Genomic DNA, 57,457 nt, shown 5'->3' on the forward strand with positions numbered 1-57,457 from the left:
TTGGCCGCCGGGTCGGCGGCGGGGTTCAGGCGTCGGCGGCGGTCGCCGCCTCGCGCTTGGTGACGGGTTTGGCCGCCTTGGCCGCCGTCGCGGCCGCGGTGGCCGGCTTCACGGTGGAGGCGCCGGAGGCCGCGGTCGCGGGCTTGCGGGCCGGGCTGCGGCGGGCGGGCACGGCCTCGGCTGCCGCCACGGCCGCGGGAGCGACCACACGGGGGATCAGCCGCTCGAGCTGGGTGACGTGCGACGGGTTGAGCTCTTCGAGCGAGTTGACGCCGAGCAGCCGCATCGTGCGCGACACCTGGTCGCCGAGGATCTGGATCATGCGGTCGACGCCCTCGCGCCCGCCCGCCATGAGGCCGTAGAGGTAGGCGCGGCCGACGAGTGTGAAGCGTGCCCCGAGCGCGACCGACGCCACGATGTCGGCACCCGACATGATGCCCGTGTCGAGGTGGATCTCCATCTCCGAGCCCAGTTCGCGGGCGACATCCGGAAGCAGGTGGAAGGGGATGGGCGCGCGGTCGAGCTGGCGCCCGCCGTGGTTCGAGAGGGTGATGCCGTCGACGCCGAGGTCGGCGAGCTTGCGGGCGTCGGCGATGTTCTGCACGCCCTTCACCACGACCTTGCCGGGCCACTGCGCCTTGATCCACTCGAGGTCTTCGAACGTGACGGTGGGGTCGAACATCGAGTCGAGCAGCTCGCCCACGGTGCCCGACCAGCGGTCGAGCGAGGCGAAGGCGAGGGGCTCGGTGGTGAGGAAGTTGATCCACCACTCCGGCCGCGGAATCGCGTTGATGACGGTGCCGGCGGTGAGCTGCGGCGGGATCGAGAAGCCGTTGCGCTTGTCGCGCAGGCGGGCACCGGCGACCGGCACGTCGACCGTCACGAGCAGGGTGTCGAAGCCGGCGGCGGCGGCACGCTCGACCAGGGCCATCGACCGGGGCCGGTCTTTCCACATGTAGAGCTGGAACCAGTTGCGGCCGTCGGGGTTCGCCGCCTTGACGTCTTCGATGGCCGTGGTGCCCATGGTCGACAGCGAGAACGGGATGCCGGCCGCCCCCGCCGCGCCCGCACCGGCGATCTCGCCCTCGGTCTGCATCATGCGGGTGAACCCGGTGGGTGCGATGCCGAAGGGCAGCGCGACCGGGGCGCCGAGAACGTCCCAGCCGGTGTTCACGGTCGACACGTCGCGCAGGATCGACGGGTTGAACTGGATGTCCTCGAACGCCTGGCGGGCCCGGGTCAGGCTGATCTCGGCCTCGGCGGCTCCCTCGGTGTAGTCGAAGGCGGCCTTCGGGGTGCGGCGCTGGGCGATGTCGCGCAGGTCGTAGATGGTGAGCGCCGAGTCGAGCCGCCGCTTCTTGGCGTTGAGCTCGGGGGCCTTGAACCGCATGAGCGGGGCGAGGTCTTTGATCTTGGGGATGCGGCGCTGAACCATGGTGTTCCTTCGCGTTGGTCGTGATCGGTCGGGGTGCTGGTGGTGGGGTCTGGCGTGGAGGCGGGGCGGGTGGTCGGGGTGGGGTGGTCGCGGTCGGTGGAGTGTCGGGTCAGTCGGGCGGCGCCGCCGACGGCGCGATGGGCGCGAACGCCGCGATCGTCTCGGCGTGGTAGCGGTCGATGTGCTCGTGGATGCGCGTGCGGGCGAGGTCGGCATCGCGCGCCTCGATCGCCGCCACGATGGCGCGGTGCTCGGCGCGCAGCCGGTCGGCCATGGCCGCCCACGACGGCAGCGACTCCGCGCCGACGCGCACGTAGTGCTCGACCGAGTCGCGCAGGCCGCCCATCACCGAGGCGATCACCTCATTGCCCGAGGCCACCGCTAGAGCGAGATGGAACGCCTGGTCGAGGGTGAGGAACTCGTCGCGGCTGAGGGCGGCGGCATCCGGGGCGCGATCCAGGGCGGCATCCGAGCCGGCGGCAGGGGGCGCGTCCATGGCGTCGAGCAACTCGATCGCGGCCGAGAGGTCGGGCGAGGCGCTCGTGGCGAGCTCGGCCACCACGGCCGACTCGAGCACCTGTCGGGTCTTCACGACGTCGGTCACGGCGAAGCCGTGCGCGGCCACCTGCAGTCGCACGAGCACGGCCATTCCGCCCGAGGGCCGGGCCACGATGATGGCGCCCGACTGCGGCCCCGAGCCCGACTGGGTGCGGATGAGCCCGAGCACCTCGAGCGCCCGCAACGCCTCACGCACCGACGACCGGCCGACGCCCAGCTCGGCCGCGAGAGCGCGCTCGCCGGGCAGGTGATCGCCGGGGCGCAGCACGCCGCTTACCAGATCGGCCTCGATGCGGCGCAGCACCACTTCCCAGGCGCGACCGCTGTCGACGGGCGCGGCGAGGGTGGCGACGGATGCTTCGCTCACTCGTGTCCTCCTCGACGCCTGCGGCCCGACCTCGGCCAGACCCTGTGGCCCGACCCTGGGATCAGACCCCGCGGCCCGAACCTGTGGTCAGACCATGTGGTCCGACCACAGTAGCAGATCGGCGGGGAGGCCCGCCGGTCAGCTGCGGCGCCGGCGCAGCGAGTCGTTGAGCGCCGCGGTCAGCTCCGCGTCGATCGGCAGGTCGCGCCCGTCGAGGCGGTGGATGGGCGCGGCGAGCCGCTGGCTGTTGGTCAGCCACAGCTGCTCGGCGTCGGCGAGCTCGTCGGCCCGCACGTCGCGGTATTCGGTGCTGAACCCCCGCGACTCGAAGAAGGCGAACGCGCCGAGCTGAGCGGTGCCGAGCAGCACGCCGTGTTCGGGCGACGGCGTCACGATGTGGTCGCCGTAGCGCAGCACGAGCGTCGAGGTTGGCCCCTCGAGCGCATAGCCGTCGCTGGTGGTGAACACCACGTCGTCGGCTCCCCGGCGGGCGGCCTCGCGCAGCACCGCGCGGTTCACACCGTAGGACAAGGTCTTCGCCCCCTGCAGCAGCCACGGCGCGGTCTGTGCCACGTCGAGGGCGTAGCCGCGGGTGAGCGTGACCACGGCGATGCCGGTCGTGCGCTCCTTGGTCCAGTCGGGGTTGGCGTCGAGGAAGGCGTAGCCGGTGGGGTTCCAGGAGCGGCTCTCGATGCCGCGGGTGTAGACGTATTTGCAGTAGGCGTCGTCGACGTCGCCGAGGTGCTCGATGCCGAGCTCGACGGCCGCGCGGTAGGCCTCGAGGTCGGGCTCGGGCAGTTCGAGGATGCGCGCCGACCGGGCGAACCGCTGCAGGTGGTCGTCGACCCCGTGCACGGCCCCGCGCACGATGCCGACCGTCTCGAAGATGCCGTCGCCGCGCGTGATGCCGAGGTTCATGGCGTCGACGACGGGCTCATCGAACGGATGCACCCGCAGCAGCGGCTCGTCGCCGGGCGGCGACTCGAGGCTTGGCCGCGCGATCGTGATGACCACCGGCGTGACCGGTGCGGGAGAAGTGGATGCGGGTGAGCTCACGAGCGGGCCTTCCGGGGCGATGACACGGCGAATGCGGGGGCGGGGGGAGCGGTGGAGGCGCGCGCCACGAGCTGCGACCCCACCCGGTAGGTGCGGGTGAGCCGGCGCAGGCGCTCGGGTGTGACGCCCTCGCTCACGATGGCGCGGATCTGGCTGAGCAGCAGGTCGACCGAGAGCTCGGCGAGCTGGGTCGCCCCGTTGTCGATCACGGTGACCGCCGGATGCCACATCTGCAGCAGTGGCATGTCTTCGAAGCACACCAGCGAGAGCTGGTCGGGAATGCGCATGCCGTGCTGCATGAGCACGGGCAGGATGCCGAACACCGCTTCGTGGTTCGCGGCGAACAGCGCCGTCATGCCGGTCGACCGGGCGAGCAGCTCGGTGGCCGCGAGGGCGCCGAAGTCCTGCGTGAACGGGCCGCGCAGCACGAGGCTCTCGTCGTAGGGGATGCCGTGGCGGGCGAGGGCGTCTTCGTAGCCCGAGTGCCGCGCACGGCCGGAGTCGGCGCTCTCGATGCCGCCGATGTAGCCGATGCGCCGGTGGCCGAGGCTCGCCAGGTGCTCGGTGGCCTCGTAGGCGCCGTCGCGGTCGGCCGCGAGCACGGTGGGGGCGAGGGAGTCGTGCGACGACCGGATGACGTTCACCACGGCCATGCCCCGGTGCAGGAAGTCGTTCGTGGTGGCGGCGCTCTGGCCGCTGCCGATGATGATCACCCCGTCGACCCCGTGGTCGGCCAGGGTGAGCAGCAGGCTCTCCTCGGTGCGGGGGTCGGCATCCGTCGTCGACAGGATGAGCTGGTAGCCCTCGCTGCGCAGCCTCCGCTGGATGACGTCGGCGATGGTGTGGAACGACTGGTTCACCAGGTTGTTGAGCACGAGACCGATGAGGTGGGAGCGCTTCGACCGCAGGGCGCTCGCCGCCCGATTGGGGCGGTAGCCCAGGTCGCTGGCCGCTTGATCGACGACGGCGCGGGTGCCCTCCGAGATGAGGGGAGAGCCGCTGAGCGCCCGGGAGGCCGTGCTCAGCGACACGTTCGCACGCTCGGCGACGGTGCGCAGGGTGACCGACATGCGGCTCCTCTCGAGGGGGGTGTGTCGTCGATCCTACGGCGCGACAAACCCATGCAAACGGTTGCACGACGGGTTGCACAAAAGCCTCGCCGGCCAACCCCGCATTGACCAGGGGTTTTGCGGGCGCGGTGAGTTTGCGCCCGGGTTTCGGCCTTGTTTCGCTGCGTAAAAAGACGGTTTCCGGCTCGCGAACGCGGCACGCAATGCGCAAACTGATGCAACCGGTAGCACCGCGCCGGCAGAAACGACGAGGAACCACATGAATCGCCACGATGTCGACTGGGCCGGATACTGGCCCGCCGCTTCGACCCCGTATGCCGCCGACGGCTCGGTCGACGAGCTCGCGCTCACCGCACTGATGGAGCTCTACGTGAGCCAGGGCGTGCACGGCGTGCTCGTGAACGGCTCCACCGGCGAGTGGTTCAGTCAGTCGCCCGACGAGCGCCGCCGCGTGGCCGAGGTCACCGTGGCGGCCGTCGCCGGCCGCACCCCGGTCGTGGTGGGCGTCACCGCCACCACCGCCGCCGAGGCATCCGATCTCGCCCGTCACGCCGAGCGGGCCGGGGCCGACGGGGTGCTCGCGACCGTTCCTCCTTACGTGCACCCCTCGCCCGCCGAGTCGCTGGCCTTCTACGCCGAGGTGAGCTCGGCCACCGCGCTGCCGTTCATGGTCTACAACTGGCCGCGCGGCGTGTCGGTCGACCTCGCGCAGACCCCCGGCCTCATGCAGGCGCTCGCCGACCTGCCGCAGGTGGCCGCCATCAAGGACTCCACCGGCGATTGGAACGCCATGGTCGCCACCACCCAGGCCGTGGCCGATCAGGTGCGCGTGTTCGGGTCGTTCAGCCACCGCAAGGGCCTCGCCATCATGGCCGGTCTCGGCGGCGACGGCGCGATCGACGGCGGCGGCGTCGGCGCGCCCTACGGCGTGCCGTTCTACGAGGCCGCCCAGGCCGGCGACCTCGACCTCGCCCGCTTCTGGGTCGACAAGTACCAGGCCATCAGCGGCCGCCTGGTCGCCCCCGACTACAGCGGCGTCTTCGCCTCCCCCATCGCCCAGCTCAAGGTGGCCATGCACCTGCTCGACCAGCCGGCCGGCCGCCTGCGGGCGCCCCTGATCGAGCTCACCGACCCGGCCGCCATCGCCGCGATCGCCGCGATCCTGCGCGAGGCCGAGCTGCCCGTGAGCGCCGACCGCGAGGCATCCGTCATCGCCGAGCGGGGCTCCTGGTGAACGGAACCGCCGATGTCGTCGTGATCGGCGGCGGTGTGCTCGGGGCCGCCACGGCCTTCGAGCTCGCCGGCCGCGGACTCTCGACGGTGCTGCTCGAGCGCACCCTGCCCGGCCGGCAGGGCTCGGGCACCACGGCGGGCAACCTGCACATCCAGGCCATCCACTCCCGCCGTCCCGGGCAGGCCGTCGCCGTCGACAACGCGCGGCTCGTTCCGCTGCAGCGTGCCACGAGTGACCGCTGGAACACCGTGGCCGAGCGGCTCGGCCGCGACGTGCAGATCGTGCGCTCGGGCGGCTTCACCGTGGCCGAGACCGACGACGACCTGGCCGAGCTCCACCGCAAGGCGGTCTGGGAGCACGAGGCCGGCATCCCCACCGAGGTGCTCGACGGCGACGCGGCCCGCGCGGCCATGCCCCAGCTCGGCGACTCGGTGCTCGGAGCGACCTGGTGCCCGTGGGACGGCTACGCCAACTCGCTGCTCGCCACCCCCGGCTTCGTGGCCGGCGCGAAGGCGAAGGGCGCCCGCGTCTACACGAACTCGCCCGTCACCGCGCTCGCGCCGAGCGGCGCCGGCTGGCGGGTCGAGAGCACCGTCGGCACCTTCTCGGCCGGCGCGGTCGTGAATGCGGCCGGGCCCTGGATCCAGAGCGTCGCCGCCCTCGCCGGAGCTCGGCTGCGGATGGCGCCGCTCGCGATCCAGATGCTCGAGACCGTGCGGGCGCCGCGGTTCCTGCCGCACCTCGTGCAGCACATCGGCATCGGCCTGTCGGTCAAGCAGGTGCTCTCGGGCAGCGTCGTGATCGGCGGCGGCTGGCCGGCGGGCGACCTCCACCTGGGTGGCACGACCCCCGTGCTCGACGCCTCGGTGGCCGGCAACCTCGCCGACGCCGTGCGGGTGGTTCCGGATGTCGCGACGCTGAAGCTCGCGCGGGCCTGGACCGGCCCGCTCGCCGCCACCCCCGACGAGATGCCCGTCATCGGCGAGGTTCCGGGGCTGCCCGGCCTCTTCGTCGAAGGCGGCACCTACTCCTTCACCTTCGCCCCGCTGTGGGCCGAGACCATGGCCGATCTGATCCAGGGAACGACTCCGGCGCACGACGTCGCCGATCTCGGCCCGGCCCGACTGCTCGCTGCGGCGAGCGAGGAAGTGACCGTCTGATGCGCAACACCAACCTCCCCGACCCGACGCCCGGCATGGCCGGCAGCGACGCGCCGCTCTGGCTCGTGAACGGGCACGTGGTCGACGTGATCGGCACCACCGTGCGCCGCGACGTCAACGTCGAGATCGCCGACGGGGTCATCCGCACCATCACCGCCGACGCGGCTCCGGATGGCGCGGCCACCGTCGACCTCGGCGGCCGCTACCTCGCCCCGGGCCTCATCTCGGTGCACACGCACCTCACGATCGTCTACCCGTTCGACGAGACCGACATCCACGAGACCTCGGCCCAGAGCGTGCTGCGCGGCGCGAGCCGCGCCCGCGACGCCCTGCACGCCGGGGTCACGACCGTGCGCACGCTCGACGAGCAGAACCAGGCCGACATCGAGATCCGCAAAGGCGTGGCCGCCGGATGGCTCGAAGCCCCGCGCATCTTCGCCTCGGGCCGCGCCATCGGCATCACGGGCGGCCACGGCAAGGGCATGGCCTGTGTCTACGCCGACGGGCACGACGGATTCCTCAAGGCCGCGCGCAGCGAGCTCGAGGCCGGCGCCGACCACATCAAGGTGTTCATCACCGGCGGCATCGCCCACGCCGACGAGTCGTTCAACGGCGCCCAGATGACCACCGACGAGATGCGCGCCGTGGTGCGGGCCACCAAGGAGCAGGACACCTACGTCGTGGCCCACGCCGGTGGCGGCGAGGCGATCCGCGAGGCCATCTCGGTCGGCATCAACGCCTTCGAGCACGGCTACGACCTCGACGACGAGACCGTCGACATGATGGCGGCGCACCGCTCCTACCTCACGCCGACGCTGTCGGTGACGTCGAGCCCGGTGTGGATGCGCGACCACGGCTTCACCGAGTGGCAGATCGCCCTGGCCCAGAAGGTGCATCCGAAGCACCTGGCGAGCATCCAGCGCGCCTTCTCGCGGGCCATCACCACGGCCGACCAGCTCGACGACGACGGCATCCGCATCGTCGCCGGCACCGACTACCTGCCGGGCGAGCCCCACGACGGAACCTCGTGCGCCGTGAAGGAGATGGAGTACCTCGAGCAGGCGGGCCTGCCCGTCGGCGCCGCCCTGCGCGCCGGAACCTGGGAGGCCGCGCGCCTCCTGCGGGCCGAAGACCGCATCGGCTCGGTCGCCGAAGGCCTCGCGGCCGACCTGATCGTGCTCGACGACGACCCCACCTCGACCGTGTCGGCCCTGCGCACGATCGGCACCGTCATTCAGGAAGGGCGCATCGTGCGCACCGACCTCAGCATTCCCGCACCCCGCACCACCACCGGAGGACACCTGTGAACGCCCCCCGACTCAAGGTGGCCGTCGACATCGGCGGCACCTTCGTCGACGCCATCTCCTACGACACCGTGAACGGCGAGATCTCGGTCTACAAGGTCTCGACCACACCCGAGGAGCCCGCCCGCGGTGTGCTCGGCGGCATCGAGGGCCTGCTCGACTCGGTCGGCTCCGACATCGCCGACATCGAGTCGTTCGCCCACGGCACGACGCTCGGCCTCAACGCCATCCTGCAGCGCAACGGCGCCACGGTCGGCATCATCACCAACGAGGGCTTCAGCGACCTGCTCGAGATCGCTCGCGCCGCCATCCCGTCGTCGCAGATGTACAACTTCAGCTACCAGCGCCCCGCGCCGCTCGTTCCGCGCCGGCACCGCCTCGGCGTGCCCGGCCGGCTCGACGCCCAGGGCGACGAGGTCACCCCCCTCGACGAGGCGGCGGTGGTCGAGGCCGGCCGCGTGCTGGTCGAGGAGCACGGACTCACCTCGATCGCCGTCTGCTTTCTGCACTCCTACGCCGATCCGTCGCACGAACGCCGGGCCGGCGAGCTGCTGCGCGAGGCGTTCCCCGGCGTCGCCGTCTCGATCTCGAGCGACCTCACCCGCGAGTACCGCGAATACGAGCGCACCAGCACGGTGACCCTCGACGCCTACATCCGCCCGGTGCTGAACGACTACATCGGCTCCCTCGAGGGCAAGCTCGCCGACGGCGGTCTCACGACGCCGCTGCACATCATGCGCTCGGGCGGTGGCGCCATGAGCGCGGCCGTGGCCAAGCAGGCTCCCCTGATGACCGTGCTCTCGGGCCCGGCCGGCGGCGTGGTGGGCACCACCTTCCTCGCCCGCGAACTGGGCGTGGCGAACATGCTCTCGTTCGACGTGGGCGGCACGAGCGTCGACTCCTGCGTCGTCGTCGACGGCCAGCCGAGCGAGGTGCACGAGGCCGAGATCGACGGGCTGCCGCTGCTTCTGCCGATCTTCGACATCCGCACCATCGGTGCCGGCGGCGGCTCGATCGCCTGGATGGACGAAGGCCTGCTCAAGGTGGGCCCGCGAAGCGCCGGCGCCGTGCCCGGGCCGGTGGCCTACCAGAACGGCGGCACCGAGCCGACGGTCACCGACGCGGCCTTCGCACTCGGCTTCCTCGACCCGGCCGCGTTCCTCGGCGGGCAGATGGCCGTGTCGGCCGACGCCGCGCGCGCCGCCATCGCCGTGAAGGTGGCCGAGTCGCTGGGTCTCGACGAGACCACGGCGGCGGCCAGCATCCTGCGCATCCTGGTGGCCCGAACCGTGGGTGCCCTGCGCGAGATCACGATCGAGCGCGGGCTCGACCCGCGCGAGTTCACCCTGCTCGCGTTCGGTGGCGCCGGCCCGTTGCTGGCACCGATGCTCTCGCGCGAGATGGGCATCAAGACCACGCTGGTGCCTCGCGTGCCCGCCGCGTTCTCGGCCTTCGGCATGCTGATGAGCGACCTCGAGTTCGAGTTCGCCGCCACCGCGCTGAAGCCGCTCGACGACGACGTGCTCGACGGCCTCGAAGACCAGTTCGTCGAGCTCGAGGCGCGAGCCGTCGCGGTGCTCGACCAGCAGGAGGTGGCCGAAGACGCCCGCGACTACGTGCGCACCCTCGACGTGCGCTACCGCGGCCAGGAGCACTCGCTGCCGGTGGAGTTCCGTTCGGGCGACACCGCCGCCGACGTGCTCGCCGCCTTCAACGACCTGCACGCGGTGCGCCACGGCCACGCCATGGACGAGCCCGGTCAGATCCTCAGCCTGCGGCTGAAAGCGGTGGGCGTGCAGCCGAAGCCGCCGCTCGTGCGCATCGACGCGGTTCCGGATGCCGGCTCCGCTCCGGTCGCCATCGGCACCCGCCGCGCGTTCGACATGGCCACCGACGACTGGGCGGAGTTCCGCGTGTTCGACCGGGCCGGCCTGCTCGCCGGCCACCGCATCCCCGGCCCCGCGATCGTCGAGGAGGGCACGTCGACCACCGTGTTCTTCGGCGACCAGGTGCTCGTCGTCGACGACTACGGGCACCTCGCCATCACGCAGACCGCCGCCACCCCCACCACGACCGTCCCCTCCGGAGGCGCCCTGTGAGCACCAGCCCGAACCCCACCGCCACGGCCCCCACCGCGACGGCTCCGGCTCCCACCGCCACCGCCCCCGAGCGGCTCGACGGCGCGACCGTCGAGGTCATCCGCAACTACGTCGTCTCGGCGGCCGAGCAGATGCGCCGCACCCTCGTGCGCAGCGCTTTCAACCCGGTGATCTACGACGTGCTCGACTTCGGCATCTCGATCTTCAACGCCGACCAGGAGCTGATGGCCGAGGCCAGCGGCATCACCCACTTCCTCGGCGCCAACGACCGCGCCATCGTGGAGGGCACGAGATACATCGGCCTCGAGAACATGGGCCCGGGTGACGTGTTCATCCTCAACTACCCCTACTGGAGCGGCGCCCACGCCTACGACGCGATGCTCTTCGCGCCCGTGTTCGTCGACGGCCGCGACACCCCCGCCGCGTTCCTCGCGGTGCGGGCGCACTGGATGGATCTCGGCGCGAAGTCGCCGGGCTACGTGCTCGACTCCACCGACATGCACCAGGAGGGCCTCATCTTCCCGGGCACCCGCATCGTCAAGGGCGGCGAGATCGTGCGCGACATCACCGAGCTCATCCGCTTCAACTCCCGTCTGCCCGAGCTGACGCTCGGCGACTTCCACGCCCAGCTCGCCGCTCTGCGCGTCGGCGAGCGCAGCCTGCACCAGATCTGGCAGAAGTTCGGCATCGAGAACGTCGAGCAGGCCATCCGCCAGGTGATCGAGCACGGCGAGGCCGTGGCCCGCAAGGCCGTCGCCGCGCTGCCCGACGGCAGCTGGACGGCGACCGACTACATCGACGACGACAACATCACCGACGACATCATCGAGATCACCATCCGGGTGACCATCGAGGGCGACTCCATCACCGCCGACTACACCGGCTCGTCGCCGGCCGTGCCCGGACCGGTCAACCTGCCGATCGGGTCGACCGAGGGCATCGTGAAGGCCAGCTTCAAGAGCCTCACCACCGCCGACGAGCCCTCGAACGCCGGCCACTTCCGGCCGCTCACGATCATCGCCGAGGAGGGCAGCATCTTCAACGCGGTCTACCCCTCGGCCACCTTCACCCAGTGGAGTGCGATCGTGGCCGTCGAGCTCATGCACAAGGCGCTGGCCCAGGTGATCGACGCCATCCCGGCATCCGGAGGCGGCGACGAGCCCGGCTTCATGGCGCTCGGCCACGACTCCCGCACCGACGCCGACTACGTGGTGAGCAACAACGAGGGCATCGGATGGGGTGCCACCAAAGACCACGACGGCGGCAACGCCCAGCAGCACGCCTCGCAGACCACGGTGCGCAACACCCCCATCGAGATCCTCGAGCACAAGGCGGCGCTGCTGCACGAGCGGCTCGAGCTCATTCAGGACTCCGCGGGAGCGGGCCGCTACCGCGGCGGCGTCGGCGTGCTGCGCGAGGTGCGCTACACGGAGCCCGGCGAGGTGCTCTCGATGAAGAAGAAGACCAAGACGAAGCCCTGGGCTCTCGCGGGCGGGCACGAGCCCGAGCCGAGCGAGATGGTCATCTGGCCGGGCACCGACCGCGCCAAGCGCGTCGGCATGTACCGCGCCAGCATGGCCGCCGGCGAGCGCTTCGTGAACAGGACGGCCGGTGGCGGGGGTCATGGAGACCCCCTCGACCGAGACCCCCGAGCTGTCGTCGAGGACGTCATCGACGGCTACGTGAGCGCTGAATCCGCTCGCGACACCTACGGCGTCGACATCCACCCCGACGGAACGTGGACAGAGACCACCGACCGCACCGACCGCACCACCCGATCCCACTCACAGGAATAGGTAATCGACATGCTCTCACAGAACGCCCCGGGCCTGACCCGGAGACGAGCGCGCCTCGTCGTCACCGGAGTCGCGCTGATGGGTGTCACCGCACTCCTCGCCGGCTGTGCCGGTGGCGGCGGCGACACCTCCGCCCGCGCCTCCACCCTCGTGATCGCCGAGAACGAGCCGGCGGCCAGCTTCGACCCCATCCAGGCGAACAACTCGACCGTCGAAGAGGTCGTCATCCCCGCCTACGACACCCTCATCGACTACAACGCCGACGCCGAGCTCGTTCCCGAGCTCGCGACGGAGTGGACCGTCGACGACTCGGGCACGGTCATCGACCTCACCCTGCGCGACGACGTCACCTTCCACGACGGCGCCAAGCTCACCGCCGCCGACGTGGTCTACACGCTCGACCGCATCAAGAGCCTGAACATCGGAGTGGCCTCGCTGCTCACCTCGTACGCGTCATCCGAAGCCGTCGACGACACGCACGTCAAGATCACGCTCAGCCAGCCGGATGCCCCGTTCCTGGCTGGCCTCAGCCGCGTCTACATCCTCAACTCGGCCCTGGTCGAGAAGAACGCCGGAGACGACGACGGCCAGTCGTGGCTCGCGACCAACGACGCGGGCTCCGGCCCCTACGAGGTCACCGGCTACACCCCGAACCAGTCGGCGACGTTCGACCAGTACGCCGACTACTGGGGCGGCTTCGACGGCCAGGCCGAGTCGATCGAGTTCCGCTACCTGACCGAGGCGTCGACCCAGGCCGCCGCCCTCAAGTCGGGTGACATCGACATCGCCATGGACATCGCTCCGGCCGACCGGGCCGGATTCGACACCGACGGCTTCGCGACCGACTCCTCGCCGACCAACGTGGTGCTCTACACCTTCTTCAACATGCTCGACCCCACCACGTCGAACCCGGCGCTGCGCGAGGCCATCTCGTACGCCTACGACTACGACCAGCACGTCGACACCATCCTGCAGGGTGAGGGCAGCACGGTGAACGGACCGCTGCCCGCCGGCATGCAGTGCTCCACGACCGACGACATCGGCCAGCCGACCTTCGACCTCGATCGCGCCAAGCAGATCGTCGACGAGAACGGCCTCGCCGGAACCACGGTGACCATGACCTACCTCGAGGCCACGGCCGAGATGGAGCAGGCCGCGGCGCTGCTGCAGTCGAACCTCGCCGAGATCGGCATCACGCTCGAACTGCAGGCGGTCACCTACCCGCAGTTCGCCGAGCTGAACTCGTCGGCCGACACCCGCTCGCAGCTCGAGATGATCTACGCCTTCCCGCCCTACCCCGACGCGAGCGCCGTGATGTACCAGCTCTACGACTCGACCTTCATCGACGGCGGCCAGAACTGGGCCGCCTACTCGAACCCCGAGGTCGACACCCTCGTCGAGACGGCCCGCACCGAGACCGACCAGGCCGCCGCCTGCGACATGTACCAGCAGGCGCAGAAGCTGGTGGTCGCCGACGACGTGAGCCTCAACATGGCGAACTCGAACACCGTCGCCATCATGAACGACCGGGTGCAGGGCTTCACCTACCAGCCCTCGCACCACCAGACCGTCGACGTCTACGCGATCACCCTCGCCGACTGACACACCCCGGTGCGGTGCGGGCTCCGGCCCGCACCGCACCACCCGCTTTTTCCGCACCACCGAACAGGAAGGACGAGCCCATGATCCGCTACCTCGCGCAGCGCCTGGCGCTCGCCGTCGTCGTGCTCGCCGGATTGCTCGTCATGGCGTTCGTCATGGTGCAGATCCTGCCCGGCGACCCCGCCCGAGCCGCCGCCGGACGCAACGCCACCGCCGAGCAGGTCGAGGCGGCCCGCGTGGCCCTCGGTCTCGACGAGCCGGTCATCCAGCAGTTCTGGCGCTTCATCGGCCGGGTCTTCCAGGGCGATCTCGGCACCTCGGTCTTCACGCACCAGCCGGTGCTGCAGGACATCGCGGCCGTGCTGCCGTCGAGCCTCGAGCTCGTGGCCGCGGCCATGATCATCAACATCGTCGTCGCCGTTCCGCTCGGCGTGTTCGCCGCCTATCGGCGCGGACGGGCGGCGGATGTCGCGGCCCGCCTGCTGGCCCTGCTCGGGGCCGCGCTGCCGGTGTTCTGGCTCGGCCTGCTGCTGCAGCTGTTCTTCGCCGGCACCCTCAAGTGGCTGCCGCTGTACGGCCAGATCGGCTTCGGCATGGACGTGCCGACCATCACCGGCGCCACCACGATCGACGCCCTGCTGAGCGGCGATCCCGCCGCCTTCGGCTCGTCGCTGGTCTACCTCATCCTTCCGGCCATCACCCTGTCGGCCTCGTTCATCGCGGTCATCGCCCGCACCGTGCGGTCGAGCATGATCACCGCGCTCGACTCCGACTACGTCGCCCTCGCCCGCGCCACCGGTGCGAGCGAGTTCCGCGTGGTCGTGCGGCACGGTCTGCGCAACGCCCTCATCCCGATGTCGACCATCCTCGGCATGCAGTTGGGCTGGATGCTCGGCACCACGGTGCTGGTGGAATCGACCTTCAACCGCACCGGCATCGGCGCCTACATGGTGACCGCCGTGCTGCAGACCGACATCTACCCCGTGATCGGATCGATCATCGTCATCGGCATCGTGTTCATCGTCACCAACTTCGTGGTCGACCTGCTGCAGCTGTGGATCAATCCTCGACTGCGCGACTCGGCCTGGGTGCGCCGGCGCCCCGCGGCCGGCATCCCGGTGGCCGCCCAGGCCGGGCTCACGCCCGCCGGCAGCGTGGGAGGAGTTCGATGACCGCCCTGCTCCCGGCGCGGCTGCGCCCCTCCTCCTCCCCGCGCCGCGCTCCCCGCCGTCGTCGTCGCGGAGTGCCCGTCGCCGAGCGCATCGCCCTCGTCGTGGTGGTGCTCATCATCGTGATCGCGATCATCGGCCCGTGGATCGCGCCCTACGACCCCTACCGCGTCGACCTCGCCCAGGCGCTCCAGCCGCCGAGCGCCGCACACTGGTTCGGCACCGACGTGAACGGCCGCGACGTGCTGAGCCGCGTGCTCGTGGGCGCGCAGGTCACCCTCTCGGCCACCGGCATCGTGCTGCTCATCACCCTGGTGATCGGCGTGATCGTGGGCACCGTCGCCGCCCTCGGCGGCCGGGTCGTCGACGAGGTGCTGATGCGCATCACCGACATCGGTCTGGCGCTGCCGTCGATCATCCTGGCCCTCGGCTTCGCGGTAGCCCTCGGCCCCGGCCTGCAGTCGGCCGTGGTCGCGATCGCGGCCACCTGGTGGCCCGGCTACGCGCGGCTGGTGCGCAGCATCGTGCGCGAGACGCGCCACGCCGAGTTCGTCGAGTCGGCCGTCGCCCTGGGCGTCAGCCGCTGGCGGCTCGTGACCAAGCACATCCTGCCGAACTCGCTCGACCCCATGTACGTGCAGGTCACGCTCGACGTGGCCGCCGTGATGCTCGTGATCAGCGGCCTGTCGTTCGTGGGCGTCGGCGCGCAGGTGCCGTCGGCCGAGTGGGGTGCGATGATCGCCTCGGCGGCCGACAACGTGCTGAACGGATGGTGGGCCCTCGTGTTCCCCGGTCTCGCCATCGCCATCACGGCCATCGCTTTCAACCTCTCGGGCGACTGGCTGCGCGTGCGGCAGGACCCGACCCTGCGGGACGGAGGCGCACGATGACCGCGTTGCTCGAGATCTCGGGCCTGCGGGTGAGCTACCCGGGCGTCGACGAACCCGTCGAGGTGGTGCACGGCGTCGACCTCGTCGTGCCGCAGGGGCGCAAGGTCGCCCTGGTGGGCGAGTCGGGCTCGGGCAAGTCGGTGACCGCGCGTTCGGTGCTGCAGCTCGACCCCGACGCGACCATCGCCGGCAGCATCCGGCTGGGCGGGCAGGAACTCGTCGGCGCCGCCCCCAAGATCGTGCGCGGCATCCGGGGGTCGGGTGCCGGGCTGGTGTTCCAAGATCCGCTCACCTCGCTCAACCCCGTGATGCGCATCGGCTGGCAGATCATGCAGCCGCTCGTCATCCGGGGCGTGTCGAAGAAGGAGGCACGGGAGCGCGGCATCGCGCTGCTCGACCGGCTGGGCGTGGTGAACGCCGCGGCGCGGTTCGACGATTACCCGCACCAGTTCTCGGGCGGCATGCGCCAGCGCGTGGTGATCGCCATCGCCATCATCGCCGAACCCGCGCTGCTGATCGCCGACGAGCCCACCACGGCGCTCGACGTGCAGGTGCAGGCCCAGGTGCTCGAGCTGCTGCACGAGGTGGCCGACGAGCGCGGTATGGGCGTGCTGCTCATCACCCACGACCTGGCCATCGTGGCCGGGTTCGCCGACGACGTGGTGGTGATGCGGCACGGCGAGGTGGTCGAGAGCGCGCCCGTCGACGAGCTGTTCGCGGCGCCGAAGCATCCCTACACGCGGGGGCTGCTCGGGGCGATCCCGCGGCTGGACAGCGACCCGTCGGTGCGGCTGACGTCGGTGGCCGATTACGTCGACACGTTCGAGACCGTCGACGACGAACCCGCTGCCCCGGCGGCCGAGAACGGAGCCGCGCGATGAGCCTGCTCGCCGTGACCGAGGTCACCAAACGCTTTGCGGGCCAGCACGCGCCGGCCGTCGACTCCGTGTCGTTCACCCTCGAACGCGGCTCGGCTCTCGGGCTGGTCGGGGAGTCGGGCTCGGGCAAGTCGACCACCGCGCGACTGGTCGCCGGACTGATCAAACCGGATGCCGGCTCCGTCGTGCTCGACGGCACCGAGCTGGTCGGTGCGCCACGCGCGACGCTCCAGGCGGCCCGGCGCGAGTTGCAGTTCGTCTTTCAGGACCCGTTCTCGTCGCTCAACCCGCGCATGCGCGTGAGCGAGCTCGTGGGCGAGGGCCTGCTCGTGCACGGCATCGAGCGCGATGCCGCGAAGCGGCGCGACCGGGTGGTCGAGACCCTCGAGTCGGTGGGGCTCGACTCGTCGCACCTCGACCGCTACCCCCGATCGTTCTCGGGGGGCCAGCGGCAGCGCATCGCCATCGCGCGGGCCATCGCCGTGCGGCCGCGAGTGCTGATCTGCGACGAGCCGGTGTCGTCGCTCGACGTCTCGGTGCAGGCCCAGGTGCTGAACCTGCTCGGAGACCTGCGCGAGAAGCTCGACCTCGCCCTGCTGTTCATCGCCCACGACCTGGCCGTGGTGCGCTACCTCTGCGATCGCGTCGCCGTGATGAACGGCGGCCGCATCGTCGAGATCGGCTCGCGCGACCAGGTCTACGAGCACCCGCAGGATGCCTACACCCGCGCGTTGCTCGACGCCGTGCCCGTGCCCGATCCGGCGCGGGAGCGCGCGAGGCGCTCCGCGCTCGCCGCCTCCCGATCCGTCACCGCCCCAGGAGTGAACTCATGAGCCAGAACCCCGCGCTGCCCGACACCGCCGAGGCGGCATCCGGAACCGCCGCACCGACCGCATCGACCTCACCGCCCGCGCCGACCGCCCCGATCGACCTCGTCGTGCGCGGCGGCACGGTGGTCGAGGCCACGTGGCAGGGCCCGGCCGACCTGTTCGTGGCGGGCGGCGTGGTGCAGGCGGTCGTCGCTCCCGGCACCGCCGTGCCCGCGGGCGGTGAGGGGGCGCGCGTGATCGACGCCACCGGCCTGCTGGTGATGCCCGGCGGGGTCGACCCGCACTGCCACGTCGGCTTCACCTCGGGCGAGTTCACCTCGCTCGACGACTACCGCGAGTGCACCACGGCCGCGGTGTTCGGCGGCACGACGACCATCGTCGACTTCGCCATCCCGCGCCCCGGCCAGGCTCCGCTCGCCGTCGCCCACGCGCAGCGGGCGAAGGCCGATCAGGGTCTGTGCGACAGCGCGCTGCACGCCTCGGTGGTCGACTGGGACGACACCGTTCCCGACCAGCTGCGGCAGCTCGTGGGCGAAGGCATCGTGACCGTCAAGATGTTCACCACCTACCGCGGCGAGTCGATGGCCGACGCCGACACCATCCTGCGCACGATGCAGGTGCTGAACGACGAGGGCGGCATGGTGGTGATCCACTGCGAGTCGAACCCCATCATCGAAGAAGACCAGCGCAAGGCCAGCGAGCGGGGCGAGATCGACGCCGGTCACATGCACACCACGCGCAGCCACCTCGCCGAGACCGCGGCGGTGGCCGAGGTGCTCTCGATCGCCGAGACCCTCGGCGCCCCGGTCTACTTCGTGCACCAGTCGACCCCCGAGGCCATCGACCTCGTGGCCGACGCCCGCCGTCGCGGACTCTCGGCCTACACCGAATCGGTGGCGCACCACCTCGTGCTCGACGACAGCCACTACCTCGGCGAGCACCCGGAGCGTTTCGTCTGCTGTCCGCCGCTGCGCGACCGGGCCACCGTCGAGGCGCTCGGCGGCTACCTGTTCAACGGCGAGATCACCACCATCGGCAGCGACCACTGCTGCTACGACACCGCGCAGAAACTCGAGCACCCCGACGACGTGCGCATCATGCCCAACGGGCTGCCGGGCGTCGAGACCCGCCTGCCGGTGATCTTCAGCGAGTACGTGTCGAAGAAGGGCCTGTCGCCGAGCCGCTTCGTCGAGGTCGCCGCCACCAACCCGGCGCGCGTCAACGGCATCTATCCTCAGAAGGGCACGCTGCTGCCCGGCTCCGACGCCGACATCGTGCTGTGGGATGCCGCCGCGGCATGGACCGTCACCACCGAGGGGTTGCACATGGCCACCGACTACACGCCCTACGAGGGGCTCGACGTCGTGGGCCGCCCGGTCACCGTGATCGTGCGCGGCGCCGTCGTGGTGGAGAACGGCGAGCTGGTCGACGCCACCCCCCGAGGCCGGCACGTGCCGGCGCACGCGGTCGACCTCACCGCCGTCTGATGCTGCGCTTCGTCGACGCCCTCGAGACGGCCGGCGCCTGCTCGGTGCTCGAGGCGGCCGACGCGCTCGAGACCGCCCTGCGCGACGGCCTCGACCCCGAGAACCAGGTGGCGCGAACGTCGGTGCCGGTCGGCGACGAGCCGCACGGGCGAGGCGGCGAGCTGCTGCTCATGCCCGCCACGACGACCGACTACTCGGCGGTCAAGGTGCTGTCGATCGGCGGCGAGCCGCGGGTGCAGGGGGTGTGCGTGGTGTTCGACACCCGCACTCTCGAACCGCTGGCCGTGCTCGACGGCGCCGCCCTCACCCTCGTGCGCACGCCCGCCGTCTCGCTCGTCGCCATCCGGCGGCTGGTGCGGCGTGCGCCGGAGCGGGCGTTGATCATGGGCACGGGCCCGCAGGGGGCCGCGCACGCGGAGGCCATCCGGCAGCAGTACGGCGGGGTCGAGATCGTGCAGGTCGGCCGAAGCGCCTCCGCGGCATCCGTCGCCGCCGAGGTCGCTCGGGCCGACCTGATCTGCTGCTCCACCACGGCGGCCGAGCCGCTCTTCGACGGCGCTGCTGTGCGCGACGACGCGGTGGTCGTGGCCGTGGGTTCGCACCGGCCGAACGAGCGGGAGCTCGACGGCGCGCTCGTCAGCCGCGCGCAGATCGTGGTGGAGTCGCGCGCTTCGGCGCTGCAGGAGGCCGGCGATCTCATTCTGGCCGGTGTGGCCCCGCAGAGCCTCCGCAACCTCGCCGAGCTCGTGCGCGACGGCATCCCCTCGAGTAATCGGCCGCGCGTGTTCACGTCGACGGGCATGAGCTGGCAGGACACCGTGGTCGCGGGCGCGATCGTGCGGCGGGTGCTCGCGACCTAGCGTGCGGGCGGTTGGCCCCCGGACGAGCGCTTCCCTGCCGGGGCGGCATACGGCACAGTGGAGGCATGACCGACTACACCGATCCGGCCACCGCCGGCCACCGCCTGAGCAACGCCGAACGCGAGGAGGCGGTGTCGGCCCTCGAACGCGCCAACGCCGATGGCCGCATCACCGCCGCCGAGTTGAGCGAGCGGTCGAGCGCCGCCCGCAGCGCCGTGACGCGGGGCGACCTGGCACCGCTGTTCGCCGACCTGCCGCAGGCGGCCGCCTCGACCCCGCCCGCCTTCGCCGCCCCGTCGTCGGCCGGCCAGCCGTTCACGGCGCCCCCGCCCGGCGGTGGCTACAACCAGGGCCCCGGCTACGGCGGCTATCCCGGCGGCTACAGCGGCGACGGCCGGCCCGCGCGCGGCGGCCGCACCGGCAACTGGATCGTCGCGATCATGCCGTTCGTGGCGCTCGCGCTGTTCTTCATCTGCGGCACCTACCTGCCCGGCGGCTACGCGTGGTCGTGGATCTTCTTCCTCGCCATCCCCGTGGCCGCGATCGTCGTCTACGGGCCGGGCGGGCGCAACGGCGACCGTTAGTCTTCGACGCCCGCCTTCACCAGGATGGGCAGGTGGTCGCTCTCGCCCTGCGGCAGGGTGTCGATCGAGTCGATGCGGGTGTGGGCGCTGGTGACGAAGTCGAAGTGGCCTTTGAAGTACTTGTAGCGGGCGTAGGTCGGCTTGTCGCTGAACGACAGCAGGTAGCCCGACTCCTCCATGCGCTCGCTGAGGTTGGCCCGGAACCAGGGGTAGTTGTAGTCGCCCACCATCACGGTCGGAAGGCCGGGGCCCATCACGCGCAGAGCGCTGTGGGCCGCGGCGATCTGCTTGCGGCGCAGCGAGTTCGAGGCGGTGAGCGGCGCCGCGTGAAACGAGCCGACCAGGATCTCCTTGTCGATCTCCTTGTCGAACAGCCGCGCGGCGAGCAGGCGCTCGTGCGCCGGCGCCATCACCCGGTCGTGCATCGACTTGCGCAGCGCGAAGACGCGCGTGGCCTCGAGGTCGAAGCGGTCGTCGCGGTAGTAGACGGCGAGACCCAGGCGGTTGGTCTTGGTGGAGTCGGCCAGCACGAGGTGGTCGATGCGCTCGGGGATGTCGGAGGTGTCGCATTCCTGCAGGCACATCACGTCGACATCGTAGAGGCGGCTCAGATCGCGGAGTTCACCGCTCGCGTGGTGCTTGCGCAGGTTGTAACTGACGATGTTCAGTTCTCGTCCCATCTTCGTAGTGACTGCACTCTCTCTACTGCTTCGATCGGGTGGTGCGACGTCCTAACTCCGTCATTCTGACACGTCGGAGCCGGTCTCTGCCTGGACAGTGCGTGAGTACTCGCCAGGAGCCAGCCCGACCACCGAGGCGAAGTCGCGACTGAAGTGCGCCTGGTCGGCGTAGCCGAGTTCGGCGGCGAGCGCGGCGAGACCGGTCGAGGGTTCGGCGCGCAGTCGGGCCGCGGCATCCTGAAGCCGTTGGCGCTGCAGGAGCCACTTGGGATTGATGCCCACGAACTCGGCCGTGAGCCGTTGCAGGCTGCGCACGCCGAGCCCGAACCGCCGGGCGAGGTCGTCGACGCTGCGGATGCCGGGGTCGGTCTCGACCGCGTCGACCACCGCATTGATGAGCGCCCCCTGCTCGGCGTCGAGCCGGCGCGCCCGCAGCCACTGCTCGAAGGCGGCCACCATTCCCGTGTCGTCGTGACGCAGGCTCCGGATGCGCTCGGCGAGCCCGCCGTCGCCCCCGGCCAGGGCGTCGAGCGGCTCGGGCCGGTCGGCGAGGCTGTCGACGCTGCGGCCGGCGCCGATCAGGGCCCGGGCGGTTCCGGGCTGGAGCATCACGCCGAAGGCCCAGCCGTCGCCCGTGAGGATGCGCGATCCGACGCCGCGGGCCAGTCCGAACACCGCGGCGTAGTCGTCGGCCACGACGAGGTTGCAGGTGGCGTATTGCAGCAGCCGCTCCTCGTGGGTGGCGCCGGCCGGCAGGTGCCAGCGCGGAATCCAGTAGTGCCGCACGAACGGGGCCAGCTCGGCGCTCGGCCGGTAGCGATCGATCGACACCATCGGGGCCGCGCGGCCGGGGGACAGCACGCCCTTGCTCTCGGGGGTGGGCCCGCCGGGCGTCGCGGTGGTGGCGGGCCCGCCGGTCGGCGCGGTGGTGGCGCGCGATTCATGCTGCACGCCCGACACCCTACTCGCGGCGGGCCTCAGCGCCCCGTGGGCTCGTAGCGCACGGGAGCGAACGTCGTGGCGACGATCGCCCGCAGCGCCTCGAGACTGCCGCTCACGAGCCCCTGGGCCCGGGCCTGCACGAGCACGTTGCCGATCGCGGTAGCCTCCACGGGGCCCGCCAGCACCGGCCGCCCGGTGCGGTCGGCGGTGAGCTGGCAGAGCAGGGCGTTCTGCGACCCGCCGCCCACGATGTGGATGACCTCGATGCGCTTGCCCGAGAGGGCCGCGGCCGTCTCGATGGAGCGGGAGTAGGCATCCGCGAGGCTCTCGAGAATGCTGCGCACGAACTCGGCGCGGCTCTGCGGCACCGGCCGGCCGTGCTCGATGCACCAGTCGGCGATGCGCTGGGGCATGTCGCCCGGCGCGATGAATCGGGGGTCGCCGGCGTCGAACACGGCGACCGGTGCGGTGACCCCGCGTGCCGCCGAGATCAGCGTCGGCAGGTCGATCTGCTCGCCCGAACGCTCCCAGGTGCGCACCGACTCCGAGAGCAGCCACAGACCCGACACGTTCTGCAGGAACCGGATGCGTCCGTCGACACCGCCCTCGTTGGTGAAGTTCGCGGCGCGGCTGGCCTCGCTCACCACGGGCTGCTCGAGCTCCACCCCCACGAGCGACCAGGTGCCGCTCGAGATGTAGGCGAAGTCGTCGCCCACGGCCGGCACGGCGACGACGGCGGAAGCGGTGTCGTGCGACCCCACGGCGCTCACGGCGAGCGAGGCCGGCGCCCCGATCTCGGCGGCGACGGCGGGCAGCAGCGTGCCGACGGTCGACCCGGGCGCGATCACCTCGGGCAGCAACCGGCGCGGAAGGCCGAGGCGCTCGATCAGGGTGTCGTGCCAGCGCCCGGTGTGCACGTCGAGCAGCCCGGTCGTGGAGGCGTTCGTCTGCTCGGCGCGCGAGACGCCGGTGAGCCAGAAGTTCAGCAGGTCGGGCACGAGCAGCATCGAGTCGGCGCCGTCGAGCGACCCGGCGAGCTGCTCGGCGGCGAGCTGGTAGAGGGTGTTGAAGCTCAAGAACTGCAGGCCGTTCGCCGCATAGAGCTCGGCGGGGCCCACGATCGTGTGCGTCGCGTCGACCCCCGCCGCCGTGCGCTCGTCGCGGTAGTGGTAGGGGTTGCCGAGCATGCGGCCGTTGGTCATCAGCGCGTAGTCGACCGCCCAGGAGTCGACGGCGATGCTGCGGATGTCGGGCTCGTCGCGCACCGCCGAGGCGAGCCCCGCGAGCACGTTGCGGTAGAGCTCGAGGATGTTCCAGTGCAGCCCGTCGAACACGCGCACCGGGTTGTTCGGGAACCGTGCCACCGGCACGAGTCTGAGCTCGTCGTGCCCGACGTAGCCGAGCATCACCCGGCCGCTCGTGGCCCCGAGGTCGACGGCGGCGACAGCGGCGGTCATGCGCCCCTCCTCACCCTCACCTCTCGCGAGTGGTCACTTTCGGCGGCACAGGGCGCCGTATGGCGCCGATAGTGCCCACTCGCGAGCATAGGGGACGGGATCGGCGGCATCAGCGCAGGAAGGCGGCGGCGACGCCGGCGTCGACCGGGATGTGCAGGCCGGTGGTGTGGGTGAGGTCGGCGCCTGTGAGCACCGCCACCGCGTTCGCCACGTGCTCCGGGAGGACCTCGCGCTTCAGCAGCGTGCGCTGGGCGTAGTAGGCGCCGAGCTCCTCCTCGGGCACACCGTAGACGGCGGCGCGCTTGGCGCCCCAGCCGCCCGCGAAGATGCCCGAGCCGCGAACGACTCCGTCGGGGTTGATGCCGTTGACCTTGATGCCGTGGTCACCGAGCTCGGCGGCGAGCAGGCGCACCTGGTGGGCCTGGTCGGCCTTGGTGGCCGAGTAGGCGATGTTGTTGGGGCCCGCGAACACCGAGTTCTTCGACGAGATGTAGATGATGTCGCCGCCGAGGTCTTGCTCGATGAGCACCTTCGCGGCTGCCTTCGACACCAGGAACGAGCCCTTCGCCATCACGTCGTGCTGCAGGTCCCAGTCCTTCTCGGTGGTCTCGAGCAGCGGCTTCGAGATCGACAGACCCGCGTTGTTCACCACGAGGTCGAGCCCGCCGAACTGCAGCAGGGCCGCCTCGATGCCCGCCTCGATGTCGGAGGCGCTCGTCACGTCGGCGCGCACGCCGATGGCGACATCCGTGTTGCCGAGCTCGGCCGCCGCGGCCTGGGCCTTCTCGAGGTCGAGGTCGGCGATGACGACGCAGGCGCCCTCGGCGGCCAGGCGGGTGGCGATGGCCTTGCCGATTCCGGATGCCGCGCCGGTGACGAGGGCGATGCGGGTGGCGTGCGACTTCGGCTTCGGCAGGCGCTGCAGCTTGGCCTCTTCGAGCGCCCAGTACTCGATGCGGAACTTCTCGGCCTCGTCGATCGGCGCGTAGGTGCTGAGCGACTCGGCGCCCCGCATCACGTTGATGGCGTTGATGTAGAACTCGCCGGCCACGCGCGCGGTCTGCTTGTTGGCGCCGTAGCTGAACATGCCGACGCCCGGAATGAGCACGATCGCCGGGTCGGCGCCGCGGATGGCGGGGGAGTCGGCGACGGCGTTGCGGTCGTAGTAGGCCTGGTAGTCGGCGCGGTACTCGGCGTGCAGCTCCTTGAGGCGCGCGATCGAGTCCTCGACCGACGCGTCGGCGGGCAGGTCGAGCACGAGCGGCTTGACCTTGGTGCGCAGGAAGTGGTCGGGGCAGCTGGTGCCGAGCGCGGCGAGTCGCGGATGCTCGGCGCTGGCCAGGAAGTCGAGCACGACGTCGGCGTCGGTGAACGACCCGACCTGCGGCTTGTCGGTCGAGGCCAGGCCGCGGATGGTGGGGGCGAGCGCGGCCGCCTTCGCGCGACGCTCGGCCTCGGGCAGGGCGCCGTAGCCGTCGAGTGCGGGACCGAACGGCTCGGGCGAGCCGTGCTCGGCGATGTAGGCCTCCGCGGTGCGGATGATCCACAGCGAGTTGGCCTCGGCCTCGTCGCTCGTGTCGCCCCACGCCGTGATGCCGTGGCCGCCCAGGATGGTGCCGATCGCATCCGGGTTCTGCTTCTTGATCTCGGCGATGTCGAGGCCGAGCTGGAAGCCGGGCCGGCGCCACGGCACCCAGACCACCTTGTCGCCGAAGATCGTGCGGGTGAGCTCTTCGCCGTCGGCCGCCGTGGCGATGGCGATGCCCGAGTCGGGGTGCAGGTGGTCGACGTGGTTCGCGTCGACGAGGCCGTGCATCGCGGTGTCGATCGACGGGGCGGCTCCGCCCTTGCCGAACAGCGTGTAGTCGAAGGCCGCCACCATCTCGTCTTCGCGGTCGACCCCGGGGTAGACGTTCACGAGCGAGCGCAGCCGGTCGACGCGCAGCACCGCGAGTCCGGCCTCGGTGAGGGTGCCCAGGTCGCCGCCGGAGCCCTTGACCCACATCAGCTCGACGTTCTCGCCCGTGACCGGGTCGATCTCGAGACCCTTCGCCGAGGTGTTGCCCCCGGCGTAGTTGGTGTTCTTCGGGTCGGAACCGAGGCGGTTCGACCGTGCGATGAGGTCGGCTGCGGCGGGGGAAGTCATGGATGCTCCATCGGTGTCTCGAGCGCACGTCGGCGTCGTTGGCTGCCTGGTGTTATGGCGTGTGAACTTCACAAAACATAACAGGAGGGCGGCACCGCGTCAACGGAGGCACCGGATGTTCACCCGGCGGTTCAGCGGATCTCGACCAGATCGCGCAGCACGTCGAGCCGGGCATCTCGCGGGTCGAGCTCGGTGACCACGATCGAGATCTGCGACCACGACAGAGCAGCGGCCATTGCGCGACGGCCGAGTTTGGCCGAGTTGATGAGCAGCACGGTCTCGCGCGCCGCCCGCACGAACTCGCGCTTCACCTGGGCCTCTTCGATGATGGTCTCGCTCGTGCCGCCCTCGGGGTCGGCGGCGGCGGCCGAGGTGAAGAAGCGGTCGTAGTTGAGCATGGCGGCCGCGGCGCACGCCACCGGGCCCACGAAGCTCTCGGTGTGGGGCTCGAGCTCGCCGCCCACGAGGATGGCGCGCGTGCCCCGCAGCGCGCGGGCGCGGGCGTGATTGTGGGCGGAGTTCGTGGCGACCACGAGGTCGGTCGTGGCACCGGGCTTGAACTGCGCGAGCAGGTGCCCGGATGTCGACGACGCATCGACCGCGATCGACCCGGTGGTGGGCATCAGGTCGAGCGCCTTGCGGGCGATCTCGGTCTTGGCGACGTCGTCGACGCCCTGGCGCTCGGTGAACGAGCGCGCCTTGACCGTGGCGACCGCCCCGCCCCGCACCCGAACCACCACGCCCTCGAGCTCGAGGGCCTCGAGGTCGCGGCGCACGGTCATGCTCGACACCCCGAGCTCGGCCGCCGACTCCTCGAGCCTGATGACGCCGCTGTCGTCGAGGCGCGCGATCAGCCGCTCGCGACGCTCGGCTCCGATCACGCATGCCACACTACTCGCAGGTCGCGGCCAGACCGTGGCCACCACCTCGAGGCCGGGCGCACGACGGCGGGGCGGCGGGCGGCGGGGTCAGGCGGGCGCGGGGTCAGGCGGGTGGCGGGTCAGGCGGGTGGAGGGATGACGGCCCGCTGGGTGGCGATCGCGGTGCCGGCGGCGACGCAGACGACGGCGATGCCGACGACCTCGAGGGCCGAGAACTGCTCCGACAGGATGAGCCAGCCGAAGACCGCGGCGACCACCGGGCCGAAGGCGGTGATGATGGCGTACAGCCGTGGCGTGATGCGGCGCAGGATGAACGTGTCGAGGCTGTAGGGCAGAGCCGACGAGAGGATGCCGACCCCCACCAGAAGGGCGACCACCCGCCAGTCGACCGCCGCCGGGTCGAGGGTGACGGCCGCGAGGGGCAGCAGGATGACGAGACTCACCACGCTCGCCACCGTCAGCCCCTCGAGGCCGGGCAGCCGGGTCGCCACCCGGCGGGTGAGCACGATGTAGAACGCCCAGGCCGCGGCCGCCGTGAGCGCGAGCGTCACGCCCCAGGCGTTGATGGTGCCGTCGAACCCCGTGAGCAGGAACACCCCGGCCGCGGCGGCCAGGGCGCACACCACGTCGAGCAGCCGGCGCGAGGCCACGAGGGCCAGCGTCAGCGGGCCGAGGAACTCGATCGTCGCCGCGATGCCGAGGCCGAGCAGGTGCACCGACTCGTAGAACGACAGGTTCATCACGGCCAGAACCACGCCGAGCGCCACCGCCGGCCACAACCGCCGCCAGGTGAACTCGGCGCGCTTCGGGCGGTAGAACGGCAGCACGGCGACCGCCATCACGAGCTGACGCGCCGCCACCACCACGAAGGCGCCCACCACGGGCACCACGAGACCGGCGAGGGCCGACCCGAGGTTGATGCTCACCTCGGTGCCGAGCTGGGTGGCCGCGCCCACGGTGCGCCGGCGCGACGCGTGCGCCGCGGCATCCGCTGGGCCGGCAACGGCCCCGGGTCGCTGCTGATCGGTCACCTCTCGACCCTAGCGTCAGGGAGCGGGCGTGCCGGTCGTGAGGGTCGGGGCGGCACTGCCGCCGAGCCCACCACCGCCCCCGAGCAGACCGCCGCCACCGGTGCCGGCGTCGGGCTCGGCCTCGCCGTCGGCGTCCCAGACACTCACCTCCACGAGCGACTGGCGGTCGGCGATCTGCTGCGCCACCAGCCGGCCCTGCTCGTCGCTCACCCACAGATCGAGCAGCTGCGCCGACGGGATGTCGCCCACCGCCTCGATGGGGGTGACGCGAGCGTGCTCGACCGGCACCCGGGCGGTGATCGTGGTCAGCAGGGCGACCGCCTCGTCGACCGGGGCCTCGGGCTGCGCACCCACGACGAAGCGGCCGTCGGCGCTCTCGGCCTCGAACGGCAGATTCGGCTGCACGCCGCCGGCGCGTTGCGCGAGGGCGAGCATGCGGTCGACCTGATCGAGCAGCACCGCCGGATCGTCGTCGTCGAGCACCACGCAGAAGAAGCCCGAACAGTCGGAGCCGCCGCGGGCGCTCACCACCTCGTACCGGGAGTCGTGCCGCAGGCCGAGGAACACCTCCAGGGTCGCCGATCCGCCCAGGTTCGAGAAGCTGCGGCCCTCGCCCACCTGCCACACCAGGTAGGGGTCGGGCAGGTTCGCGGCGCGGCGGGCGGCCGCCGGCGCCAGCATCCGCAGGTCGTCGTCGCTCACGCCGGCCTCGACCTCGATCGAGAGCGAGACCGATCGGCTCCACGGGTCGTCGTCGACGGCCGATTGCACTGCGGTCACGTGCGGCTGATCGGCGATCCAGTCGGTCACCGCCTGCACGTCGGAGTCGCTCGGCCCCGCGCAGCCGGTGACGAGCCCGGCGATGGCGCTGACCGCGAGCACCATGCTCGCCGGCGCGAACCGCGGATGCCGGGCAGAGGTCATGCGGCGACCCTAGCGCGAACCCGACGATCTGTCAGCTTCTGTGGCCATATCAGGTGCCGCGCGGCGACGCCGAACGAGGAATGCGAGCGAGCGGGCGACAAATGAATTGCGGCCCAGGACTCCCACCACCAGGGGTCCCGGGCCGCAAACCGTGGGCGAGGGCGCTCTACGCGCCCCAGCTGGCCTGGGCGCCGCCGACGCGGTCGGCGACGATCTTCTCCTGGTAGCCCGACGCCTTGAAGGCGGCGATCGGGTCGGCCGGCAGGCCGCGCGACTCGCGCCACTCGGCGAGCGGGGGTCGCACGTCGGTGTAGAAGGCGTCCATCAAGATGCCGTTCGCGCCGAGCACGTCGTTGGCGTTCTGCGCCTCGAGCAGCGCCGCACGGTCGACGAGCAGCGCACGCGCCGTCATCTCCTGCACGTTGAGCACCGAGCGCATCTGGCCGACGATCTTCTCTTCGATGTTGTGGCACTGGTCGAGCATGAACGCCACCGGCGAGCCCACGTCGTAGCCGCCGCCGCGCACGACCTCGTAGAGGATGCGGAACAACTGGAACGGGTCGGCCGCGCCCACGATCAGGTCGTCGTCGGCGTAGAAGCGCGAGTTGAAGTCGAACGAGCCGAGCTTTCCGAGCCGCAGCAGCTGCGCCACGATGAACTCGATGTTGGTGCCCGGCGCGTGGTGACCGGTGTCGAGGCAGGTGAAGGCCTTGTCGCCGAGCGCGCTCACATGGGCGAACGAGGTGCCCCAGTCCGGCACATCCGTGTGGTAGAACGCCGGCTCGAAGAACTTGTACTCCAGCACCAGGCGCTGCTCATCGCCGAGCGCGTCGTAGATGACCCGCAGCGACTCGGCCAGCCAGTCCTGACGCGAGCGGATGTCGCCCTGTCCGGGGTAGTTCGTGCCGTCGGCCAGCCAGATCTTGAGGTCGTGGGAACCGGTCTGGTGCATGATGTCGATGCACTCGAGGTGGTGGTCGATGGCCTTCTGGCGAATGGCCGGGTCGCTCGAAGTGAGGGAGCCGAACTTGTAGGCGTCGTCTTGGAAGGTGTTAGAGTTCACCGTGCCGAGGGCGACACCGAGATCTTCGGCGTAACGGCGCAGCGCCGCGTAGTCGTCGACCTTGTCCCACGGGATGTGGATCGCGACCTTGGGCGCGAGCCCCGTGTAGGTGTTGACCTGGGCGGCATCCGCGATCTTCTCCTCGGGCGTGCGGGGCGTGCCCGGCGTGCCGAAGACCTTGAAGCGGGTGCCCGAGTTGCCGAACGCCCACGAGGGGAGCTCGATCGCCTGACGTTCGAGTTCGGGGGCGATGTCGCTGAACTGCACCATTGGGGTTCTCTTTCGTGTGTCGGATGAATCGGTGAAACGATTCACTGAGTAGTAGCCTACGCCAACTGGTCTTCGAGATGGAAGACCTCGACGAGCTGCTGGAAACCGGTGTCGGGAGCGCCGTCGAGGTCGACGAAGAACTCGGCCATCTCGGCCTGCCAGCGCGCGTTCACCTCGGTCGCGGCCATGCCGGCCTGGGCGGCCTCGAGCGACGGCGTCTCGAAGTAGCCGATCAGCAGGCCGTCGGGGCGCAGGAACAGCGAGTAGTTGTTCCACCCGGTCGCCTTGAGAGCGGCCGCCATGTCGGGCCAGATCGCGGCGTGGCGCTCGGTGTACTCGGGAATGCGCTCGGGCTTCACCTGCAGCTGGAAGCAGACTCTCTGCACGACGTTCCTCTCAGAAAAGCAGACGGGGTGGGGCGAGAAGCAGAAGGGGGTGGGGCGCGGCCTGCCGGATGACGCGGCCGCGCCCCGTGGCGACTAGAAGTCGAAGTCGCCGATGTTGTCTTTGTCGAACACGAACGGGTCGCCGAGCAGCACCGTGTTGTCGGCGCCGACGGTGTACTCGCCCAGGTCGCCCGCGTCGAAGGTGTCACCCTCGGCGCCGGTGATGGTGCCCTCGATCAGGGCCTTGGCGGCGAACGCGGCCAGGTAGCCGAGGTCGGCCGGGTTCCACAGGGCGAACGAGGTGACGGTGCCGTCTTCGACGTAGTCGCGCATCTGGTTCGGGGTGCCGAGACCGGTGAGTGCGACCTTGCCCTTGTACTCCGAGGTCTGCAGGTAGCGAGCGGCCGCAGCGATGCCGACCGTGGTGGGCGAGATGATGCCCTTGAGGTCGGGGTGCGACTGCAGCAGGGCCGCGGTCTTGTCGAACGACGTCTGGTCGTCATCGTCGCCGTAGACGGTGTCGACGATGGTGATGTCGGGGTACTCCGAGGCGGCGTAGGTCTTCATCTGCTCGATCCACGCGTTCTGGTTGGTCGCGTTGGCCGAGGCGGAGAGGATCGCCACCTCGCCCGAGCCGCCGATCTGGTCGGCGATCAGGTCGACCTGCACCTTGGCGATGCCCTCGGCGTCGGCCTGGTTGATGAATATGTCGCGGCAGTCGGCATCCGTGTCGGAGTCGAAGGTCACGACCTTGACGCCGGCGTCACGCGCCTCGTTGAGGGCGTCGCAGATGGCGGTGGGGTCGTTGGCCGACACGACGAGGGCGCCGACGCCCTGCGTGGTGGCGGTGTTGATGTAGGAGACCTGCGCGTCGGGGCTCGCCTCGGCGGGGCCGACCTCCTGGTAGGTGCCGCCGAACGACTCGATCGCCTTCTCGCCGCCCTTGTCCGAGGTGTCGAAGTAGGGGTTGCCCAGGTTCTTGGGCAGGAACGTGATCGACAGGTTGGAGCTGTCGCCGCCCGCGGAGTCGGTCGATCCGCTGTCGCCGTCCGACGCGCATCCGGTGGCGATGAGGGCGACGGTCACTGCGATGGCCGCAACCGCCCCCGCACGGGCTTTGCCCTTGCCGAGATTGTGAAACAACATCGTTGTTCTTCCTTTCGAATTGGTTGAGCCGATGTGATTGCATCGACGGAAAGAGGAATCACGCCTTGGCTGCGATGGTTCCCCCGTGTTTCCTCCCCCCGGGCCCGATGCGCTTCTTGCGCACCCAGGCCAGGAAGCTCGCTGCCACGACCGAGAGCACGAGAAGCACTCCGGTGATGATGTTGATGACGTCGGAGGTGACGTTCACCAACCGCAGAGCGCTCGAGAGCACTCCGATCAGCAGCACACCGGCGATCACGCCGTGCAGTGCCCCGCGGCCGCCGAAGATCGAGACGCCGCCGAGCAGCACCGCCGCGATCACCTGCAGCTCGAGGCCGGTGGCGTTGTCGCCGCGGGCGCTGCCGAAGCGCAGGGTGTAGTAGATGCCGGCCAGGGCCGACACGGTGCCGGTGAGCACGAAGAGGATGAACTTGGTGCGGTTGACGTGCACCCCCGAGAAGCTCGCGGCTTCGGGGCTCAGGCCGATGGCGTAGATGCCGCGGCCGAAGGGGGTGAAGTGCAGCAGCACGGCGAACACGATCGCGAGCACGATGAAGAGGATGACGACCACGGGGATGGTGGTGCCGCCGATCTTCGCTTTGGCCAGGTCGGTCCAGAACTCCGGCCACTCGGTGACCGCGGTGGTGCCCAGCAGGCCGACCGCGAGGCCCCGGTAGAGCGCCAGGGTTCCGATGGTGACCGCGAGCGATGGCAGCCCCACCACCGTGATCAGGAAGCCGTTGACCGCTCCTGCGAGCGCGCCGACGATGATGCAGACGATCGCGGCCACGCCGACATCCACCCCGGCCTGGTTCAGGATGCCGAGGGTCACGCTGCTGAGGCCCACCACGCTCGCGACACTCAGGTCGATCTCTCCCGTGATGATGACGAGGGTCATCGGCAGGGCGATGAGCAGGATCGGCATGACGTCGAGCAGCAGGTAGCCGACGGTCACCGGCCGGCTGAAGCCCTTGACGGTGATGAGCGAGACGATCACCACGACCAGCAGCAGGCCGATGATGGCCATCTCACGGGTGAGCAGCACCCGCCGCCAGAGGGGCTGGCCGTAGTCCTTGTAGACGCGCGTGGCCGTCGCGGGCGCCAGGGGCGAGGTCGTCGTGGTCATTTGCTGTCCTCCCTCGCCTCGAGAAGCCGTTTCGATTGCCGCAGCGACAGCACCCGGTCGAGCACGATCGCGCCGATGATGAGTGCGCCCACCACCGCTCGCTGCCAGAAGTCGGGAACGCCCAGAATCGGCAGGGCGCGGTTGATCGTGAGCAGCAGCACCGCACCGATCGCGGCGCCCCACACCGTGCCCGAGCCGCCGAAGATGGCGACGCCGCCGATCACCGCGGCTCCGACGGCATCCAGTTCCCAGCCGCTGCCGGCCTGCGAGTTGACGGTGCCGTAACGGGCGGCGTAGAGCACGCCCGCGAGGCCCGCGAGCGCTCCGGATGCGACGAACGCGATGAGCAGTCGCCGCACCACCCGCAGACCGTAGAGCCCGGCCGCGGCCGGGTCGGAGCCGATGGCGTAGAACTCGCGACCGCCCCGGGTGTTCTTCATGTACCACCCCGCGGCGATCAGCACCACGAGGGCGATGATCGTGAGCAGCGGGATGGAGAGGAATTGGCCGGTGCCGAGCGCCAGGAAGTCCTTCGGCATGTCGGAGGCGTTGATGCGGTTGCTGCCGGCCCACACCACGTTGATGCCGCGGTAGGCATAGAGCGTGCCCAGGGTGATGACGAGCGCGGGCACCTTGGCGAACGCCACGAGAGCGCCGTTGATGAGGCCGAGCAGACCGCCGAACACGATGCCGGCGAGGAAGACGACGATCATCGGGATGCCCGGGATGTCGATGAACAGCCGGCCGGTGAGGTAGGCCGTGAGGCCGAGCACGGAGCCGACCGAGAGGTCGACGCTCCGGGTGATGATGACCATCGCCTGGCCGACGGCCACGAGCACGAGGATCGACGGGGTGAGCAGCAGGTCGCGCCATCCGTCGGACGAGAACACGAAACTCGGGTTCTTCACCGTCGTCACCACGATCACGAGCAGCACGGCCAGCAGGATGCCGGTCTCGCGGGCCCGGATGAAGTGGCCGAGGGCGCGGCCCACGGCGGAGCCCGACCTGGGCGTCTGCGGGGGCGAGGTCTGGGTGAGTGTCGTCACGAAGCGCGCTCCTCGGCGTGGGTGGTGGCGGCGGTGCGGGTGGCAGCCGACATGACGGTCTCGGCGGTGGCGTCGTCGCGCGAGAGCTCGGCGGTGATGCGGCCCTCGCGCATGACGAGCACGCGATCGGCCATGCCGAGAACCTCGGGCAGCTCCGACGAGATCATCAGGATGGCCATGCCCTGCCCGGCGAGCTCGGAGAGCAGGCGGTGCACCTCGGCCTTGGTGCCCACGTCGATGCCGCGGGTCGGTTCGTCGATGATCAGCACCTTGGGGTTGGTCGCGAGCCACTTGGCGAGCACGACCTTCTGCTGGTTGCCGCCGCTCAGCGTGCCGGCCTCGGTGTCGAGGGCGTTCGTCTTCACTTCGAGCCGGGCGTCCCATACCCGCGCGGCGGCGTTCTCGGCCCCCGAGGTGAGCAGGCCGGCCTTCGACAGCGACCGGCGGATCGCCATCGTGGTGTTGCGGGCCACGGATGACTCGAGCACGAGCCCCTGCTTGCGCCGGTCTTCGGGCACGAGCGCCAGGCCGAGGTTCATGGCGGCGGTCGGGCTGTTCGGCGGCACCCGGCGGCCGTTGATCGTGACGCTGCCGGACTGGTAGGGATCGACGCCGAAGACGGCTCGCACGACCTCGCTGCGGCCCGCGCCCACGAGACCGGCGAGCCCGAGGATCTCGCCCGCGCGCAGGTCGAACGAGATGTCGTGGAAGACGCCGGCGGAGTTGAGCCCGCGCACCTCGAGCACCGGCTCGCCGATCACGGCGTCTTGCTTGGGGAAGAGGTCGGTGACGTCGCGACCGACCATGCGGCGCACGATCTCGTCGACCGTCGAGTCGGCGATGGGGTCGGTGGAGATGTAGTCGCCGTCGCGCATCACCGTGATGGTGTCGCAGAGGTCGAAGACCTCGTCGAAGCGGTGCGAGATGAACAGCAGCGCGCGGCCCTCGTCGCGCAGGCTCCGGGCGACGGCGAACAGGCGGTCGACCTCCACGCCGCTCAGGGCCGCGGTCGGTTCATCCATCACCAGCACCGAGGCGTCGAGCGAGATGGCCTTCGCGATCTCGATGATCTGCTGGTCGGCGATCGAGAGGCCCTCTGCGGGACGGTCGGGGTCGATGCGCACGCCGAGGCGCTGGAACAGGCCGACGGCCTCGGCCCGCATGGCCTTGCGGTCGATGCGGCCGAAGCGGTTGGTGGGCTGGCGGCCCATGAAGATGTTCTCGGTGACCGAGAGGTCGGGAAAGAGGGTCGGCTCCTGGTAGATCACGGCGATGCCGGCCGCTTTCGATTCGGCCGTCGACTTGAAGTCGACGCTCTCGCCCTCGAGCAGGAAGTCACCGGCGTCGCGCTGGTAGAGGCCGGCGATGATCTTCACCAGGGTCGACTTGCCGGCGCCGTTCTCGCCCACGAGCGCGTGGATCGAGTTCTTGCGCAGGGCGAGGCTGCCGGAGCGGAGGGCGATCACGGCTCCGAACGCCTTCTCGACGTGCCGGAGCTCCAGGGCCGGAGGGCCGGAAGGAGTGGGGGCGATCGACATTGATGGGTACCTCACCTCTACGTCGAGGACAAAGTGAATCGTTTTACAACGACCTGACGCGAGCACTCTATTTCGTGGGTTCGCGACTCGTCAAGCCGACGGGGCGCGACCGCGACCAACTTGTGACCTTGCCCTCCGGCGGGCCTGAATCGATTCAGGTCGTCGCCGCGCCCGGGCCTCGCACGCGCGGAGAGACGATATCCTCAGGGAACGTTCACCTGCGCTCGTCGGGCCGGGAGAACTCCGACCACAGCGAGGTGAGTATGGCAACAGCGAACGTGAGAGACGTGGCGGCGCTCGCCGGCGTGTCGGTCGGAACCGTGTCGAACGTCTTGAACCGGTCGAAGCGCGTGTCGCCCGACACCGCGCAGCGCGTGCTCGACGCCATCGAGAAGCTGGGATTCATCCGCAACGACGCCGCGCGCCAGCTCCGGGTGGGGCAGAGCCGCACGGTCGGCATCATGGTGCTCGACGTGAGCAACCCGTTCTTCACCGACATCGCCCGCGGTGTCGAAGACACCCTCGCCCAGTTCAGCCGTTCGCTCGTGCTCGGCAACAGCGGCGAAGACGCGGCGCGCGAGCTCGCCTACCTCGATCTCTTCGAGGAGCAGCGCGTGGCCGGCCTGCTCATCACGCCGGTCGGCGACGTGCACGCCCGCCTCGAGCGGCTGCGCGAGCGGGGGTCGCCGGTCGTGCTCGTCGACCGGCACGAGAACGCCCGCGCCTTCAGCTCGGTGTCGGTCGACGACAACCGCGGGGGATACCTCGCGGCATCGCACCTGCTCGACCTCGGCCGCCGCAACATCGCCTTCGTCGGCGGGCCGAAGCGCGTGCTGCAGGTCGCCCAGCGCGCCGGCGGTGCGCAAGACGCGGTGGCAGAACGCGGCGCCCGGCCCTTGCACGTGCTCGAACTCGATTCGATGCGAGCGGATGCCGGCCGCCTCGGTGCGGAGCAGCTGCTCGAGCTGCCGGCGCACGAGCGCCCCGACGCGGTCTTCGCCGCGAACGACCTGATCGCCCTCGGGGTGCTACGGGCACTGACCCATGCCGGTCTGCGCGTGCCCGACGACATCGCCATCATCGGCTACGACGACATCTACTTCGCCGCGAACGCCGCCATCCCGATCTCGTCGATCCGTCAGCCCTCGTGGGAGATGGGCCGCACGGCCACCGAGCTGCTGATGGCCGAGATCGAGGAGCCGACCAAGCACGACTACCGGCACGTCGTCTTTCAGCCGGAACTCATCGTGCGCGAGTCGACGGCGGGCGCGCTGGCCTGAGGCGGGGCGGGGCGGGCTCGCGCGCTGGGCGCGACGGGGCCGCCCGCTGGCGACGGCGGCTGGGCGTCGCCAGCGGGCGCCGAGCGCTCACCCCGCGCGGCGGCGCCGATGCAGGCCGCCGGTGACGGCGACTCCGAGTGCGAGGACGAGTGCCGCAACGCCCAGCGCGCCCGTGGGTTCGGCGCCGGTCGCCGCCAGGCGGGCCGGTGCGACGGGAGCGCCGCCGACCGGGCCGGCTCCCGACGGCACGGTGCCGGGTGCGGGGGTGGGCGACGGCGCGGGTGCGGGCGCGACCGGCTGGATCGTGATCGTGGAGACGGCGTCGGTCGAGCCCGCGGAGTTCGTCGCCGTGAGGGTGAAGGTGCTCGATCCGCTCGCGGTCGGTGTTCCGTCGATCACTCCGGTGGCGGGGTCGAAGCGCAACCCCGCGGGCAATGAACCCGACGAGAGTGTGAACACCGGCGCCGGATTGCCGGTCGCGGTGACGCCGTGGCGGTAGGCGACACCGACGGTTCCGGATGCCGGCGGTGCCGACGTGATCACCGGAGCGGTCAGGGGAACGGGGGCGATGGTGAGCCGGAATCGTGCCTGACCGGCAGTCGCCGCCCGGTTCGTCGCCGTCACGGCGACGAGGAAGTCGCCGTCGACGGTGGGCGTGCCCGAGATGCGCCCGGTCGCCGCGTCGAGCTGCAGTCCGGCCGGCAGAGGGGTGGCGGTCGACAGGGTCGGGGTGGGCCAGCCCATGGTCTCGATCACGAAGTCGTAGGGAACACCGACCTGCGCGGCGGGCAGCGCCGTCGTCAGGATGAGCGGGCTGACGACCGCGTCGAACAGGGCGACCGTCGCGCCGGTGCGTGAACTCGTCGTGGTGTAGACCCGATGTGAGACGGGGTCGACAGACGCCGCATCGAGCGGGCCGGTGACGAGGGGAGCGGCCGGTTGAGCCTCGAGGCTGCCGAAACGGAGCCCGTGCACACCGGCGTCGTTCGCGGCGTAGACCAGGTCGAGAGCGGGATCGAGAGCGAGCGATTGCACAGATGAACCCAGCGGATCAGACGTGGCGACCGGCTGCATGTCGGCATCGAAGCTCTGCACCGTGAACGTGGTGGGCGTGGCGGCCGGCGACGCGAGCCCGACCATCACGCGGCCGCCGGCCGACGCGAGAACCGTGGGCGAACCCGTGAGCGGGGTGCGTTCGGCGGTGTTCGCCCGCAACGCGGTGATGCTCGGCGGCTGCACGCTCGACAGGAAGAGGGTGTGGGTGGCGGCGTCGACCGCGATGTCGTTGGGGAAGTCGGCGATGGCCGACAGTGTCGATGTTCTGGCGGCAAGGTCGATGGTCGCGAGGTTGAGGGTTGTCTGGTGCGTCACGTAGGCCGTGTTCGTGCTCTCGTCGACGGCCACGGCGTCTGCTCCGCTGCCCCCCGTGGCGACCGTGTCGATGACCGTGCCGAAGGTGGGTGAGGCGGTGTCGATGTCGATGATCTGCAGTTCGTTCGAGGACCGATCCGTGACGAGCAACTCGTGGGTCGCCTGATCGATCACGAGGCGCCCGGGGTCGGCGCCGATGGGGATCGACGGTTTCGCGACGAGAGCGGCGCCGCTCGAGTCGAACACCAGCACGGCCGCATGAGAACGGTCGATGACGTAGGCGTAGTGGGTGCTGCTGTCGACGGCTGCCGAACTGATGGCCTTCACGCCCGCCGGACTCGCTGTCGCGACCAGCTGCAGCTCCACGGTGCGGATCGTCAGCGCTGACGCCGACAGCGCGGGCGCGATCGACAGGGCGGCCACGAGCCCGACCCCGAAGGAGGCGGTGACCAGGGGCCGCAGGGCGCGGAGAAGCGGATGGGGGCTCGGAGAAGACATGAACTGAGGATAGCTCATGCGGCACGAACGCACTACACCTGTGGATAAGTAGCCGCCGCGGCATCCGTTCTGCCGACTCGTGCAGGAAACACCGCCGCAACACCGCCGCAGTAGGCTCGCGAACATGGTTGACCTGTTCGACGGCTACGGCGCCACCCTTCTGCCACGAACCCGGCGTGGGAGCGCGGATCCGTGGGACGAGATGTTCCCCGAGCCGAAGTCGCACGATCCGGTGGAGGCGCGCGCGGCCTACAAAGACATCTATCGGGCACTCGCGAAGATGACGCAGGAAGAACTGCGCGGGCGCACCGACGCCCTTGCGAGCTCGTATCTCGCGCAGGGCGTGACCTTCGACTTCGCCGGCGAGGAGCGGCCGTTCCCGCTCGACGCGGTGCCCCGCGTGATCGAGCAGAGCGAGTGGGTCGACGTCGAGTCGGGCATCAAGCAGCGCGTGCGTGCGCTCGAGGCCTTCCTCTCCGACATCTACGGATCGCAGGCCGCCGTGCGCGACGGCGTCATTCCGGCCGGGCTCATCAGCTCGTCGAACCACTTCCACCGTGAGGCCGCAGGCATCGTGTCGCCGAACAACGTGCGCATCCAGGTGTCGGGCATCGACCTCATCCGCGATGAGAAGGGCGCCTGGCGGGTGCTCGAAGACAACGTGCGGGTGCCGTCGGGCGTGTCGTACGTCATCTCGAACCGGCGCGTCATGGCGCAGACGCTGCCCGAGCTGTTCGTCAGCATGCGCGTGCGGCCGGTCGGCGACTACCCCAACAAGCTGCTGCAGGCGCTTCGCGCGTCGGCGCCGAACGGGGTCGACGACCCCACCGTGGTGGTGCTGACCCCCGGTGTCTACAACTCGGCCTACTTCGAGCACACCCTGCTCGCCCGGTTGATGGGCGTCGAGCTCGTCGAGGGCCGCGACCTGTTCTGTTCGGGCGGCCGCGTGTGGATGCGCACCACCGCGGGCCCCACCCGCGTCGACGTGATCTACCGCCGGGTCGACGACGAGTTCATCGACCCGCTGCAGTTCCGCGCCGACTCGATGCTGGGGTCGCCGGGCCTGCTGCTGGCCGCCCGGCTCGGCAACGTCACCATCGCCAACGCGGTCGGCAACGGCGTGGCCGACGACAAGCTGGTCTACACCTACATGCCCGAGCTCATCCGCTACTACCTGGGCGAGAAGGCCATCATCCCCAACGTCGACACCTGGCGGCTCGAAGACCCGGGTGCGCTCGAGGAGGTGCTCGACCGGCTCGACGAACTCGTGGTGAAGCCCGTCGACGGCTCCGGCGGCAAGGGTCTGGTGGTCGGCCCCGACGCCTCGCCGAAAGAGCTCGAGACCCTGCGGGCCCGGCTGATCGAAGACCCGCGGGGGTGGATCGCGCAGCCCGTCGTGCAGCTCTCCACCATTCCCACGCTCGTCGAAGACGGCATGCGGCCCCGGCACGCCGACCTGCGTCCCTTTGCGGTGAACGACGGCAACGACATCTGGGTGCTCCCCGGCGGGCTCACCCGGGTGGCCCTGCCCGAAGGCCAGCTCGTGGTGAACAGCTCGCAGGGCGGCGGCTCGAAAGACACCTGGGTGGTGGGGCAGGATCCGCTCTACTCGTCGAGCGACGGCCACAACATCCAAGGTCTCGTCGCCGAACAGGCCGCCAACACGCAGTCGATCTCGATCATCCCCGGCCATCAGCCCGACCACTCGCCGGAAGACCGACCCCGCAACACGCACGACCAGGCGCAACAGCAGCAGCAACAGCAGGCCGCCCCCACGGCCTCCCCGGAAGGCGGCGAGTGATGGCCATGCTCTCCCGCATCGCGGAATCGCTGTTCTGGATCGGCCGCTACATCGAGCGTTCCGACGGCACCGCGCGCATCCTCGACGTGCATCTCCAGCTGCTTCTCGAAGACCCCTGGATCGAAGAGAACCTCGCCTGCCGCTCGCTGCTGTCGGTGATGGGCTCCGACGTGCCCGATGACAACCGCTCGCTGACCCGCGCCGACGTGCTCGCCATGCTCGCGGTGGACCGCACGCATCCGGCCTCCATCGCCTACTCGCTCGGCGCCGCCCGCGAGAACGCGCGCCGCGCCCGCGAGATCGTGTCGACCGAGCTCTGGGAGTGCCTCAACACCACCAGGGCGCGGATGCCGCGCCGGGTCGCCGCCGAGAAGACCCACGAGTTCTTCGGCTGGGTGCGTGACCGCTCGGCGCTCGCCGTGGGCATCATGGACTCCTCGGCCAGCCGTGACGAGGCCTGGCACTTCTTCACCCTCGGCCGCTCGATCGAGCGGGCCGACATGACGGCCCGCCTGCTCGCCACCCGCTCGCTCACCGAGGCCAGCGGACCGTCGTGGACAACGATCCTGCGCTCCTGCGGCGCCTACGAGGCCTACCTGCGCACCTACCGGGGTGTACCGTCAGCCCGCAACGCCGCCGAGTTCCTGCTGCTCGACCGGTTGTTCCCCCGGTCGATCCTCTACTCGGTCACGCGCGCCGAGCAGTGCCTGCGCGACTTGGGGCCGCGGAGCGAACGGCTCGGTGTCTCCGACAACTCGCAACGACTGCTCGGCCAGATCCGCAGCCAGCTCGAATACCGGCCGATCACCGACATCCTCAACGAACTCCCGCGCTACATGGACGGCGTTCAAGAGGCCACGAGCGCGGCCTCCGAAGCCGTTCGCCAACGCTACTTCCCCACCAACACCGCCCCCAGCTGGATCGGAGAGAGCGTATGAACCGGCTTCGCATCCGCCATGTCACCGGGTATCGCTACGAGGGCGAGGTTCAGGCGTCGTACAACGAGGCCCGCATGCTGCCCGTGAGCTCGGAGGGCCAGTTCGTGCTGCACTCCTCGCTCGACATCGCCCCGGTGTCGTCGAGCCACAACTACGTCGACTACTGGGGCACCCGGGTGTCGTCGTTCGAGGTGCTCACCCCGCACCGCGAGCTGTCGCTCACCGCGACGAGCCTGGTGGAGGTGCGCAACCGCGCCCACACGCCGCACGCGGTCGACTGGGAGCTGCTCGCCGACGCCGCCGCCACCTCGACCACCTACGTCGAGCAGGCCAAGCAGACCAAGCTGACCGCACCGGCCGACGACCTGGCCGCCCTCGCCGAGGAGATCGCGAGCAAGCACTCCAGCCCGTGCGACGCGGCGCTCGAGGTGTGCAACGAGATCGGCCGCCAGGTCGAGTACGTGCAGGGAGTAACCGGCGTGCAGTCCACGGCCCGGGAGGCCTGGATCGACAAGCGCGGAGTCTGCCAGGACATCACGCACCTCGCCATCGGCGCCCTGCGGTCGATCGGCATTCCGGCCCGCTACGTGTCGGGCTACCTGCACCCGAAGCCGAATGCCGAGATCGGCGAGACCATCGCGGGCGAGTCGCACGCGTGGGTGGAGTGGTTCTGCGGCGACTGGCGGGGCTTCGACCCCACCAACCAGATCGACATCGGCGAACGCCACGTCATCGTCGGCCGCGGCCGCGACTACAACGACGTGGCGCCGCTGCGAGGCGTCTACGCCGGCCCCTTCGGGTCGGAGCTGTTCGTGAAGGTCGAGATCACGCGCGAGTCGTGATCTCGACCCCCGGCCGGTGAGGCCCTGAACTCGATGCCCTGAACTCGGTGCGGCCCTGAGCTCAGGGTCTCGTGCTGCCCCGGAGCGACTCGAGGGTGGCGTCGGAGATGGAGTTGGTGCCGCCCAGCACCACGATGCGCCTCGGGTGCAGCCGGTCGAGCTCGGCCCGCACGGGCGCCGGAACGGATGTCGCCGTGACCAGCAGCACCGGCCCGGCATCGGCGATCGCCGCCGCCGAACCCGCCAGGGCGTCGGAGTAGACCGAGCCGGAGGCGACGTAGACCGTGGCGATGCCGGGCGGGAACGCGTCGGCCGAGACGGCCGCCGACACCCCGAAGCGGTCGGCCGCCATCACCCGGCTGGTGGGGGCCATCGCCTGCAGCCGCGAGTAGGCGGCATCGGAGATGGTGTCGGGGCCGCCGAGCACCACGATCTTCGCCGGCGCCAGGCGGCGCAGCTCGTCGGCGATGAGCGTGGGCACCTCGTCGCGGTTCACGAGCAGCACCGGGCCGCCCAAACGACCGGCCGCGGCGGAGCCGGACAGTGCGTCGGAGAAGACGGTGCCCGACGCCACGTAGGCGACGGGCCGGCTCGACGCGAAGGAGCGCGCCGAGACCGCGGCCGAGACCGCGAAGCGGTCGGCGCCGGAGATGCGGGTGACGGTGCCCGAGTAGCCGTGCAGCGCCGTCTCGACCGAGGCATCGATGGTGGCCGTGCCGCCGAGCACGACGATCTGCTCGGGCTTCAGTCGCGTGAGCTCGGTGGCCGTGGCCGGCGGAAGCGTGGACTTCTGGGTGAGCAGCACCGCGCCGCCGTGCGCGCCCGCCGCGGCCGAGGCCGACAGTGCGTCGGTGAACACCTCGCCCGAGGCGATGAACACGATCGGCACGAGCGGATCGAAGGTGCGCGCCGAGACCGCGGCGGCCGTCTCGTAGCGATCGGCGCCGCCGATGCGTTGCACCGCCGCGCCGAGCGACGCGGAGTCGCCTCCCGGGTCGGGGTCGGTGGCCGCGGAGGCGGCCGCCGCTCCGCTGAACAACGTGCACGACACGACGGCCGCGGCCAGCAGGGCCGTCGTGATCCGTCGGGGGAATCTCTGTGGAATAGTCATGCGGTGAGAATATGTCGGCTTCCGCAGCCCCTGATCGGTCGCCTGGGCATCTGTGGATGAATCATCCCGACCGCCGGATTGTGCACAACTCGCGGTCAGCGCACCCCGTGCGACAATGACGTATGCCGCAGCACGAGGCGCGGGGCAGCGCCCACTTCACCGACCGCTTCGTCGACGAGGTCGGGGTCGAGATCACCTACTACGGCTGGACGGTCGAGACGCCGAAGGCCGTGGTGCAGATCTCCCACGGCGTCGGCGAGCACGCCCTGCGCTACGCCGATCTCGCGGCCGACCTCAACGCGGCCGGCTACAGCGTCTACGCCGCCGATCAGCGCGGCCACGGGGCGACCGGCCTCGCCCAGCACCGCGGTGATCGCGCCCAGCTCGGCCGTCTCGGCGAGGGCGGACTCCGCGCGACGGTCGACGACATCCGCCAGCTCGGCCTGCGCATCGCGCGCGAGCACCCTGACGTTCCGCTCGTGCTGCTCGGGCATAGCTGGGGATCGCTGATGGTGCAGAAGCTCGTCAACACCCCGGCGCTCAGCCACTACGACGCCGTGGTGCTGAGCGGCACCGCCTACCGCATGCCGGGCTTCATGGACGGCGGCGACCTCACCCGCCGGCACCGGCCGACGGATGGCGGCAACGGCTTCGAGTGGCTCAGCCGCGACACCGCGGCGCAGGAGCGCGCTGCCGCCGACGAGCTCATGTTCCCGGCCGAGGTGCTCAAGCTGTTCGGGCTGCGCGACTCCCTGCGCCTGTTCGGCCGACCGGCGAAGAAGCTCAGCGCCGACGTGCCGCTCATCATCATGGCGGGGTCGGACGACACCCTCGGCGGCCAGCGCAGCTCCCAGCGGCTGCACGACGCCTATGTCGCCCGGGCGCGCCTCAGCGACGTCGAGCTCGTGGTCTACACCGACGCCCGCCACGAGATCTTCAACGAGACCAACCGTGACGAGGTGGTGGCGGCACTGGTCGACTGGCTCGACCGGCACTTCCCCGACCCGCGTGACCGCACGCCGCCGCCTCCTCCGCCCCCGCCCGCGGCCGCCCCCACGGGCCGCTGACCCCATGGGCGACGCGATCCTCGACCTCGACATCATCCATGGCCCCGTCGTCTGGATCGTCTTCGCCCTCGCGGCGGCCGCGTTCGTCTACCTGCTCTTGCGCCCCCCGCGCATCCGCTGGGTTCTGACCGCGCTCATCGGCCTGCTGGGCGGCGCCCTCGTGGCCTTCGCTACCATCGCGATCGTCGAGGCGCTCGACGTGTTCGGCGTGCCGCTCACCGTGCAGACCGACGCCTGGGTGGTGGCGACGTTCGCCGCCATCGGCCTGGCCGTGGTGAACCTCTGGCGGTCGCGCTGGTGGCGCAAACTCGTCGCCGTGCTGGGCATACTGCTGTTCGCGGCATCCGGAACCCTGGGCGTCAACGCCTACTTCGGCCTCAACACCACGCTCGCCTCGCTCTTCGGCATCGTCGTCGAGAAGCCGATCGACATCAACAAGCCCACCACCTCGCCGAACTCCACCGCCGATCCGGATGCCGCGGCCACCCCGCTCTACCAGAGCTGGAGCCCGCCCGCCGACATGCCGGCCACCGGCAAGCTGGGCACGCAGGTCATCCCGGCCACGACATCCGGGTTCACCAGCCGCCCGGCCGGCATCTACCTGCCGCCCGCGGCGCAGGTGCCGAACGCGCCCGACCTGCCGCTCGTCATCCTCATGATGGGCCAACCCGGCAGCCCCGACCCGCAGTACATCGGCACGGTGCTCGACGAATACGCGGCCAAGAACAAGGGGCTCGCGCCCATCGTGATCGTGGCCGACCAGCTCGGGCCCGACGAGAGCCTCGACCCGGTGTGCTCCGACACCGCCCAGCTCGGCAACGCCGAGACGTTCATCACCCATGACGTCGTGGGCTGGGCGCGGGCGAACCTGCGAATCATGCAGGATCCGGCCCATTGGGTGATCGCGGGCTACTCCAACGGCGGCGGATGCGCGTTCAAGTACGGCGCGAAATACCCCGAGCTCTGGGGCAACGTGCTCGACGTGTCGGGTGAGGAGTATCCCGGCTCCGAGGAGCCCGACCAGGTCATCGCGAACCTCTTCGGCGGCGACGCTGCGGCGTTCGAGGCGCAGAAGCCCGAGTCCATCCTTACCTCGGGCCAACACTCCTACCCAGACACCACGGCGATCTTCACGGTGGGCGAGAACGACCCCACCTTCATCCCCGAGGCGAAGGGCGCAGCGGATGCCGCCACCGCGGCCGGCTGGACGACCTCGCTCTTCGTCATCCCCGGTGCCGGTCACGTGGTCGACGCCCTCGAAGGCGGCTTCGAGAAGGGCTTCGGGGTGCTCTACCCGCGGCTCGGCCTCTCGGCCCCCACCGGCTGAACGACCTCAGTCCATGCCCACCAGAGCGTCGGGCTCCTCGTAGTCGCTCACGATGGTGGGCATCGACGCGGTGATGACCGACCCGTCGGCGCGCACCGTGCCCTCGATGTCCGACGTGGTCGGAGCGCCCTCGATCGACGGGCGGTCGTCGGCCAGCGCGACCGTCACGGGAGCGCCCGACATGACCTCCACCCGGTCGCCGCGCACGTAGACGATGGCGGAGTCGCCCTTCTCGATCGTGAACGTCATGCGGTCTTGCCGCAGGTCGACCTCGATCAGCGCGCCGTGGATCGTGACGTGGAAGACGAGGGAGTCCCACTCCTCGGGCAGCCGCGGGTCGAAGGTGAACGTGCCCAGATAGTCACGCATGCCGCCGAAGCCGAACGCCAGGGCGCTCCAGACACCGCCGGTCGACGCCACGTGGATGCCGTCGGCGGTGTTGTTGTGCAGGTCGCCGAGGTCGACGAACAGCGCCGCCAAGAAGTAGCCCAGTGCCAGCTCGCGGTAGCCGACCTCGGCCGCGATGATCGACTGGGTCGACGCCGAGAGCGTCGAATCGCCCGTGGTGAGCGCGTCGTAGTACTCGAAGTCGGCGCGCTTCTCCTCGGTGGTGAACTCGTCTCCCTGCAGCAGCAGCGCGAGCACGACGTCGGCCTGCTTGATCACCTGGAACCGGTAGATCACCAGCGGGTGGAAGTGCAGCAGCAGCGGCCGTTTCGACGCGGGCGTGTTCTCGAGGTCCCACAGCTCCTTCTCGAGGAACTGCGAGTCCTGGGGGTGGATGCCGAGGTCGTCGTCGAACAGGATGTGCATGGCTTCGGCCGCGGTGGCCCACTCGAGCACCTCGTCCTCCTGCAGGTCGAGCCGCTTCACCATGCGGGCGTAGGCCTCGGGCGCGGTCTGCCGCATCTTCTTGGTCTGCCGCACCGCCGCGCGCAGATTGGCCCGCGCCATCACGTTGGTGAACAGGTTGTCGTTCACGACGGTCGTGTACTCGTCGGGGCCGGTGACGCCGTGGATGTGGAAGGTCTCGTTGGCGCCCCCGTGACCGCGCCAGAAACCGAGGTCGGCCCACATGCGCGCGGTCTCGACCAGGATGTCGATGGCGCCGCTGTAGAGGAAGTCGTCGTCGCCCGTGGCCGCGACGTACTGCGAGAGGGCGTGCGAGATGTCGGCGTCGATGTGGTACTGCGCGGTGCCCGCGGCGTAATAGGCCGACGACTCGAGGCCGTTGATGGTGCGCCAGGGAAAGAGGGCACCGCGCTGGTTGAGCTCGACGGCCCGGTCGCGGGCGGCGTCGAGCATGCCGTGCCGGAAGCGCAGGGCGTTCCGGGCGACCTGCGGTGAGGTGTAGGTGAGGAAGGGCAGCACGTAGATCTCGGTGTCCCAGAAGTAGTGGCCACCGTAGCCGGAGCCCGACACCCCCTTCGCCGCGATGCCGCCGCCGTCGGTGCGTGCGGTCGACTGGGCGAGCTGGAAGAGGTTCCAGCGCACCGCCTGCTGCACGTCGGGCTGACCCGCGATCACGACGTCGGCGCGCTCCCAGAAGTCGTCGAGCCACTCCCGCTGCCGGTCGAACACGGCCTCGATCGGCTCTTCGGCGATGCGGTCGAGCGTGCGATTGGTGCGGTCGGCGAGCTCGGTCGCCGGCACGGTCGACGACGTGTGATAGGCGATGGTCTTCACCAGCCGGATGCGCTGGCCGGCCTTCGCGCGCACGCGGTACACCTGCTTGGCGATGTCGTCGTCGATCTGCGCCGACTCGTCCCACTCGTTCTCGGTGTCGAGGTGGTGCTCGGCGCCCACCGCGATGGTCATGCCCGAGTGCGCGGCCCGGTAGCCGAGCACGTAGCGCCCCTCGTGGATCCACTTGAACCGCGGCAGCAGCACGCGGTCGCTGAAGCCCGACGCCTTGCGCGGGTCGGCGATGCCGCCGTTGACCCCGGGGGTCGACACGAACTCGTCGACGCGGTCCTGCCGGTTGAGGATCTGGCTCGAGATGAGCACCGACGCGTCGGAGTCGAGCATCGTGACCTCGTAGTCGATCACGGCCAGGTGCCGGTCGGTGAACGACACCAGCCGCCGCGAGCGGATGAGCACGCGCTTGCCCGACGGGGTGCGCCACTCGACGACCCGCTCGAGCACACCGGTGCGGAAGTCGAGGGTGCGCGAGTACTCGATGGTGTCGGCATCCGCCACCACGAACGGTTCGTCGTCGACGTAGAGACGGATGACGCGGGCATCCGGTGCGTTCACGATCGTCTGCCCGACCCGGGCGAACCCGTAGGCCTCTTCGGCGTGTCGGATCTGCCAGGTGTCATGGAACCCGTTGATGAACGTGCCCTCTGCGTAGGCCTTGTGCCCCTCTTCGAAGTTGCCCCGCAGGCCCAGGTAGCCGTTGCCGACCGCGAACAGGGTCTCGGTGCGGCCCTGGGTGGCGGTGTGGAATTCGGCCTCCGTCAGCGCCCACTCGTCGAGCGGGAACTGGGATCGGTCGAGGGGATCGGAGGCGATGGGGTTCATCAGGGTCTTTCTCGGCGGGCGAGCGGGGGTCGATCGATGTTAGCGGAGCGCCGGTATCAGTTCGTCGAGGTCGTCGACCACGATGTCGGCGCCCGAGTCGAGCAGCTCCTGCGCGCCCACGCCGCGGTCGACGCCCACCACGAGCCCGAAGGCGCCGTCGCGGCCCGCCTGCACACCGGAGTGCGCGTCTTCGACCACCACGCACTCCTCGGGCGCGAACCCGAGCAGCTCGGCGGCCCGCAGGTAGGTGTCGGGCGCGGGCTTGCCCTTGATGCCCTCGGCGGCCGCCACCAGACCGTCGACGATCACGTCGAAGCGGTCCCGGATGCCGGCGGTCGCCAGCACGGCGACGGCGTTGCGTGAGCTCGACACGACGGCCACCTCGTAGCCGGCGTCGATGGCCGCCGTGAGGAACGCGAGCGAGCCGGGATAGGGCCCGACGCCGTTCTCGGTGAGCTCGGCCTCGAAGGCGTCGTTCTTGCGGTTGCCGAGCGCCCAGACCGAGCCTTCGCCGGCCGTGTCGTCGCTCGAGCCCTCGGGCAGCGACAGTCCGCGGGCGGCCAGCAGCGAACGCACGCCGTCGACCCGGGGTTTGCCGTCGATGTAGAGGTAGTAGTCGTCGTCGGAGTAGGGAGCCGAACCCTGCGCGTCGAGGTAGGGGGCGAACAGCCGGCCCCAGGCACGCATGTGCACATCGACGGTCGGAGTGAGCACTCCGTCGAGGTCGAAGAGGATCGCGCGGGCGGTCGCGAGACGGCTCCGGTCGCGGGTGACGGTATCGGTCATGCCATCAACGGTAAGGCCTAGCCGTGAACACCGTGTTATCGCGGCGTTTCCATCACTGTCGCTGTGCGCTGACGTGACGCGCATCCGCCGCTTGTACGCTGAGAGGATGCACGGAGAATACAAAGTGCCCGGCGGCAAGCTCGTCGTGGTCGACCTCGACGACATCGACGGTCGCATCCAGAATTTCCGGCTCGCCGGAGACTTCTTCCTCGAACCCGATGACGCGCTGCTGCTGATCGACAAAGCCGTCAACGGCCTGCCGAGCGACAGCGACGCCGCCACCATCGCGGCGGCCGTCAAGGCGGCCCTTCCCGAGGGGGCCGTGCTGCTCGGCTTCTCGCCCGAGGCGGTGGCGGTCGCCATCCGTCGGTCGCTCGCGAAGGCGTCGAGCTGGGGTGACTACGACTGGCAGATCATCCACTCCGGGCCCGAGACCCCGCAGATGCAGCTCGCGCTCGACGAAGTGCTCGCCAACGAGGTGGGCGAGGGGCGGCGTCAGCCCACCCTGCGCATCTGGGAGTGGAACGAGCCGGCCGTGGTGATCGGCAGCTTCCAGTCGGTGAAGAACGAGGTCGACCTCGACAACGCCGCGAAGTACGGCTTCGAGGTCGTGCGGCGCATCTCGGGCGGTGGCGCCATGTTCATGGACGCGAATTCGGTCGTGACCTACAGCATCTACGCCCCCGCTGCGCTCGTGCAGGGCATGAGCTTCGCCGACTCCTACGCCTTTCTCGACGAGTGGGTCATCACCGGCCTCAAGTCGCTCGGCATCGACGCCTTCTACCAGCCGCTCAACGACATCTCGTCGGCCAAGGGCAAGATCGGCGGTGCCGCGCAGAAGCGGCTCGGCAACGGCGCGGTCATGCACCACGCCACGCTGAGCTACGACATGGACGGCGAGAAGATGGTTCAGGTCTTGAGAATCGGCCGCGAGAAGATGAGCGACAAGGGCACGAAGTCGGCCGCCAAGCGCGTCGATCCGCTTCGCAGCCAGACCGGTCTCGGCCGCGCCGAGATCATCGACCGGCTGATCGCCACCTTCACGAACCTCTACGGGGCCCAGCCGAGCGAGATCACCGCCGACGAACGCGCGACGGCGGAGGCGCTCGTGGCGTCGAAGTTCAGCACGCCCGAGTGGATCGGACGCGTTCCGTGACCGACCTGCCCGTGTTCACCGCCGCCGCCCTCGAGGCGGTGCCCCCGTTCGACGTGGCGTCGTTCTCGAAAGAAGACGCCTTCGAACTCGGGGTGATCGCCGCGCTGCTCGTGCGCGAGCGCGACCTCAATCTCGCGATCGACGTCGTGCTCGCCGGCGACCTCGTCTTCCGGGCGAAGTTCAAAGACACCGATGCCGGGAACGACCCGTGGCTGGCCGGCAAGGCCGCGGTCGCCGAGCGCTACGGCGTGCCGTCGCTGCTCGTGCGCCGCCGCTACGAAGAGGCGGGAACGCCGTTCGCCGAGCTGACCGACCCGTCGATCGACCACGACACGATGAAGGCGCACGGCGGGTCGATCCCGATCTTCGTGCAAGGCCGGTTCGCCGGCACCATCACGGCATCGGGCGAACCCGACGTCATCGACCACCAGACCGCCGCCGACGCGGTCGCCGCCTTCCGGGAGCGGCACGCGCGCTGACCGCGAGCGGCGCGCGCTGACCGCGGGCGTCGCGACGGCTCAGCCGCGGTCGACGAGCTCCTGGTAGTCGGGGTGGCTGTCGATGAAGTGCGCCACGAACGAGCACTTGGGCACCACCGCGAGCGTGCCGCTCGTGCGCACGTCGTCGAGGGCGAACTGCACGAGCTGGGCGCCGAGGCCCGCCTGGCGCTTCGTGGGGTCGACCTCGGTGCGGGTGAAGACGATCGTGGTGCCGGTGATGGTGTAGTCGGCGAAGCCGGCCAGCTCGCCGTCGACGGTGATGGTGTAGCGGCTCTGGTCTGACTCGTTGCGGATCTCGGTGCTCATGGTGCCCTGAGGATAACCCGGCCACCTCGGTACTGCCACAATTGCAGGGTGCCCGCCCCCGATTCACCGCTCGACGCGTTCGACGCGACCGTGCGGGGCGAGGGGCTGGTGTTCCACGCCGACAACCTGACCGTGCTGCCCCGGTTCGCCGACGCATCCTTCACCGTCATCTACCTCGATCCGCCGTTCAACACCGGTCGCGCACAGACCCGGCGCTCGACCACGGCGAACCGCATCGAGACGACCCAGGATGCCGCGAACGAGACGGATGCCGCCGTCAAGACACCCGGCCGCATCACCGGCTTCAAGGGGCAGCAGTACGACCGCATCAAGGGCGACCTGCTGCGCTACGACGATCGGTTCGACGACTACTGGGGATTTCTCGAGCCGCGCATCGTGGAGGCCTGGCGGCTGCTCGCCGACGACGGCACGCTCTATCTGCACCTCGACTACCGCGAGGCGCACTACGCCAAGGTGCTGCTCGACGCGCTGTTCGGCCGCGAGAGCTTCCTCAACGAGATCATCTGGGCCTACGACTACGGCGCCAAGTCGAAGAATCGCTGGCCCACGAAGCACGACACGATCCTGGTCTACGTGAAGAACCCGCGTGGCTACTACTTCGACTCCTCCACCGTCGACCGCGAGCCCTACATGGCGCCCGGCCTCGTGACCGCCGAGAAGGCGGCATCCGGCAAGCTGCCGACGGATGTCTGGTGGCACACGATCGTGTCGCCGACCGGCCGCGAGAAGACCGGCTACCCCACCCAGAAACCCGAGGGCATCCTTCGCCGCATCGTGCAGGCCTCGAGCCGTGAGGGCGACTGGGTGCTCGACTTCTTCGCCGGCAGCGGCACCACGGGGGCGGTGGCCGGTGCCCTCGCGCGCAACTACGTGCTCATCGACGAGAGCCCCGACGCCATCGCCGTCATCCGCAAGCGCCTGCCGGGCGCCACGTTCGAGTAGGTTCAGGCCGAGCCGCGAACGATGAGGTGGGTGGGGATGATCGTGCGCCGCGGCACTTCCTCGCCCGCGATGAGCCGCACGAGCAGCTCGGCCATGGTGGCGCCCAGGTCGGCCGAGGGCTGGTGCATCGTGGTGAGCGGCGGCGTGAGGGTCGAGGCGAACGTATCGTCGTCGTAGCCCACCACGGCCACGTCACCCGGAACGCTGAGGCCCCGGGTGCGCAGCACCTGCACCGCGCCGGCCGCCATCTGGTCGTTGGCCACGAACACGCCGTCGATGGGCACTCCGCGATCGAGCAGCCGGTTCATCGCGTCGGCGCCGGAGCTCTGCGAGAAGTCGCCGATCTCGATCAGGGCGGGGTCGCCCCCCGCGGCGTCGATCGACTCGCGCCAGCCGTTCAGCCGGTCGATGCCGGCCGGCATGTCCTGCCGCCCGGCGATGGTGGCGACGTGCCGCCGGCCGAGGCCGATGAGGTGCTCGGTGGCCGTGCGGGCGCTGTGCACGTTGTCGACGTCGACGAAGTAGCTGTCGAAGGTCTCGGGGTTGATCGGGCGGCCACCGAACACGATCGGCAGCGTGGAGCCGAGCCCGACGTAGGAGTGGTCTTCGGCGTGGTGCGACACCACGAGCGCGCCGTCGACGTTGCCGCCGAGCAGATAGCGCCGCGTCTTCTGCGGCCGCGCCTCCGACGCGATGAGCAGGTTGAGCGTGTAGTCGGTGTCGGAGAGCGCCCGGGCCACCCCGCGCACCACCGGCGCGAAGAACGGGTCGGCGAACACCGTGGAGGTCGACTCCGGCACGATCAGCGCGATCACGTCGGTGCGGCGGCTGGCGAGCGAGCGAGCGACCCGGTTGGGCACGTAGTTGAGTCGCGCGATGGCGTCGTTCACGATCGCGGTCACCTCGGCGGTCACCTTCGGCGAGCCGTTCACCACGCGCGAGACGGTGGCGCGCGAGACCCCGGCCTCGGCGGCCACCATCTCGAGCGTCGGAGCGCGCGACGTGCGGGAATCGATCGTCATCTCACACCTCCGAAGGCTCTCGTGCGGGCGTCACAACCGCGGGCGGTGGCCCGCCCGTGCGCCTTACGATACCGGCGAAGCCGCGGGGGCAGGCGCCGCATCGACGGGGGTGGAGCCGGATGCCGCGGCCGCGGCATCCTGGATCACCCTCGAATAAGCGATCGCCGAGTCCTTCGGCGTGCGCACGAGGGTGTCGTAGTCGACGCGCACGATGCCGAATCGCTTGCCGTAGCCCCAGGCCCACTCGAAGTTGTCGAGCAGCGACCACACGAAGTAGCCGCGCACGTCGGCGCCGTCGGCGATCGCGTGCGAGACCGCCTGGATGTGGTCGAGCACGTACTTCGTGCGCAGGTCGTCGTGGATCTCGCCGTCGGCGTCGACCACGTCGTCGTAGGCGGCGCCGTTCTCGGTGACGTAGAGCGGGGGCAGCGCCGGGTATTCGCGGCCGAGCCGCACGAGCAGTGTGTGGAGCCCCTCGGGGTTGACCTCCCAGCCCATGGCGGTGCGGGGCAGCCCGCGCAAGGGGAACGTGATGTCCTCCGAACCGACGAACGGCGTGCTGAGCGCCCGGCCGGTGTCGACCAGGTGCGGGTCGTCAGCGCCCACCAGCGGGTGACCGCTCACGACGTCGTCGTGGTAGTGGTTGACGCCGAGGAAGTCGATCGGCTGCGAGATGATCTCGAGGTCGCCGGGGCGCACCAGGCCGGTGTCGCTCACCTCGTCGAGACCGAACTCGGCGAGGTCGCGGCGCACGTCGGCGGGGTATTCGCCGCGAACGATCGGGTCGAGGAAGATCGTGTTCTGCAGGCCGTCGAACCGGCGGGCGGCGTCGACGTCGACCGGGTCGGACGGGTTCTGCGGAATCGAGTTCGTGAGGTTGAGCGTGATGCCGAGGTTCTGTGCGCCCAGCTCGCGCAGGCGCTGCACGGCGAGACCGTGGCCGAGGTGCTGGTGGTGCACGGCGGCGATCGCCGCGGCCGGCTCCTGGCGCCCGGGCGCGTGCACGCCGGCGGCGTAGCCGAGCAGTGACGAGCAGAACGGCTCGTTGAACGTGGTCCAGTGCTGCACCCGGTCGCCGAGTGCGCCGTAGACGGTCTCGGCGTAGTCGCGGAAGCGGAAGGCCGTGTCGCGATTGGCCCAGCCGCCGGTCTCTTCGACGGCCTGCGGGAGGTCCCAGTGGTAGAGGGTGAGCCAGGGCAGGATGCCGGCGCCGAGGAGTTCGTCGACGAGGCGCGAGTAGAAGTCGAGCCCGGCCGGGTTGACCTCGCGGTCGCCGGGCTTGATGCGGGCCCAGCTGGTGGAGAACCGGTAGGCGTGCAGGCCCAGCTGCTTCATCAGCGCGACGTCTTCGGGCATGCGGTGGTAGTGGTCGACGGCGACGTCGAGGGTGTCGCCGTTCAGCACGGCGTTGGGAACCCGGGCGAACGCGTCCCAGATCGAGGCTTCTTTGCCGTCTTCGAAAGCCGCGCCTTCGATCTGGGCGGCGGCCGTGGCCGAGCCCCAGAGAAAGCCGGGAGGGAATGAGGTCGTCATGGCGGTGTTACTGCTCCTTGAATGGTGGTTGTGCAATGCTATTCGGTCCGGCCGGCCGGACCCATCTCTCCCGAGACCTCTACCCCTTGACGGCACCCGCCATGATGCCCGACACCAGCTGCTTGCCCGCGAGCACGAACAGCAGCAGCAGCGGCAGCGTGGCGAGCACGGCACCGGCGAGCACGATCGAGTAGTCGACGTACTTGGCCGACTGCAGCTGGCTGAGCGCCACCTGCAGGGTGGGGTTCTGCGGCACCACGAGCAGCGGCCAGAGGTAGTCGGTCCATGCCGTCATGAAGGTGAACAGGCCGAGGATGGCCATCGCGGGCCGGGCGGCCGGCACCCCGACGTGCCAGAAGGTCGAGATCATGCTCGCGCCGTCGACGCGGGCGGCCTCGATCAGTTCGTCGGGGATGACGTCGACGAGGTACTGCCGCATGAAGAACACGCCGAACGCGGTCACGAGCGTCGGCACGATCACGGCGCCGAGGCTGCCGGTCCAGCCGAACTGCCGCATCAGCATGAACAGGGGGATGATGCCGAGCTGCGTCGGCACGGCGAGCGTGGCGATGACGAACACGAGCAGCCCTTCGCGCCCGCGGAAGCGCAGCTTCGCGAACGCGTAACCGGCCAGCGTCGAGAAGAAGACGACGGATGCCGTGATGACGCCCGACACGATGATGCTGTTGCCGAGGGCGGTCCAGAACGGCACGGTGGTGACCACCTGGCCGACGTTCTGCCAGAACTGGCCGCCGGGCAACAGCGGCGGCCAGGTGGCGGTGAGCACCTGGCTGTCGCTCGAGCCCACGACGAACGACCACCACAGCGGCAGGGCGCCGCCGAGGAAGACGGCGAGCAGCACGCCGTAGGTCACGAACCCCGGGCGCTTGTCGATGCCGAGCGAGCCTTTTCCGCGGCGCGGCTTCGCCGGCGACGAGCCGGCCGGGCGTGACGATGCGGCCGGTGCGGAACGTGTCGCGGTCGCGGTCATCGGTTCTCCTCCGTGTGATGCGGGTGGTCGGCGAGCTGCGGTTCGACGCCGGGCACGAAGCCGCTCGTGAGTTCGGCTTCGGCGCGCGAGCGGGCGAGCGCCTTGGCGCTGCGCCGCTTGACCACGCGCGCCTCGGTCGAGGCGATGCGCCGCGAGATCAAGAAGTTGAGCACGCCGAACAGCACGATCAAGAGGAACAGCAGCCAGGCGACGGCCGACGCCTTGCCGAAGCTCTGGCGGTTGAACGCGAGGTCCCACAGGTAGAGCACGGTCGTCTGGTACTGCCGGTCGTTGCCGCCGGGCGTCGAGACCGTGGGGTTGAAGAGCTTGGGCTCGGTGAAGATCTGCAGCCCGCCGATGGTGGCGGTGATGATGACGAAGATCATGGTGGGCCGGATCGACGGCAGGGTGATCGAGAAGAACCGCCGGAACTGCCCGGCACCGTCGAGCGCCGCCGACTCGTGGATGTCGCGGGGCACCGCCTGCATCGCCGCGAGCAGGATCAGGGCGTTGTAGCCCGTCCAGCGCCAGTTGACCATCGTGGCGATCGCGATGTGCGAGGGGAAGACATCCGTCTTCCACATCACCGGGTCGAGGTTCACGGCCTCGAGGATGTTGTTGATGAGGCCGTACTTCTCGCTGAAGGCGCTCGAGAAGATCAGGGTGACGGCGACCGGCGTGACCACATAGGGAATGAGCACGCTCATGCGCCAGAAGGTCTTGGCACGCAGGTTCTGATCGAGCACGGCCGCGATGAACACGGCGGCGATCAATTGCGGCACGGCGGAGAGAAAGAAGATGCTGACCGTGTTGAACAGCGAGTTCCAGAAGAACGGGTCGCTGAGCTCGGCGGCGAAGTTGCCGAGGCCCACCCACTCGCCGGGGCCGGTCAGCAGGTTCCAGTTGTTGAGCGACACCACGAAGGTGTAGCCGAGCGGAAAGAGGCCGACCAGGCCGAAGAGGATGAAGAAGGGCGCCACGTAGGCGTAGGGGGAGTACTTGACGTCCCACCGGTTGAGGCGCTGCCGGAAGGTGCGCTTCGGGGCCGGCCGGGGCGCGGCATCCGGTTTCGGCGACGTCACCTGGGGGGTGATGGTTGCGGTCATGCGGGGGTCTCCCGGTGCGAGGGGTGAACGGATGGCGGGTCGGCCGGTCGGCCGGCGTGAGCGGGGCCCCTCGGGAGAGAAGCCGAGGGGCCCCGTCGCGCTGCGTGCTATTTGTTGACCACGAGCTGGTCGAGCAGGCCGATCGCGTTGTCCCACGCGGCCTGGCCATCGGTGCCCGAGTCGAGCGAGAGGGCGGATGGCCCGAACACCTGCTCCTGGATGACCGAGTCATCCGGGCCCTTGTACTGCGCGACCACACCCTTCGACCGTTCGGCCAGGATGGTGCCGAGCGGCGCGTCGTTGAAGAACGTCGCCAGGTCGTTGGTGCCGGTGACGGCCGGGTCGCTCTGCGCCTCGATGTTGCTCGGGAACGTTCCGGCGACGGTGAAGGCGGCGGCCTGCTGCTTGGCCTCGGTCAGCCACTCGGCGAGGGCCGCGGCCTCCTTCGGGTGCTTCGACTGCGTGGGCACGGTCAAAAAGGTGCCGCCCCAGTTCGCCGGGCCGCCGGGGAACACGTTGGCGAAGTCCCAGCCGGTGGTGGCGTCGCCACCCGCGGCCTCGACCTGGCCCTTCACGACGCCGAGCATCCAGCCCGGGCACACGAAGGTCGCGAACGAGCCGTCGGTGAAGGCCTTGCCCTTGCCCCAGTCCCACTGGGTCTGGCCGCTGGAGAGACCGGCGGCGGCGCCGCCCGCGAGCTCGCCCCAGAGTTCTTTGAGGTCGCTGTTGTCTTCGATGTTGAGCTCGCCGTCGGAGGTGTAGTACCCCTCGGGCTGCTGGTTCACCATGGCGTTCCAGATGAAGCCCGACTGGTCGTACCAGGCCTTGCCGGTGGCGGCGTGGTACTTCTCGCCGAGGGCGAAGTAGTCGGCCCAGGTGGCGTCGTCACCGCCGAACAGGGCGGCGACCTCGTCGCGGTCGGTCGGCAGACCGGCCTCGGCGAAGAGCGTGCTGTTGTAGCACAGGCCCTCGGGGCCGATGTCGGTGCCGTAGCCGATGATGCGGCCGTTGGAATCGGTGGCCTGCTTCACCTTCCAGTCGACCCACTGGTCGGAGATGTCCTTCGCGCCGTAGTCGCTCAGGTCGGTGAACTGGTCGGAGACCTGCATGACCGCGCTCAGCCAGCCCTCTTCGACGGCCTGCACGTCGGGCAGCCCCGCGCCGGCGGCCTGTTTGGTCTGCCAGTCGGTCTTGGCGTTGCCGCCGGTGTCGATGTTGGTGGCCTCGATCTTGATGCCGGGGTTCTCGGACTCGTACTCGGTGTAGAGGTCGTCGAGCCCCATGGTGCCGAACGTGGTGACGGTCAGCGTGATGGGGTCGT

Annotated in this window: 49 protein-coding genes (1 of these 49 cut by a window edge); 22 read left to right on the plus strand and 27 right to left on the minus strand. The window is 70.2% G+C overall.

Annotation, left to right across the window (positions count from 1 at the left end; genetic code table 11):
* Positions 1 to 25: 25 nt before the first annotated feature.
* From N1032_RS18880 to N1032_RS18895, 4 genes are all read right to left on the minus strand, one after another.
* Positions 26 to 1,435: an alpha-hydroxy acid oxidase gene (locus N1032_RS18880; RefSeq protein ID WP_259540966.1), complete on the minus strand. Its 1,410-nt coding sequence runs from the start codon at positions 1,433 to 1,435 to the stop codon at positions 26 to 28.
* Between the two features lie 109 nt (positions 1,436 to 1,544).
* The gene (locus tag N1032_RS18885) at positions 1,545 to 2,360 is read right to left on the minus strand and encodes a FadR/GntR family transcriptional regulator (protein WP_310795971.1); all 816 of its coding nucleotides are present in this window, start codon (positions 2,358 to 2,360) and stop codon (positions 1,545 to 1,547) included.
* A gap of 138 nt (positions 2,361 to 2,498) precedes the next feature.
* Complete coding sequence (locus N1032_RS18890) at positions 2,499 to 3,416, minus strand: aminodeoxychorismate lyase (RefSeq protein WP_259540968.1); 918 nt, start codon at positions 3,414 to 3,416, stop codon at positions 2,499 to 2,501.
* Positions 3,413 to 4,486 (minus strand): LacI family DNA-binding transcriptional regulator, encoded by a 1,074-nt coding sequence (locus tag N1032_RS18895; protein WP_259540970.1) that lies wholly within the window; start codon positions 4,484 to 4,486, stop codon positions 3,413 to 3,415. The genes N1032_RS18890 and N1032_RS18895 overlap by 4 nt, the downstream gene beginning before the upstream one ends.
* A gap of 259 nt (positions 4,487 to 4,745) precedes the next feature.
* On the opposite strand from N1032_RS18895, the gene N1032_RS18900 reads away from it, so the two are divergent.
* The 13 genes from N1032_RS18900 (at position 4,746) to N1032_RS18960 (ending at position 20,379) form a co-directional block, all read left to right on the plus strand.
* Positions 4,746 to 5,720: a dihydrodipicolinate synthase family protein gene (locus N1032_RS18900; RefSeq protein WP_259540972.1), complete on the plus strand. Its 975-nt coding sequence runs from the start codon at positions 4,746 to 4,748 to the stop codon at positions 5,718 to 5,720.
* On the plus strand, positions 5,717 to 6,880 hold the full coding sequence (locus N1032_RS18905; protein ID WP_259540975.1) for an NAD(P)/FAD-dependent oxidoreductase: 1,164 nt from the start codon (positions 5,717 to 5,719) through the stop codon (positions 6,878 to 6,880). Before N1032_RS18900 ends, N1032_RS18905 begins: the two co-directional genes overlap by 4 nt.
* Entirely contained in the window at positions 6,880 to 8,187 is a 1,308-nt protein-coding gene (locus tag N1032_RS18910; protein ID WP_259540977.1) for an amidohydrolase family protein, read from the plus strand. Before N1032_RS18905 ends, N1032_RS18910 begins: the two co-directional genes overlap by 1 nt.
* The gene (locus tag N1032_RS18915; RefSeq protein WP_259540985.1) at positions 8,184 to 10,283 is read left to right on the plus strand and encodes a hydantoinase/oxoprolinase family protein; all 2,100 of its coding nucleotides are present in this window, start codon (positions 8,184 to 8,186) and stop codon (positions 10,281 to 10,283) included. Before N1032_RS18910 ends, N1032_RS18915 begins: the two co-directional genes overlap by 4 nt.
* Positions 10,280 to 12,079 (plus strand): hydantoinase B/oxoprolinase family protein, encoded by a 1,800-nt coding sequence (locus N1032_RS18920; protein WP_259540987.1) that lies wholly within the window; start codon positions 10,280 to 10,282, stop codon positions 12,077 to 12,079. Before N1032_RS18915 ends, N1032_RS18920 begins: the two co-directional genes overlap by 4 nt.
* A gap of 9 nt (positions 12,080 to 12,088) precedes the next feature.
* Positions 12,089 to 13,681, plus strand: coding sequence for an ABC transporter substrate-binding protein (locus N1032_RS18925; RefSeq protein WP_259540989.1), 1,593 nt, complete (start codon positions 12,089 to 12,091; stop codon positions 13,679 to 13,681).
* Between the two features lie 80 nt (positions 13,682 to 13,761).
* A complete protein-coding gene (locus N1032_RS18930) occupies positions 13,762 to 14,853 on the plus strand; it encodes an ABC transporter permease (RefSeq protein ID WP_259540991.1) in 1,092 nt (363 codons plus the stop codon).
* The gene (locus N1032_RS18935) at positions 14,850 to 15,740 is read left to right on the plus strand and encodes an ABC transporter permease (RefSeq protein WP_259540993.1); all 891 of its coding nucleotides are present in this window, start codon (positions 14,850 to 14,852) and stop codon (positions 15,738 to 15,740) included. The genes N1032_RS18930 and N1032_RS18935 overlap by 4 nt, the downstream gene beginning before the upstream one ends.
* Positions 15,737 to 16,621 carry an ABC transporter ATP-binding protein gene (locus N1032_RS18940; protein ID WP_259540995.1) on the plus strand — a complete coding sequence of 295 codons (885 nt, stop codon included), beginning with the start codon at positions 15,737 to 15,739 and terminating at the stop codon, positions 16,619 to 16,621. Before N1032_RS18935 ends, N1032_RS18940 begins: the two co-directional genes overlap by 4 nt.
* A complete protein-coding gene (locus N1032_RS18945) occupies positions 16,618 to 17,451 on the plus strand; it encodes an ATP-binding cassette domain-containing protein (protein ID WP_259541004.1) in 834 nt (277 codons plus the stop codon). The genes N1032_RS18940 and N1032_RS18945 overlap by 4 nt, the downstream gene beginning before the upstream one ends.
* Positions 17,448 to 18,935 carry a dihydropyrimidinase gene (hydA, locus tag N1032_RS18950; protein WP_259541012.1) on the plus strand — a complete coding sequence of 496 codons (1,488 nt, stop codon included), beginning with the start codon at positions 17,448 to 17,450 and terminating at the stop codon, positions 18,933 to 18,935. The genes N1032_RS18945 and hydA overlap by 4 nt, the downstream gene beginning before the upstream one ends.
* Positions 18,935 to 19,795, plus strand: coding sequence for an ornithine cyclodeaminase family protein (locus tag N1032_RS18955; RefSeq protein WP_259541020.1), 861 nt, complete (start codon positions 18,935 to 18,937; stop codon positions 19,793 to 19,795). The genes hydA and N1032_RS18955 overlap by 1 nt, the downstream gene beginning before the upstream one ends.
* Before the next feature lie 65 nt (positions 19,796 to 19,860).
* Complete coding sequence (locus N1032_RS18960; protein WP_259541021.1) at positions 19,861 to 20,379, plus strand: DUF1707 SHOCT-like domain-containing protein; 519 nt, start codon at positions 19,861 to 19,863, stop codon at positions 20,377 to 20,379.
* Here the strand turns inward: N1032_RS18960 and N1032_RS18965 are convergent.
* The 13 genes from N1032_RS18965 to N1032_RS19025 all read right to left on the minus strand — a co-directional run bounded on the left by N1032_RS18965 (position 20,376) and on the right by N1032_RS19025 (position 35,015).
* The gene (locus tag N1032_RS18965) at positions 20,376 to 21,059 is read right to left on the minus strand and encodes an endonuclease/exonuclease/phosphatase family protein (RefSeq protein ID WP_259541023.1); all 684 of its coding nucleotides are present in this window, start codon (positions 21,057 to 21,059) and stop codon (positions 20,376 to 20,378) included. The genes N1032_RS18960 and N1032_RS18965 overlap by 4 nt on opposite strands.
* A gap of 60 nt (positions 21,060 to 21,119) precedes the next feature.
* Positions 21,120 to 22,010, minus strand: a complete 891-nt coding sequence (locus N1032_RS18970; protein WP_259541024.1) for an AraC family transcriptional regulator — start codon at positions 22,008 to 22,010, stop codon at positions 21,120 to 21,122.
* A 26-nt stretch (positions 22,011 to 22,036) separates the two neighbouring features.
* Positions 22,037 to 23,458, minus strand: a complete 1,422-nt coding sequence (locus N1032_RS18975) for a rhamnulokinase (RefSeq protein WP_259541026.1) — start codon at positions 23,456 to 23,458, stop codon at positions 22,037 to 22,039.
* A gap of 109 nt (positions 23,459 to 23,567) precedes the next feature.
* The gene (locus tag N1032_RS18980) at positions 23,568 to 25,604 is read right to left on the minus strand and encodes a bifunctional aldolase/short-chain dehydrogenase (protein ID WP_259541028.1); all 2,037 of its coding nucleotides are present in this window, start codon (positions 25,602 to 25,604) and stop codon (positions 23,568 to 23,570) included.
* Positions 25,605 to 25,735: 131 nt separating this feature from the next.
* Positions 25,736 to 26,485 (minus strand): DeoR/GlpR family DNA-binding transcription regulator, encoded by a 750-nt coding sequence (locus N1032_RS18985; protein ID WP_259541030.1) that lies wholly within the window; start codon positions 26,483 to 26,485, stop codon positions 25,736 to 25,738.
* A gap of 119 nt (positions 26,486 to 26,604) precedes the next feature.
* Complete coding sequence (locus tag N1032_RS18990; RefSeq protein ID WP_259541032.1) at positions 26,605 to 27,516, minus strand: EamA family transporter; 912 nt, start codon at positions 27,514 to 27,516, stop codon at positions 26,605 to 26,607.
* A 15-nt stretch (positions 27,517 to 27,531) separates the two neighbouring features.
* Positions 27,532 to 28,440, minus strand: coding sequence for a hypothetical protein (locus N1032_RS18995; RefSeq protein ID WP_259541034.1), 909 nt, complete (start codon positions 28,438 to 28,440; stop codon positions 27,532 to 27,534).
* Positions 28,441 to 28,606: 166 nt separating this feature from the next.
* The gene (gene rhaI / locus N1032_RS19000; RefSeq protein WP_259541040.1) at positions 28,607 to 29,773 is read right to left on the minus strand and encodes an L-rhamnose isomerase; all 1,167 of its coding nucleotides are present in this window, start codon (positions 29,771 to 29,773) and stop codon (positions 28,607 to 28,609) included.
* Positions 29,774 to 29,829: 56 nt separating this feature from the next.
* On the minus strand, positions 29,830 to 30,159 hold the full coding sequence (locus N1032_RS19005) for an L-rhamnose mutarotase (protein ID WP_259541042.1): 330 nt from the start codon (positions 30,157 to 30,159) through the stop codon (positions 29,830 to 29,832).
* Positions 30,160 to 30,252: 93 nt separating this feature from the next.
* Positions 30,253 to 31,305, minus strand: a complete 1,053-nt coding sequence (gene rhaS, locus N1032_RS19010) for a rhamnose ABC transporter substrate-binding protein (protein WP_259541049.1) — start codon at positions 31,303 to 31,305, stop codon at positions 30,253 to 30,255.
* 58 nt (positions 31,306 to 31,363) lie between these two features.
* Complete coding sequence (locus tag N1032_RS19015; protein WP_259541051.1) at positions 31,364 to 32,431, minus strand: ABC transporter permease; 1,068 nt, start codon at positions 32,429 to 32,431, stop codon at positions 31,364 to 31,366.
* Positions 32,428 to 33,423 carry an ABC transporter permease gene (locus N1032_RS19020; RefSeq protein ID WP_259541258.1) on the minus strand — a complete coding sequence of 332 codons (996 nt, stop codon included), beginning with the start codon at positions 33,421 to 33,423 and terminating at the stop codon, positions 32,428 to 32,430. Before N1032_RS19020 ends, N1032_RS19015 begins: the two co-directional genes overlap by 4 nt.
* A 50-nt stretch (positions 33,424 to 33,473) precedes the next feature.
* Positions 33,474 to 35,015, minus strand: coding sequence for a sugar ABC transporter ATP-binding protein (locus N1032_RS19025; RefSeq protein ID WP_259541053.1), 1,542 nt, complete (start codon positions 35,013 to 35,015; stop codon positions 33,474 to 33,476).
* Between the two features lie 263 nt (positions 35,016 to 35,278).
* Here N1032_RS19025 and N1032_RS19030 point away from each other — a divergent pair, with 263 nt between their 5' ends.
* Positions 35,279 to 36,295 carry a LacI family DNA-binding transcriptional regulator gene (locus tag N1032_RS19030; RefSeq protein WP_259541055.1) on the plus strand — a complete coding sequence of 339 codons (1,017 nt, stop codon included), beginning with the start codon at positions 35,279 to 35,281 and terminating at the stop codon, positions 36,293 to 36,295.
* An 87-nt stretch (positions 36,296 to 36,382) separates the two neighbouring features.
* Here N1032_RS19030 and N1032_RS19035 read toward each other — a convergent pair whose 3' ends face one another.
* Positions 36,383 to 38,164, minus strand: a complete 1,782-nt coding sequence (locus N1032_RS19035; protein WP_259541057.1) for a putative Ig domain-containing protein — start codon at positions 38,162 to 38,164, stop codon at positions 36,383 to 36,385.
* Between the two features lie 124 nt (positions 38,165 to 38,288).
* Here N1032_RS19035 and N1032_RS19040 point away from each other — a divergent pair, with 124 nt between their 5' ends.
* The 3 genes from N1032_RS19040 to N1032_RS19050 are packed head-to-tail and all read left to right on the plus strand — an operon-like array spanning position 38,289 to position 41,745.
* Positions 38,289 to 39,965, plus strand: a complete 1,677-nt coding sequence (locus N1032_RS19040) for a circularly permuted type 2 ATP-grasp protein (RefSeq protein WP_259541058.1) — start codon at positions 38,289 to 38,291, stop codon at positions 39,963 to 39,965.
* Between the two features lie 5 nt (positions 39,966 to 39,970).
* A complete protein-coding gene (locus N1032_RS19045; protein ID WP_259541259.1) occupies positions 39,971 to 40,903 on the plus strand; it encodes an alpha-E domain-containing protein in 933 nt (310 codons plus the stop codon).
* Positions 40,900 to 41,745: a transglutaminase family protein gene (locus tag N1032_RS19050; RefSeq protein ID WP_259541060.1), complete on the plus strand. Its 846-nt coding sequence runs from the start codon at positions 40,900 to 40,902 to the stop codon at positions 41,743 to 41,745. Before N1032_RS19045 ends, N1032_RS19050 begins: the two co-directional genes overlap by 4 nt.
* A 61-nt stretch (positions 41,746 to 41,806) precedes the next feature.
* Here N1032_RS19050 and N1032_RS19055 read toward each other — a convergent pair whose 3' ends face one another.
* Positions 41,807 to 42,856, minus strand: a complete 1,050-nt coding sequence (locus N1032_RS19055; protein WP_259541062.1) for a cell wall-binding repeat-containing protein — start codon at positions 42,854 to 42,856, stop codon at positions 41,807 to 41,809.
* A 122-nt stretch (positions 42,857 to 42,978) separates the two neighbouring features.
* On the opposite strand from N1032_RS19055, the gene N1032_RS19060 reads away from it, so the two are divergent.
* Both N1032_RS19060 and N1032_RS19065 read left to right on the plus strand, forming a co-directional pair.
* Entirely contained in the window at positions 42,979 to 43,923 is a 945-nt protein-coding gene (locus N1032_RS19060; RefSeq protein WP_259541063.1) for a lysophospholipase, read from the plus strand.
* A gap of 4 nt (positions 43,924 to 43,927) precedes the next feature.
* A complete protein-coding gene (locus N1032_RS19065; RefSeq protein WP_259541072.1) occupies positions 43,928 to 45,250 on the plus strand; it encodes an alpha/beta hydrolase in 1,323 nt (440 codons plus the stop codon).
* Positions 45,251 to 45,256: 6 nt separating this feature from the next.
* Here the strand turns inward: N1032_RS19065 and N1032_RS19070 are convergent, their stop codons facing one another.
* Together N1032_RS19070 and N1032_RS19075 are read right to left on the minus strand one after the other, a co-directional pair.
* A complete protein-coding gene (locus N1032_RS19070) occupies positions 45,257 to 47,773 on the minus strand; it encodes a glycoside hydrolase family 65 protein (RefSeq protein ID WP_259541074.1) in 2,517 nt (838 codons plus the stop codon).
* A 39-nt stretch (positions 47,774 to 47,812) separates the two neighbouring features.
* Positions 47,813 to 48,559, minus strand: a complete 747-nt coding sequence (locus N1032_RS19075; protein WP_259541076.1) for an HAD family hydrolase — start codon at positions 48,557 to 48,559, stop codon at positions 47,813 to 47,815.
* 106 nt (positions 48,560 to 48,665) lie between these two features.
* On the opposite strand from N1032_RS19075, the gene N1032_RS19080 reads away from it, so the two are divergent.
* Positions 48,666 to 49,715: a lipoate--protein ligase family protein gene (locus tag N1032_RS19080; RefSeq protein ID WP_259541078.1), complete on the plus strand. Its 1,050-nt coding sequence runs from the start codon at positions 48,666 to 48,668 to the stop codon at positions 49,713 to 49,715.
* Positions 49,712 to 50,194 (plus strand): heme-binding protein, encoded by a 483-nt coding sequence (locus tag N1032_RS19085; RefSeq protein WP_259541080.1) that lies wholly within the window; start codon positions 49,712 to 49,714, stop codon positions 50,192 to 50,194. Before N1032_RS19080 ends, N1032_RS19085 begins: the two co-directional genes overlap by 4 nt.
* Before the next feature lie 39 nt (positions 50,195 to 50,233).
* Here the strand turns inward: N1032_RS19085 and N1032_RS19090 are convergent, their stop codons facing one another.
* Entirely contained in the window at positions 50,234 to 50,521 is a 288-nt protein-coding gene (locus N1032_RS19090) for a GNAT family N-acetyltransferase (RefSeq protein ID WP_259541082.1), read from the minus strand.
* 48 nt (positions 50,522 to 50,569) lie between these two features.
* Between N1032_RS19090 and N1032_RS19095 the strand changes: the two genes are divergently transcribed.
* Positions 50,570 to 51,484, plus strand: coding sequence for a DNA-methyltransferase (locus tag N1032_RS19095; protein WP_407933057.1), 915 nt, complete (start codon positions 50,570 to 50,572; stop codon positions 51,482 to 51,484).
* A gap of 2 nt (positions 51,485 to 51,486) precedes the next feature.
* Here N1032_RS19095 and N1032_RS19100 read toward each other — a convergent pair whose 3' ends face one another.
* From N1032_RS19100 to N1032_RS19120, 5 genes are all read right to left on the minus strand, one after another.
* A complete protein-coding gene (locus N1032_RS19100; RefSeq protein ID WP_259541084.1) occupies positions 51,487 to 52,506 on the minus strand; it encodes a LacI family DNA-binding transcriptional regulator in 1,020 nt (339 codons plus the stop codon).
* Positions 52,507 to 52,569: 63 nt separating this feature from the next.
* Positions 52,570 to 54,039: a glycoside hydrolase family 1 protein gene (locus N1032_RS19105; RefSeq protein ID WP_259541086.1), complete on the minus strand. Its 1,470-nt coding sequence runs from the start codon at positions 54,037 to 54,039 to the stop codon at positions 52,570 to 52,572.
* 79 nt (positions 54,040 to 54,118) lie between these two features.
* Positions 54,119 to 55,030: a carbohydrate ABC transporter permease gene (locus tag N1032_RS19110; protein WP_259541088.1), complete on the minus strand. Its 912-nt coding sequence runs from the start codon at positions 55,028 to 55,030 to the stop codon at positions 54,119 to 54,121.
* Positions 55,027 to 56,136: a carbohydrate ABC transporter permease gene (locus N1032_RS19115; protein ID WP_259541090.1), complete on the minus strand. Its 1,110-nt coding sequence runs from the start codon at positions 56,134 to 56,136 to the stop codon at positions 55,027 to 55,029. The genes N1032_RS19110 and N1032_RS19115 overlap by 4 nt, the downstream gene beginning before the upstream one ends.
* A gap of 107 nt (positions 56,137 to 56,243) precedes the next feature.
* Positions 56,244 to 57,457, minus strand: the 3' portion of a protein-coding gene (locus tag N1032_RS19120) for an ABC transporter substrate-binding protein (RefSeq protein WP_259541092.1). Its footprint extends 106 nt past the window's final position; only the last 1,214 of its 1,320 coding nucleotides appear in the window; its start codon lies beyond the right edge, outside the window; its stop codon occupies positions 56,244 to 56,246.

It is taken from the genome of Herbiconiux daphne, from assembly GCF_024979295.1.
Classification (GTDB): Bacteria; Actinomycetota; Actinomycetes; order Actinomycetales; family Microbacteriaceae; genus Herbiconiux; species Herbiconiux daphnes.

What these genes read in the sequence shown, in the direction of transcription:
- N1032_RS18880 (WP_259540966.1), bottom strand. Translation starts at nt 1,435, where the DNA reads ATGGTTCAGCGCCGCATCCCCAAGATCAAAGACCTCGCCCCGCTCATG.
- N1032_RS18895 (WP_259540970.1), bottom strand. Translation starts at nt 4,486, where the DNA reads ATGTCGGTCACCCTGCGCACCGTCGCCGAGCGTGCGAACGTGTCGCTG.
- N1032_RS18900 (WP_259540972.1), top strand. Translation starts at nt 4,746, where the DNA reads ATGAATCGCCACGATGTCGACTGGGCCGGATACTGGCCCGCCGCTTCG.
- N1032_RS18910 (WP_259540977.1), top strand. Translation starts at nt 6,880, where the DNA reads ATGCGCAACACCAACCTCCCCGACCCGACGCCCGGCATGGCCGGCAGC.
- N1032_RS18925 (WP_259540989.1), top strand. Translation starts at nt 12,089, where the DNA reads ATGCTCTCACAGAACGCCCCGGGCCTGACCCGGAGACGAGCGCGCCTC.
- N1032_RS18930 (WP_259540991.1), top strand. Translation starts at nt 13,762, where the DNA reads ATGATCCGCTACCTCGCGCAGCGCCTGGCGCTCGCCGTCGTCGTGCTC.
- N1032_RS18935 (WP_259540993.1), top strand. Translation starts at nt 14,850, where the DNA reads ATGACCGCCCTGCTCCCGGCGCGGCTGCGCCCCTCCTCCTCCCCGCGC.
- N1032_RS18940 (WP_259540995.1), top strand. Translation starts at nt 15,737, where the DNA reads ATGACCGCGTTGCTCGAGATCTCGGGCCTGCGGGTGAGCTACCCGGGC.
- N1032_RS18945 (WP_259541004.1), top strand. Translation starts at nt 16,618, where the DNA reads ATGAGCCTGCTCGCCGTGACCGAGGTCACCAAACGCTTTGCGGGCCAG.
- hydA (WP_259541012.1), top strand. Translation starts at nt 17,448, where the DNA reads ATGAGCCAGAACCCCGCGCTGCCCGACACCGCCGAGGCGGCATCCGGA.
- N1032_RS18955 (WP_259541020.1), top strand. Translation starts at nt 18,935, where the DNA reads ATGCTGCGCTTCGTCGACGCCCTCGAGACGGCCGGCGCCTGCTCGGTG.
- N1032_RS18960 (WP_259541021.1), top strand. Translation starts at nt 19,861, where the DNA reads ATGACCGACTACACCGATCCGGCCACCGCCGGCCACCGCCTGAGCAAC.
- N1032_RS18965 (WP_259541023.1), bottom strand. Translation starts at nt 21,059, where the DNA reads ATGGGACGAGAACTGAACATCGTCAGTTACAACCTGCGCAAGCACCAC.
- N1032_RS18975 (WP_259541026.1), bottom strand. Translation starts at nt 23,458, where the DNA reads ATGACCGCCGCTGTCGCCGCCGTCGACCTCGGGGCCACGAGCGGCCGG.
- N1032_RS18980 (WP_259541028.1), bottom strand. Translation starts at nt 25,604, where the DNA reads ATGACTTCCCCCGCCGCAGCCGACCTCATCGCACGGTCGAACCGCCTC.
- N1032_RS18995 (WP_259541034.1), bottom strand. Translation starts at nt 28,440, where the DNA reads ATGACCTCTGCCCGGCATCCGCGGTTCGCGCCGGCGAGCATGGTGCTC.
- rhaI (WP_259541040.1), bottom strand. Translation starts at nt 29,773, where the DNA reads ATGGTGCAGTTCAGCGACATCGCCCCCGAACTCGAACGTCAGGCGATC.
- rhaS (WP_259541049.1), bottom strand. Translation starts at nt 31,305, where the DNA reads ATGTTGTTTCACAATCTCGGCAAGGGCAAAGCCCGTGCGGGGGCGGTT.
- N1032_RS19015 (WP_259541051.1), bottom strand. Translation starts at nt 32,431, where the DNA reads ATGACCACGACGACCTCGCCCCTGGCGCCCGCGACGGCCACGCGCGTC.
- N1032_RS19025 (WP_259541053.1), bottom strand. Translation starts at nt 35,015, where the DNA reads ATGTCGATCGCCCCCACTCCTTCCGGCCCTCCGGCCCTGGAGCTCCGG.
- N1032_RS19030 (WP_259541055.1), top strand. Translation starts at nt 35,279, where the DNA reads ATGGCAACAGCGAACGTGAGAGACGTGGCGGCGCTCGCCGGCGTGTCG.
- N1032_RS19035 (WP_259541057.1), bottom strand. Translation starts at nt 38,164, where the DNA reads ATGTCTTCTCCGAGCCCCCATCCGCTTCTCCGCGCCCTGCGGCCCCTG.
- N1032_RS19040 (WP_259541058.1), top strand. Translation starts at nt 38,289, where the DNA reads ATGGTTGACCTGTTCGACGGCTACGGCGCCACCCTTCTGCCACGAACC.
- N1032_RS19045 (WP_259541259.1), top strand. Translation starts at nt 39,971, where the DNA reads ATGCTCTCCCGCATCGCGGAATCGCTGTTCTGGATCGGCCGCTACATC.
- N1032_RS19050 (WP_259541060.1), top strand. Translation starts at nt 40,900, where the DNA reads ATGAACCGGCTTCGCATCCGCCATGTCACCGGGTATCGCTACGAGGGC.
- N1032_RS19055 (WP_259541062.1), bottom strand. Translation starts at nt 42,856, where the DNA reads ATGACTATTCCACAGAGATTCCCCCGACGGATCACGACGGCCCTGCTG.
- N1032_RS19060 (WP_259541063.1), top strand. Translation starts at nt 42,979, where the DNA reads ATGCCGCAGCACGAGGCGCGGGGCAGCGCCCACTTCACCGACCGCTTC.
- N1032_RS19065 (WP_259541072.1), top strand. Translation starts at nt 43,928, where the DNA reads ATGGGCGACGCGATCCTCGACCTCGACATCATCCATGGCCCCGTCGTC.
- N1032_RS19070 (WP_259541074.1), bottom strand. Translation starts at nt 47,773, where the DNA reads ATGAACCCCATCGCCTCCGATCCCCTCGACCGATCCCAGTTCCCGCTC.
- N1032_RS19075 (WP_259541076.1), bottom strand. Translation starts at nt 48,559, where the DNA reads ATGACCGATACCGTCACCCGCGACCGGAGCCGTCTCGCGACCGCCCGC.
- N1032_RS19080 (WP_259541078.1), top strand. Translation starts at nt 48,666, where the DNA reads ATGCACGGAGAATACAAAGTGCCCGGCGGCAAGCTCGTCGTGGTCGAC.
- N1032_RS19090 (WP_259541082.1), bottom strand. Translation starts at nt 50,521, where the DNA reads ATGAGCACCGAGATCCGCAACGAGTCAGACCAGAGCCGCTACACCATC.
- N1032_RS19100 (WP_259541084.1), bottom strand. Translation starts at nt 52,506, where the DNA reads ATGACGATCGATTCCCGCACGTCGCGCGCTCCGACGCTCGAGATGGTG.
- N1032_RS19105 (WP_259541086.1), bottom strand. Translation starts at nt 54,039, where the DNA reads ATGACGACCTCATTCCCTCCCGGCTTTCTCTGGGGCTCGGCCACGGCC.
- N1032_RS19110 (WP_259541088.1), bottom strand. Translation starts at nt 55,030, where the DNA reads ATGACCGCGACCGCGACACGTTCCGCACCGGCCGCATCGTCACGCCCG.
- N1032_RS19115 (WP_259541090.1), bottom strand. Translation starts at nt 56,136, where the DNA reads ATGACCGCAACCATCACCCCCCAGGTGACGTCGCCGAAACCGGATGCC.